Below are 57,671 nucleotides of genomic sequence, written 5' to 3' on the forward strand. Positions count from 1 at the left end.
CGGTCACGCGCGCCGTAGCCTCGACCTGTTCGAGCTTTCTGGCCATCAGCCCCGTCAAGGAAAGATCGAAGGGCGGACGGTCTTTCAGATCCTGGCCACGAAACAGATCCGCGAACAGGCGGATGGACAGCGGATCCACTAGGGCCCAGCGCAGCCACGGTGGAGTATGAATGTGGCTCGCCTCACAGTGGGCCCTGAAGACCTCGCGCAGCGGCGCGTTCGATTTGCCGAGAGGCACGCGAGCGACGGCGCCAATGTCGTCCAGTGTCTCGGCGAGGTGCGTACGGGTGCTGACGGCGAACAGCACTTCGGGCCACCGGGTTGTCAGCGTAGCGAGCTCGCGCAGCCGCTCGGCCCACTGCGCCCGGTGTCGCGATTCGTCGAGGCCATCGAGCGCGATCAGCAATCGGCGCGGCCTGCCCTGGCGACTGGCCGCCGCACGATCCATTGCCGTGAGGAGCGCATGGAGCGGGGCGCCCGGTCGCTCGAGCGCGTCCCCGAGGAGCTTCGACCAATCCTGACGTGGGTCAAGTTCCCGTGCGCGCAGAAGCAGCGTCGGCACTCCATTCGCAAGGCTCTCCTCGACCGCTCGGGCCAGGGCGTGGGTCTTGCCGGCCCCGGGATCTGCGTAGTATAGGACCGGCAAGCCATACGCTCGCAGCCGCTCGAACAAGCGGCGTCGATCGATCGGGGTGAGCACCGCGTGGAGCGAGCGCTCTATCTTTTCGGTCGTACGGTGACCCTTGTTGCTCCCGAGCAGCCGGAGCAGCGAAGTGAGCTCCGGCGCTACCGTGGGTTCGTTGTCGGTCGGGACCACCAACGGGAACGTGGTTTGGGTGCGGAGCGCATCCAGGACGCGTGCCTGTCGTGCGAGCACGACGTCCAGCCACCCGGCGCCGCTTAGTCGCATGGGCTCGGCGTCGTCCAGCGCAAGGAAGGCCGGGTGGCGCGTGAGCTGGTCGAGCGCCGCGCGGGCTCGTTCGACGATCTCGACGAGGCGCCTCGCGGTCGCCACGAGCCCGGGATCCTCCTGCGGGCCGAACAGGCGGACGCGCAGATCAGCCTCGAGCACGCCGGATCGGTGCAGATCCGGCGTGTAGCGAGGTTGCAACCAGCCGCGAAGATCGCGTGCGAAGCGCTCCTGGAGCGTCATCATCAACGCCGCGTCCTCATGCTCCTCGTTGACGGGGCCGGCGCCCACAATCCGGCGAACTTGTCGCGCATAAACAGGGTTGGAACCCACCAATCGGGGCGGTGCAACGCCAGGACACCGGCGCGGGCGGCCGCCAGGGCACGGTCAACGCGACCGTGTCGGGTCAACGCCCGGAACAGCGGGGGCATTAGCGCGGTCGCAGTGGCCAAGCTAAGTCTAGCCTGCATGGCGATGACGGCCGGAACGCCCGCCCGGGCGAGCGCGGGGCCCACGGCCGAGGCGAATGTGTCCGGATCGCCGGCGCCAGCGCTATGGCACGAGACAAGGACGACGAGCCTGGGCAGCCGCGATGCCGCCTTAATACGCTCGACGAATCTCTCGGCCGGGACCGTGTCGCACTGCCCATCTTCCTGCTCCAGCCAGAGGTGGGCGCCCTGGCGGTTGATCGTTCCGTGGCAAACGACGTAGAGAATGTCGGCATCGGCGAGCCGTTCGCCGATGTTGGCGAGGGTCGCCTGGCCACGTGCGGCCAGGAGCACCGTGGAGATGCTGCCCAACTGCTCGCGGGCCTGGCGAGCCCACCAGGTGGCGTCGATTTGGGCGAGAGGGTAATCCGCGAGGTCGGTTGGAGCGGCGACGACGACGAGGGCACGCATACCGTTTTTGGGACGAGGGTCCAGCGGTGAGCCTGACGGGCAGTCGACGCAGCGCGTGAGCAGGACGCGTTCACTCGCTGCGAGGGGCCCTTCGTCATTGGTCCACAGGCGCTCCCATCGTAGTGCGTGCAACTCGGTCGCGTCGGCTGGGATCTTCAACCGAAGCTCGAGGGGCAGCGAAGCTGCGATCGCCGCCGTCCGCACCTCCGATATGAGCGCGGCAATCGCTGGAGCCGAGAAGAGCGCGTCCGCGAGCAGTCTCCCGTATCGCTCGGGATTCAGCTCTGCCGCCCTCAGCTCTGCGAGGTCCAAGCGGAGTACCTCCGGGCCGGCCTCCCGTGTTCGATCCGGGAACCGTGCGAGCGCGCCGAAACACCAGTCACCGCTCGGGTCTTGAAAAAAATGGACCTCTAGCTCGGTCGATGCCGGCATTCTTCCGCGAAGTATGGACATTTTCGGCGTGCGGTGTCTAGTACGGGACCGGCTCTATATCCACGGCACTCGCCGGGTCCAGCGCGGCCAGACGCACACCCGCGCGGGCGCCTGGCTGCTGAGCTCGGCGTGGGGTTGCCGGACGCCCACGCGTTCGTGGCCATCGCCCAGTCCAGCGCGGGGCGGTGGCCTACCGCATGGAGAGAAGCACGCGCTCCACGACGGCAACGGGGAGGCCGGTGCCGACGGCGATATCGACCGGGTCCTTGGTGTCGGCCTCGGTCGCCCATGTGCGTACGCGTTGGCTCACACGTTCGCCGAAGTCAGGCTGCAGATCCGTCCCGAAGCTGATAGATTTGGCCGGTTCGGGCTGAACGGCGAGCCAGGGCCCGGCCCGCCGGGTCGCGGCAGCGTGGGTGTACGCAGGCGTACCGCGAGGAATGACGCCGCCGTAGATATAATCGAGCCAGAGGAGCGCGTCCCAGGCGTTCCAGGTGGTCGGAAGGGCGAAGGATGCATGTGTGAGATCGATGCCGTGCGGGCCGGTGTGGACGCCGTGGCGGACTCGACGACGCAAGCGGGCGGCGCGGATGCCGAGCAACTCGGGGTGGCCCGGGACGAGCCGGTCGAGGTTGGTGAGCACGACGTCGAGGAGATCGTCGCGGAGATGGTCCTCAAGCAGCAGTACGTGGGCACCGAGGATGCCGGCCATCGGGTTGGCCCACTTCTCGTCGAGCAAGCGGGCGAGATCGGCAGTGGTGATGGCGGGTGCGCCGTGGATGAGCGAGAGCAGGGTGTATTCGGCGAGGGCGTTGGTGTCAGGGTCTTCGCGGTGTGCGACTAGGCCGTCGCCGCGGCGTCGCATGTGGATAGAGGCGCCGTCGAGGCTTGCGTGGCCGCGTTCGTCGGCGGGTGTAAAGACGTAGGTGATCCAGGCATGGGAGAGCCAGAGCGGGAGGCGACGGTCGTCGGGGAAGCGGACCAAGACGTTGCCCGTGCCGATCCAAGACATGCCGGCGAAGCGACCGTCGTGGCTCCGAGTACCATCGAGCGGGAGGGTCCCGGACACAGCCACGGAATTGATCGTGACAGCCGGGCCGTCGGCGTCGCCTCGGCGTCGCCGGACGATTACGGCGAGGTTCGGGACCTCAGGAGGGGCGTGGATGGAGGGGACCGGTTGTGCGAGCGCGTGGGCGGCTTCTTGGTGCGTCTCGTTGGATCCGACGCTGCCGTTCACCGGAGCGATCGAGGCGGGTCGATCGAAGTCGACGCGGAGTACGCCGTCGGTGCCGGTGCGCGCAAGATCGGGGACGATGAGGTCCACAGTGAACAGCTTGCGCAGGCCGGTGCACTGGACGGTGTAGGTCCCGGCGCCCAACTGCGCGACGAGCCGAGCTGGGGCGGACGACAGCAGACGGCCGGTGAGGTCGAAAATCGCAAGGGTAGACGACTCATCGCCGCGAATGTCGACGGTATGCGTCGCTCCAGCCTGGCTTTCAGGTGGGCGGACTCCCTTGGCGCACCAGAACATGATCGGGTGCTGATGCGAGCTGCTGGTCACCGGTCGTTGACTGCGGCAAGTATCGGCGGCCCGTCCTGCGGCCGCGTCGGCGGCCGCGAGCAGCTCAGGGACGCGGGCCTCGACGTAGATTGCGAGACCGTTCGAATCGATGACGCCGCCATTCGCGGCCGCACCATAAAGACCCTCGAGCAGCGCCCGGGTAAAATGGCCGTGGCCATCGTCGTCGGTGCCGCGAGACTGGCCGTTCGTCGCCTCATACGCCTTACTGTTGAAGGCGGCGGCCAGCCAGAACAACCAACGCGTCTCGCCGCGGCGCGGGTTGACCGCGCGACGCCAGCGGGGACCCTGAGTTTCGGGGGCGTCGCGGAGTTCGTCGCGGCAACAGTCGGCGAATACGACGACCTCGTGGAAATCCTGCGACCTGTTAAGAGCCTGGCGGAGCTTGGCCAACGAGACGTGCCAAAGGTCGGCGTCGCGGGCCTCACCGGTGAGCAGGGCAGCGTCGGTGCCGCTCGGCGAGTAGCCGTGACCGGAGACGTAGAGATAGAGGCGTGTACTCTGCCAGGCGAGCGCACCAGTCTTGACGCGCTCGCTGACGTGCACGCGCCAGGCGAGGATGGCGTCGTATACATCCTTCTCGATCGGTTTTTCGGGGGCGGTCTGGATCACCCGCTTGAGGTGCTCGACACCACCCTTGTCCGCGAGCCAGTCGGCGATCGCATCGGCGTCGGCGACTGCATGATCGAGATGCCGGAACTCTTTGTAGTGGTCGATACCGACGACGACTGCGTAGTGGCCGGGGTGCGTGAAGTTCATGGCGTCGCTCCGAGGATGGCGGCGAGCAGGCGGACGGTCTCAGGGGCAGCGGTGGGGTCGAACAGGCCGCCATGGCGAAGGACGGTGCGGTCGGCACGGCGGGCCAGCCAGTGGCGCTGGCTGCGGGCAAGGATGGCGCGGACGTGCGGGTCGGGGGCGAGGTGCTCGCGGGTCCAGAAGCGTTCCATGCCGAGGAGCGGGTGGTCGGCGGTGTCCTCGGCGGCGCCCGAGACGAGGTAGAGGAGAGAGCGCGGGTAGACGCCAGGCACCTCCCAATAGCCACGCTCGCAGTCGTCGTCGAGGGCGATGAAGTGGAAGCGACGAACAGCCGATGGAAGGAGGTCGTCGGCGGCTGCCATGTGCCGGCCGAACACGTCGTAGCGGACGGCGGCAGCGAGGAGGACGAGGTCGTCGACGTGGAGGCCACAACGGGCAAGCTCGACGACCAGGCGGCCGGCGTAGATGCTGCCGGCAGAGTGGCCGACGATCGTGATCCGCGGCGGGGATCGGTCAGCGGACGCCGCGGCGAGTGCATTGACGAACATCCGTCCACCGCGGTCGTCGGCCTCGAAGGTGTCCTCGGCCTCCTTCTTGATGAGCGACCACAGCTTGCCCCCGAGCGCAGACAGGTAGAACTCGCGGCCGATCTCCTCGACGCAGGTCGCGTAGACGCCGTGAGCTCGGCCGGTGAAGAATCGGGAGATCACGCGGGACAGGGCGACGCCGAGCTTCTTCGCGGCGATCAGGCCGACGATGCTCCGGCTGCCGTCGGCGTCGGCCCCGGACAGCACGCGTAGCCAATCACCGTCCATGCGGGTTGGGATTGGAGCTGCTGGTCCGCCGTCGAGGCCGCGCGAGTTGGGGTCGGGTGCGACGATCGCGCGGAGCTCTCGGCGAAGGTTGGGGTCGGCTTGGGCCTCCTCCTCGAATGTCCGCAGGTCGCCCTCGGTCAGCCTGTCGGTCTCACCGTCGAGGTCGCGTAGGGTTCCTCAGCGGCGGCGCGGGCGCGTAGTCGGGCCTCGATGTCGAGGTCCGACGGGTTGTCAAATCCAACGACCGCGCGGCTATCGGCGGCGTTGCGCAGGCGACCTGCAGTGTACTTGAGGACGAGGGCAAGCGCGCGTTGGAAAAACCCCTCGCGGGCGATCTCCTCAAGGTTATTGCATACGATCGCGAGGGGTGCCGTGTTCCATAAGAACGCGACCGGGAATGCCTTCGCGGCGGTGTATGTCGGCTGCATCTGCGAGGCGCCGAGCCGGCCGTTGGCGGGCGTCACCAGGCCGCCGTGAAGGTGGACTACTAGGTGACCGTTTGCGACAGCATCGCGGGCGAGTTGTTCGATGCGGGCGTGGGTCCAGGGCGGCACGGGCACGCCGTCGCCGCCAGTTTCGATCATCGCGTTGTCGTCGAGCGAGAGTGTCGTCATCGCGGGCGACGATATCAGGAACGGAGGACGTGTGTGTGGGTCGGGATCAAACCTCGTTTGATGGGGCAGTCCGGGCCTGCTGCGCCCGCGGTGAGGCCTGGTGCCTGGTGGGTACCGCAGCCGCGATCCCCGGCGGTGGAGGCCTGACGATGGCGCCGAGCTTGAGCAGGCGGCAGAGGATGGGTTGGCCGATGAGGTGAGAAGCGTGCCAGCGGGCCATCCCTGGTGCCCCTTGCGTCCTACCCCGACGTGGCGTGACAGTTCGGCATGGATCCAACAGTGCGGGTGTGGTAGCGCTCGTTCTGTCAGGCGAACGGGCGCATGCACTGGAGCACGCGCCGTGATCACGAAGATCGACCTTCGTCCCTACCGTCACAAACCCAACACCTGGGAAGCCGACATCACCATGCTCGTTCAAGGCCACGAGGTTCGCCGGCGATGGAAGTCGCCGATGCCCTCGCGCGCCGCGAGCGAGCGGTGGGCCCGCGAGAGGGCTCTCGCCTTCCTCGCCGATGCGACCCGTCCCGAGCAGGAGGAGAAGCCGCAAGAACCAGAGAAGAAATCGATCCCGACCCTCGCTGAGTTTGCAAAGCGTTGGATGGAACAGTACGTCGTCGCTAACCGCGGGCGACCCTGAGTACGGCCTCGTCGAGGTTGTCGGAGTCGGTGTGCAGGTACCGCCCGTCGTGGCGATGTTGGTGTGGCCCAGGAGCGCCTGGACCTCCCTCAGTGAGGCGCCGTTGTTGAGCGCCTGCGTGGCGAAGGTGTGGCGGAGGATGTGAACCCACCGAGGCGGTCGCCGTCGATGCAGGCGCGCAGGGCGATGGCGCCGAGGATGTGTGGCTCTTGCCGGTAGGTGATACGCACCGGCAAGAAATCGGTGACGTGCCTGTAGGGGCACCTCGTACAGGTTGCCGTCCCAGGCGATGCAGCCCATCGAATCGCTGATACGGTAGATGACGCGCGCAGTGTCGTAGGGTGACAGGGCAGCGGCCGCAGGTGCGATTCTCCTCGGCGAATCTCCGAGGATCGCAACGTGCTGGCCGCGAGGCACCCGCACGTCGGCGACGTCGTCCATCCACTGCGCGCGCGAGTTGTCTCCGCGTCGGCGACGTCGAAGAAGTTGCGGCCACGCTGAGGAAGCCCCGCCTAAGCTCCCAGAAAGAGCGCTCCGTCCTCGGTTTTTCGGGGGCAGCCTTGCGGCACAGCGTGCGGGGAAAACTCGTAGGTGGCAAACGCGATGAAGCGCGACTGATCGGCTGCGCGCTCCTCGAAGCGCAGCACGACGGCTTTGGCGGTCTATTTGCAGCGCGACGCGACGCCGCCGAGCCGCGTAAACGCCAGGCGGTGCGCCTCCATCAGCTCGGGGGTGTCCTCGTGCGCGTGGATCGCGAAGGCCTTGCGCCGCGACCACCCGAGCACGTATGAGCACACGTGGACCCGGCGGCGGCCGGCGGCGAAGTCGATCAGGTACGACGACCAGTCGCTCTCCGCCATCTCGCCAGGCGCGTACTCCGGCGTCGGCAAGCTGATCGCCGCCTCGCGGGCCCCGAGCCGGAGGCTGCCCTGGTCGACGGGTCACCGCCGTCCGGCGATCGCGGGGGCGTCCTGCCGAGCGCCACCCGCCCCCTGCTGACCGAGGTCGCGGCCACTGACCGGAAGCCCTATCGAGGGCCTGAAGTGCTCGGCGAACCGCCGCGAACAGCCACGCTTAGCGCGTGGGAGAACGGCACCAGCGAGCCCCAGGTCCTCGAGGCCGACGCGTTGGCGCAGGTCTTGGGCGTTGGCATTGAAGTTCTCACCGGCCGCGCGCCGTTGCCCGAGCCGCAATAGCGGCGTGCGCGTTGACGCGCATCGCGCGCGTTGACGCGCGTTCGGTGGGAGCGGTACCGTCTGGCGGTGGCCGCCCAACGGATCATGTACCAGGTCTTCGTGTCCTCGACGTACGTCGACCTGCATCCGGAGAGAGACGCCGTTTCGTGGGCAATCCTGAAGACGCGAAATACCCCGGCGGGAATGGAAGCGTTTCCTGCAACAGATGATAGGGGGTGGAAGACGATTCAGAAGACTATCGATGAGTCGGATTTTTACGTACTCATCCTTGGGCATAGATACGGGTCTACTGAGAGCACCTCAGGTTTGTCGTGGACTCAGAAGGAGTATCGCTACGCGAAGAGCAAGAGCATTCCAGTGCTTGCCTTCCTTCGAGAGCTGTCGGCAACCCCAGGGACCCAAGTCGATGCAGACCGGTCTAAGATCGATGCCTTCCGGGCTGAGGTGAAGGACAGCCATAAGATTGTGATGTGGCATCATCTGGCGGATCTCGCGGCGTCTGTCTCCCAAGCCCTCCCCTTGGCGATCCAGGATTATATCGATGATGAAATCCCTCGCCCCGGCTGGATCAGGGGCTCCGCCAGTGCGCTTAAGGTTGTCGATGAGCTCGCGGCGCTCTCGGAGGAGAACAGGACCTTCGCGGGCGGATGGAAGAACTGATGAAGGGCGCAGTCACAGCGGAGATCGAGCGCCCCCCATCCGCATGCCCAAATCAATGGATCGGCACAACCTCGTCCGAAATAAATCTGGGGTTTGCCGTCCAGAACGTCGGTCTGCATGGCGTCGTTCTGGAGCAGCTGGTTTGGTTGGTGAAAGAAACTGGACCGACTGCCAGAAAGTCCCATATTATGAGTGGGAGACTGCCGTTCATCGCTCCAAACACAAGCGCCGGTCCTTTTCAGCTTAGTGTCCGTAGTAACCACATGGCAACGTTGCAGATCCGCGATCTGGTCGCGGCAGCGAAAAATATTAAGGTCACTGCTGTACTCAGTGCTATGTCAAAACCCTATGACATCCATAGGGAAATCCGTTTCGCGGTCAGCGCAATTTTGGATGATCCTGTTGACGGCGCGCTCGCGGAGCTCAGCTAATCCCAGGCACCGGAGCCGCGAGCCGCCCGTTATCCTTGTGGAGACGGTCGAGGCCCAGGGGCGAGCTTGAGGATGCAGCGCGCGGGCCAGGACGGCAGCAGGCACAGGAGGTCGCGTAGGTAGGCCCACCTCGGGCGGCACGAGCTCGATCTCGACGCGCGGCAGGTGGTCCGGGCAAGGGTCGGCGCCCCGTGGTCACTCAAGCGTGGCTTTGACGCGGGCCGTCACCACATCGTCTGCGAAGTTCGCCGGAGGGGAGACCGAGCCGAAGTCTGTATTATCGATAATCACGACGTACGTCCCTGCCTTCAAAGTACCTTTCCTGTCATGCGACGGGTTCTTTGCGTTGACAGTTCCGGAAAGGTCGGGAAAGTGATGAAACTGGCCGCCGAACAGTGAGTTCGCGGCGTTTTTCCATTCATCAAAATCCGATTTCTCTACGACGTAGACTTCGAATGCGGGGCCCTTCACACGAGTGACGGTGAGCGATACCGTTGAGGGGACCTTTATCTCAAAGGTGTAGTGTTGGTACTGGTCTTCCTTGATGTTGATCGAATCGTCGATGATGGTCCGGGGCCCTGCCATGTCGACGAGCGGGCTTCGTCTGTGCTCCGACCCAAAGATCGACGGTGAACGAGAGTCAAAGATCCCGGGTAGGAAGACCCATAAAATTCCTACTCCAACAACAACCCCGAACGCGATTCGCCATACAGATACTCCCGAGGCTGCAGTTTTCCGTGGTGAGCTTGAACCTCTAAAAAGACTGTCGGTGCGCTCTGCAGGTGTTGCATCCGTCAACGAGACGCCACACGCCGCACAAAATTGATGCTCAGGCGAAGTCTTCGTGCCACACTTCGGACAAAAGGCCATGATCCCTGCTCCTTATCAGGGGCTATCAGGCTTGAAGTAGTGAGTCAAGACGTGCTTGTAGTTGCAAAGACATCAATAGACCCCTAGATCGCGCGGTTAACGAGTTTGAGGCCAATTTTGGCGGCGGGTCGAGTACCCGAGGGGCCATGGTCCCCCGACGCGGGCCGGTTGGTGAAGCTGGAGCGCAACCTCGGACGGCTTCCAGGTCGTCGAGTTCTGGAACATGTTGCACGATGGGGTGCCCAGAGGCGATCTCCTCAGCCGCCCGAGCGTGCGAGCGACATGCAGGGGTGAGCGCGACGGAGCGCGCGGTCAGCCGGGGAATAACAAGACCTGTGCGGGAGGATGGGGTCCGGTGGCGCCCGGCCCCGTGGAGGACGCGGCGATGTCGTCGTCGGTTTCGACGACCGCGAGGATGCGCATCCTGCCGCCGCACTTGCGACAGACGGTGACGTCGACGGCGAACACGCGGGCGAGGAGCTTGGCCCACCCGAGGCGGCGCGGCCGCGGCGAGGATTCGGTGTCGTCGTCGGGCCCGTCGTTCGCGGAGCCTGCGAGGCCGAGCGCGAGCTGCTGCCCAGACAGCGTAACGGGGGACGGCGGAATGATGTGAGGCCGGAGATGATGGCGATTTGCGAACACACCGAAGTATCGGGTCATGTGAAACCCAGCGGCGGCACGAGGGCGCACAACCGGGCGATGAACTTGTCGGCGCTCATGTCGGCATGGGCGGCGCCGCTGCGCCAGGCGGCCTTGAAGAGGACGCGCACGCGACCATCGGGGAGCGCCTGGACGGCGTCGTGGGCGAAGGGCGGGCGCGCCGTGGCTCATGCCATCATCTCGGGCCAGAGGTAGAGGCCGACGGGTTCGAGGTGGCGCAGGCGGATGTGGTAGAGGGACTGGAGGCCGGCGGGTTCGCGGCGGATCGCCTCTAGGCGGCTGCGCATGTGGTCGCGGTCCGTCGGTATATTGCCCCCCCGCCGCCGCGAAGGCGGTGGGCGGCGTCGACTGAAGGCAGGCGTGAGGTGGCGCGCGACCACGCAACATGGCCTGAAGGACAGAGGCGCCGGGAGCCACAGCATGGGGTGAAGTCGACCGAAGGCGGCCCTCTGGCTGTCGGCCGTACCCAGCCTACCGAGCCGTGGACGGGCCCGTCCGCGGCCGTGAGATCCCGGGCTCCTGGCCCGATTTTGTCTCGATTTTGTCTCGAACCTGGTCTGTCTCGAGACAACTCCCCGAATTCGGCCTCGCAGAGGCCGTCTACGCGACCACGACCACCACATCACGAACATCGGCGATCACGGTGAGGTGCCCGAGAAGCCGGAGGCCAATTGGGCTAGCTACAACAACTTCCGGTCGGGCGACCTGTCGGCGGCGGACGGGCTGCTGGCGCCGGATCTGCAGATGTTGTCGCCGCAGTCGTGCATCAACGAGTGCGGCGGGCCGGACATCGTGAACATCTGGGTGCAGCTGGGGAACACCGGTGGGGCGCCGCTGCTGGCGGGGGCGGTGATCGAGGTGTATGTCACCAAGATGGGCGTGGAGTCGCTGCTCACGTCGATCGACGTCCCGGGGCCGTTCGCGCCGGGCGAGTTCCTGGACGCGATCGTGGTGCCGGTGGTCACGACGGATCTCGAGCAGATCCGGCTGGTCGCCAAGCCGAAGGAGAGCGAGTGCGTGGTCGACATGGCGAACGAGATCGTGCTCGAGCCGCCGTTCTGCAGCGTGCCGGGGTGATCGGCCTCCAACGGATCACATCTCGGTTCGCTCGCTCGCGCGCTGCGAGGCGAAGGACGGGACCAGGTGCGAATGCTGATGCCACCGCCCGGTGGTCACGGGTTCGCGGCTACTTCGGGCGAGGCCCGGGCCCGCGGACCAGCAGGTCCGGAGCCGCGAGCAGCGCCGCGAGCATCAGGAGATGGGCGCCGCCGGCGAGCAGCGGCGATGCCCAGTCGTGGCGCACCTCGACGCCGACCAGCAGCGGGAGGCCGTGACCCATGATGTTCCAGCCCCAGTGCAGGCCGATCGCGGGCCACAGGGACCCGGTCCGCACGAGCGCGGTCGCGTAGGCGAGGCCGAAGCAGAACAGCATCAGCCACTCCAGCGGCCCGTTCGCCAGGCGATAGACGTGGTTGAGGACGTAGACGAGCGCCGAGAACGCGACGAAGCGGGCCGGCGAGAGCGTCGGTCGCAGGACGCGGTGCCAGAAGCCGCGCGTGACAATGTCCTCGGCGGCCGAGGGGAAGTAGCTGGCCGCGACGATGGCCACGAGCATCACGCCGACGTGCGCGGCACCGAGTCCTCGCTCGGGCGCCGTGAATGCGTATACCCCGAGTGCGCCCCCGACGATCAGGGCGAGTATCTTCATGCCCGCGGCCATGGCGAGCGTGACGCCGAGGTTGCGTACGAGGCCCGGCGTGCGCCGCATCTCGTAGGCGTCGAAGCCGCGGGCGCCGAGGACCACCCGTCCCACGACCCAGGCGAGGGCGTGGAAGCCCACCATCATACCGATGAAGGCGGCCTCGCTGCCGAGGAGCCGGAGCCCGACCCCCTCGGGGACCTGATAGACGACGAACAGGACGATGAAGGCGAGGAAGATCCGGCGATCGAAGGGGAGCATGGCGCGTCGGCGAAGATTGCCATTCTTGACTTGGCTTCGTCGAGATGCTGCCGGGCGCCGATCAGCGGATGTGCAGCCCCCCGGACCAGTTGTAATTGGCGCTTGGGTTCGGCGGGGTCGCCAGCTTCGGGCTGGCCAGGACATCCCCGCTGGTCGCGTCGATCTGGACCAGGCGGAACTGATCGTCGACGACGAAGAGCGTGTTGTGGAGCTCGTCGTAGACCGAGGCGCCGAGGAGCAGCGGGCCGAGATCGGGGATCTCGGCGATCACGCCGGTCTCCGCGGTCGTCGGGTCGATCGTGAGCAGCCGCTGCAGCTGCTTCATGCCGTCGATCGCCACACCGATCAGCTGGCCGTCGGCGCGCACGTAGATCCCGCTGGACCACGGCAGCGGCGCTGCGAATACGGGGTCACTGATGAGCGCGCCGGTCATGGCGTCGATGACGAAGAGGTGCTCACCCGCCTCGCCGTTCGCGCCGCCGATCATGAAGACGTGGTCGGCGAGGCGGTCGTACGCGTAGATCGCCTGGTAGAGCGTGGCGATCTCGGGGATCGCGGCGACCAGGGTCGCAACGCCCGTGGCGGGATCGAGGATCCGCAGCTCCTCCTGCAGCGCGCCGGGGTTCCAGGTGACGCCGACGAGGGTGCCATCGGATCGGACGTGGATGCCACCCGACCAGTTGAAGGTCGGCTCCACGGGTGGGTTATTCAGCAGGTCGCCCGTGATCGTCTGGATCGAGAAGATACGGGTGATGTTGTCCGAGTTGGCGAAGGCGAACGCATACAGGACCGCAGCGTCCGGGTCGTATGTGTTGTGCCCGACCGGCAACCAATCCATGCCCGGGATCGCGGCGATCAGGGCGCTGCTGCCGGTCTCCGGGACGATGCAGCGCAGCTCTTCGCTGCCGAGGCCGCTGCCTGGCTCACCCTTGGCGTAGTTCCAGGTCAGGCCGAACAGGCGCTGGGGCTCGCCCATCGCGTCGCAAGCGGTGCAGCCCGGTGCGCCCGGATCTTCGCAGATACCGGCGCCGCCGGTCGATGTACCGGTGTCATCGACCGAGCTGGTCGCGTCGGCGGTCGTCGTGGTCGAGGTGGCGGTCGTCCCCTCGCCTCCGCCCATCGAGGTGCCTGAACCCGTCGGGATCCCCGTGGAGGACGCCGACTCGGTGTCGCCGCCGCTCGCTCCGCTGCTCGTGGTGTCGCCGGCCTGCGAGGTCGCCGAGCCGCCGGCCTCCGCCGAGCTGGCGCCGCCCGGGCCGCAACCGAGGATTGGGGCCAGGACGACGGAGAGCCGCAGGGTGGGGAGCATCTGCGGAGGATACCTCAAAGAGCGAGCCGCAGTGGGCGTGATCGGCGAGCGGCCGGTCGCTCGAATGGGGTCAATGATAGATCACGACGAGCCCGTGATTACCGTCGCTGCCAGGGACCCCGCCGTTGCCGGTGCCGACGATATAGTCGGTGTCGGTGGTGTTGGCCGCAGTGATGCCCTTGCCTGCGACCACGCAGCCCGCACTTGGATCGACGCGGCTGCTGCCGCCGCCGCCGCTACCGCCGGTGTTCAGCGAGCAGTCGCCGCCGCCGCTGCCGCCTCCGAACCACCCGCCGCCACCGCCACCGCCGCCCTGACCGGGGGCGCCCAGAATGGTGATACCACCCTGAAATTGCGAGCCGCCGCCGCCCATCCCGCTTTGTAGCGTGCAGCCGCAGGTGGTCGTCCCGCCGGCGCCGCCGCAGGTCGGCGTCCCGCCGAAGCCGCGGGTCCCGTAGGTCATGTCGCCGAGCGGCGGGTCCTTGCCGTCCTCGCCGATCGGCCCGCCGCCGGCGCCTCCGCCGGGGCAAGGCTGGTTCACGTTGCAGCCGCCGGCGCCTCCGCCCGCGGCCGCGGTGGCGAGCTCGGTGGCGCCGCGCCGGAGCGCCGAGCGGCCGCCGCCGTTGCCGGCGAAGAATCCCCCGTGACCGCCGCCGCCGTAGATAACCGTCTGCGCGAACGAGTCCTCGCCGCGCTGGCCGACGATGACTGTCAACATTTCGCCCGGGGTCACGTCGAGCTTGGCGAGGGCGAAGCCGCCGCCGCCGCCCGGGCCGCCCTGATTGGCGTCCCACGAGCCGCCGCCGGCGCCCCAGAGCTTCACCCAGATCGACTTCACGCCGTTCGGGACCACGAATGCCTGGTCGTTGCCCTTGTAGGTAAAGGCCGTCTTGATCAGGCCGCCGAGGTTCGGCTTGAGCTGGTCGACGGTGCAGATCGTCGGCGGCGTGATCAGCTGGTCGGTGCAGACGCCGAGGCTCTCCTCCTGCACGTCGACGAGTCCGTCGCAGTCGTTGTCGAGCTTATCGTTGCAGACGTCGTTGGCCGCGGGCAGCACGAAATCCATGCACGCGCCCCACATCGCCATGCCGTCCTTGACCACGCAGGTCTGGGTGCCTGACAGGCAGATACCGACGTCCGCGGTGCCCTCGGGTCCGGGGTAGCAGGGCCCGACCTCGCCTTGCTTGCACACGCAGGTCTCGTCGATCGCCGCGTCGCAATTGTTGTCGACCCCGTCGCAGAGCTCGTCCTGCGGCCCGATCGCGCCCTCGCAGGGCCCCCAGGTGTCGCCGACGCACTTCTGGAGGCCGGCCACGCACTCGCCGACGCCCGCCTGCGGGAAGGGGAAGCAGGCCTGGGTCTCGTCCCCGGCGCACGGGCAGCCCTCGTCGATGTCGCCGTCGCCGTCGTCGTCCGTGCCGTCACCGCAGAGCTCGCCGTCGCCGGTGGTCCCCGTGGACTGCTCGCTGGTGGTGCTCGCGCTGAGCTCGGTGGTCGACCCGCTGGTCGTCGCGTCGCTCGTGGCGGTCGTCGTCGATTCGCTCGCGGCGGTCGTTGTCGCCGTGGTGGTTGCGAGGGTCTCGCCCATGCTCTCCGAGCCCGCGGTGGTCGGGCTCGTCGTCGTCGGCGTCCCGGAGCTCGATTCAGCCGGGGCCGTGGTCGAGCCGGTCGCGCTGCCCGTGTCGGTCGCCGTCGAGGTGCTGATCGCGTCGTCGCCACAGGCGCTCGCGGCCGCCACCAGCACGACCGCCAGCGCGGACCAGGACTTCACGGTGTCGATTGCTGTCATGTCGAGCGCCTCCGAAAATGCGGCCCGATGCTACCACTGCGCAAGGTGTCAGTGAGGCGCCGCGTTGCAGCGACAGGGGCTGACGCCGGCGCGCCCACCCGCTACCCTCCCGGCCATGAACACCCCGAGCAAGCCGTGGAGCCGCCGCCTCCCCGCGAATTTCCCCGCGTCGCAGGCGTGGGACACGATCGTCGTCGGCTCCGGGATGGGCGGCATGACCTGCGCCGCCATGCTCGCCAAGCTCGGCCAGCGCGTCCTCGTGCTCGAGCAGCACTACGTCCCCGGTGGGTTCACCCACAGCTTCAAGCGGCCTGGCGGATATCACTGGGACGTCGGCGTCCACGCGGTCGGCGAGGTCACGGAGCGCAGCCTCACCGGTCGCCTCCTGCGTCACCTCAGCGACGACCGCCTGCACTGGTCCTCGCTCGGCGCGAGCTACGACGAGTTCGATTTTCCTGGCGGTCTCCACATCGAGTTCCCCGACACACCGCAGCGCTTCCGCGAGCACCTCATCGACGCCTTCCCGCGCGAGCAGGCCGCGATCGACGGCTATCTTCACCGCGTCCGCGAGGTCGCCGGCGCGATGCGCAGCTATTACCTCGCCCGCCTGCTGCCCGCCGGCGCGGGCGGCCTCGCCGAGCGCCTGCTGGCTCGACCGGCGCGTCAGGCCTTCGCCGAGCGCACCGCCGACGTGCTCGCGCAGACCACCCAGGACCCGCACCTGCGCAGCGTGCTCGCGGCCCAGTGGGCCTACCACGGCTCGCCGCCGAGCCGCAGCTCGTTCGCGATCCAGGCCCTCGTCACCAAGCACTTCATGTACGGCGGCTATTACCCCGTCGGCGGCTCGCAGCAGATCGCCCTGCAGCTGCTCCAGACCGTCGCCGACGCCGGCGGCTACACCCGCATCTCCGCCGACGTGAGCCGGATCGTCGTCGAGGACGGCCGCGCCGTCGGTGTGCGCCTCGGCGACGGCGAGGAGCTCCGCGCGACCCGCATCGTCAGCGCCGCTGGCGTGCTCTCCACCGTCGACCGCCTGCTCCCGCCCGAGTTCGCGACCCGCGACTGGGTCAGCTCGGTCCGCCGCCTCGCCCCCGCGCCGGCCCACGTCTGCCTCTACCTCGGCTTCAAGGGCGACATCCGGGCCGCCGGCGCCGGCCCGGCCAACCGCTGGTTCTACGACACCTGGGACCTCGAGACCGACGCCTGGCGCATCGACCATGTCCCCGAGGACATGCCCGACGCCCCCGTGCTGTACTGCAGCTTCCCCTCGCTCAAGGACCCGAGCCACGACCCCGGGCCCGAGCAGCGGCACACCGGCGAGGTCGTCACCTTCGTCCCCTGGGACCGCTTCGCCGGCTGGCTCGGCAGCCGCTGGCACAAGCGCGGCGCCGACTACGACGAGTTCAAGCAGCGCCTGCAGGACCGCCTGCTCGCGCAGTTCCTGGCCAAGATGCCGGCGCTGCGCGACATGGTCGACCACGTCGAGCTGTCGACGCCGCTGACCACCGACCATTTCGTGCGACCGACCCGAGGATCGATCTACGGCATCGAGCCGACCCCCGAGCGCTTCGCCAACCCGCACCTGCGCCCGCGCTCGCCGATCCCCGGCCTCTTCCTCGCCGGCAGCGACGTCGCCACGGTCGGGGTCATCGGCGCGATGATGGGCGGCGTCCTCGCGGCCGCCTCGATCGCCCCGCGCCGGGCCCTCGCGCTGCTGCGCGGCCTGTGATTGGCGAGCCGAAGCCCGCGAATCACTGCCAGATGGCCGCGTGATACCTTCCCCCCCGAGAGGCCGCGATGGCGAAGAAGCCCGAGAAGATCACCCACAACCACGACTTCGCGTACACCAGCGACGCCGAGCTCAACGCCCAGATCGCCGCGTTTACGGCGGCATATGAGGCCAGCCACGATCACCGCCTGGCGATGGACGCCCGCCGCTCGCTCGGGCCGGGCAAGGTGCGCATTACCTTCCGCCAGGTCGACAAGAAGCCGGGCCGCAAGTAGGGGCTTGTGCGCCCAAAGCCGCGCGGCCCGGCGCACAAGCGCGAGGCTTCGTAGGTGAGTCGCCAGCACGCACGAAACGCCGTGACGCTGGACGCCGAGACGTGATACTCGGGAACATAGGCCTGCGCTCTATCTGCGCGGTGCGACCAGTATTCACGACGAGATGGAGAGGCATATCATGACGAAAAATCTGACGGCCACGCAGCTATTCGCTATCGCGTTCACCCTGGCCGGCTGTGGCGACAATGGCAGCGGCAACGAGAGCGTCACCAACCCCACCGCGGCCCACTCCACCAGCGGGACCGACGGCGCCTCCGAGACCGGCGCCGGCACGACCGTGAGCGTCGACCCGAGCAAGCCCACTGAGGGCTCGAGCGGCGACCCGACCACCACCACCACCGGCAGCGTCGGCAGCACCGGCGATGCGACCGACACCAGCATGTTCATCGTCCCGAACGACTTCCCCGGTCCTGTCGACGGAGAGTGCGATGTCTTCGCGCAGAACTGCTTCGACGGCGACAAGTGCGTCGCGTGGGCCATGGGCGGCGGCGGGGCCTGGAACGCCACCAAGTGCGTGAAGGAGACCGGCAAGAAGATCGCCGGCGACGTGTGCATGACCGAGGGCGGCGGCGTCAGCGGCATGGACGACTGCGCCAAGGGCAACATGTGCTGGAACGTCAACGACAAGAACCAGGGTATCTGCGTCGCCCTCTGCACCGGCACCGAGGCGGCCCCCAAGTGCGACCCGGGCTTCGCGTGCGCCATCGCCAACGGTGGCGTGCTCAATCTCTGCCTCCCCGCGTGTGACCCCCTGCTGCAGGACTGCGACGGGACCGACGTCTGCATCCCAAACCTGGAAAAATTCGTGTGCGTCCTGGACGCCTCGGGCGACGGCGGCAAGCAGAACGACCCCTGCGAGTTCGCAAACAACTGCGACAAGGGCCTCATCTGCCTCAAGATCGCGGCCGCCTCGCCGGACTGCATGAAGGGCTCGACGGGCTGCTGCTCGCCGTTCTGTGACTTCGCAAAGCAGGACACGGTGTGCCCGAACGGGACCGAGTGCGTCCAGTGGTTCGACCCGATGATGCCGGTCCCGCCGGGCTTCGAGGATGTCGGCGTGTGCAGCATCCCGGCCTGATCATTGCCCGGTGCGTCCGCGAGGCCCTTGTCGCACCTGTTGAACGCAGGCTCGTTGTGCCGCGCGGCGGGCACACTAAGCGCGGCACACTGCCGGATAAATCGCGTCCCCAATTTCCGGCAGTACACACACCTCAAGGTCCCCCCGTAGATTCCAGCCGAGAGGCACGAAAGACGCTCGACATCGGTCACCAGCGCGAGACACTCCTGAAAGTAGCTATCTGGACGCAGTTCGCGCAAGAATGAACCCAGAGCGTCGCCCCCGAGGTCACACCATGTCCATTCGGTGGTAATAATCGTACCATCACCATTCAGAACGAACGCCCCCGCTCGGCCCCCATATGAGCTGATGGAGTCCGTCCATTCGAGATATCCGCTTTTCCCGGACGCGAACAGGTTGAGCCAGCACGTGAGCACGGGACCGTCCAACTCCGGCGTTGCGCACGTGAACTCACAGATGTCACCGCCCCCATACAGGCAACCGATATCCAGGTGGTCGCAGGAGGGTGCGAGCTCAGCAGGGCAGGCGCACCGATCGATCGGTTCCTCGGTCGTCGAGCTACCGCTGCTGGACGAGTCCCCCTCGGTCAGGCTCCCGTCCGTGGTCGTACCGGAGCCAGACGAATCGCTCGATTCGGCCGTCTCCGGGTCGGTCGTGGCTGACGTTTCGCCGCCTCCGCGTTGGCACGCGAGCAGCGCAGTCACGGCCACCCAAATCGTGGTCCAATGTCGGGGCCAACCGTGATCATCCCGTCGCTGTTCCTTGGTCGCCAATCGTCGCATTTCGAGGCCTTCGGTATCGCACATTTCGGGGGCGGCGCTACAGCGAGGCCCTCCGACTTCGCCCGCACAGCGGCTGGACCCCATGAGCAAGAATTGTGCCGAACGCAGCGCGTTGGTGTGGGCCGCTATCAGCAACGAAGGCGCGAATGCCGTGCGCAGGAGTGCATGGAATGCATGCGGCCGCCCGGCGGCGCGCCGTCACCCCGGCGGCGCGACGGTCCCGGCGGCCTCTGGCGCCGCGCAGGGCCCCAGCGCCGCGATCGCGGCGCTCACGTCGGCGCTGGCCAGATCGAGGGTCTGGCGCAGCCCCTCGACCAGCAGCGCGCGGGCGGCCGCCGAATTGTAGTAGGCCCCGGAGACTCGCTTGCCCGAGTATTCGTAGACCTTGCCGAAGCTCGCCGTCTTGCGGTCGCCGCAGCGATGGAGCTGGAGGCTGAAGCGCAGCTCGAAGTCTGTGTATAGAAAGGGCACGCCGAGCCAGGAGAGGACCGCACCGGGGAAGATATTGAGCTGCGAGCGCATGGCCGTGCGCTCGAGCGTCCCGGTGAGCACATAATCCGCGGTCGGTGCATTGGCCGGGAGGTCCTCGACGAACACGCCGCCGGGCACGCGTCGCGCGAGCAGGGCCCCGAGGTCGCGGTCGAGCGAGCCGACGATCTGCGTGGCGAAGCCGTTCGCGCTCGAGCGGATCGCCCGGTCCTGCTCGGGGACCAGGCTGGTGGCGCCGAGGTGGAACAGGTTGACGAGCGGGACGAAGCTGGTCCCGATCGTCTGCGACGCGTCCTCCCCGCGGCCGTCCACGAGGACCTCGACCTGCACCCTCGGCTCCGTGCTCGCGGCCCGGGCGGGCTCTCCGACGGACAGGCTGCGCGCCGCCTCGCGCTTCACCAGGCACGCGGCGCTCAGCGCCGCCAGCACGACCACCAGAGACCCGCGATAGGAGCGCCGCAAGCTGAACATGCCCGCAAGCTATCACCTGGCGCGAGCCGCCCGAATGTGAATCGGGCGCAGAGTTTTCGCCAGGACCGCTCCGCCGCCGTCATCCCTGCGGTGGCGCGGAGCTCCTGCTCACATTTCCACGCGCGGCCGAATCGTGCCACCACCGGAACTTCGCCGGCCCCTCGCTGTCCGTGGCGACGATGCATGCCTGGCTCGCCCTCATCACCCTCCTCGCGGCCCCGGGGGCGCCAGCGGCCGATCTGGCCGGCTCGGTCGCCGCGGCCGAGTCGACCCTGACCGCCGCGGGGCTGCGGCCCGGGGAGTCTGATTACGACGCCAGCGTGACCATCAGCGCGGCGGCTGAGCGGTCGCAACCCGAACGACAAGACAGGCTGATGGATCGCTGGCGGTGGCCGGTGACTCTTTCACCTTGACGCCGGATCAGCGCGGGTCGCAGACGCGGGCCGCGGGCAGCTCGCGCAGGAGCAGCGCGGCGAGGCCCTGGGCGATGAGCTCATGGCCTTTGCGCGAGTAGTGGTCGCCGTTGCCGCGAAACAGTGCCTTGAGCGAGGCCCTGTCGACCGCTTGAAACGCCGCGTGGGCGTCGAAGAGCAGCACGCCGTCGCTGGCCAGCGACAGGAATAGACGATGACTGGCCAGATCCCGCGAACGCGGTGCGTGGGCGTTCCTGGATGCTCGACCGACGATGACGACGGGGATCCCACGACCGTGGGTCAGCGCGATCATCTCGCGGAAGTTATCCGCGAGCGAGTGCTCCCAGCGGGCCAGGTTCTCGGGATTCCTGGACGCCACCTGCTCGCCCTCGCCGGTCATCCGGGGCACCCGCATCAACTCGAAGTGCAGGGCCAGCAGCTTGCGGCCGATGACGACTGCGCGGCTGGTCAGGACGAACTTCCAGATGCTCGTGTGCAGCTGGGCGCGCCGGTTGAGGTCCCGTTCGTCCTCGTATTCGTTGGTGCCGCCGAAGTCGAGGATCACCAGGTCGGGCTCGTGGCGCAGGGCGTCCTTCAGCGCCACGAGCGCTCGCGTCGAGCCCTGGCCCTTCACAGCGAGGTTGATGCCCTCCCAGCGCCGCGCGCCGCACGTGCGCCGGAGCAGGCGGACCAGCGCCCCGGTGTAGCCGCCTGCGCCGGCCGCGTGCGAGCCGCCGAAGGTGAAGGCGCGGATCGTATTGGGGCGCTTGATACGGTCGAAGGACTGTTTGAAGATCGGCCGGTACTGGGTCGGCCAGCAGGTGATCTTCGCCTCGTCGTCGGGCTCGCACTGCGGCCGAGTGAAGTCGAAGCCGTAGTCGAACGAGGGCTCGACCCTGGCGTAGAGCTCGGGCCCGACCTGCGCGGGAGTCCAGAGCAGACGCGCAGCCGCCTCGACGCCGATCAACCATACAAGCGTCCAGGCGAGCGCCCAGGGGCGGCGGGGTCTTTTCGTGGTGCTGCTCGGCTCGGGGTTGGAAATGTACATGGCCGGCTCGGGAGCTTCAGAACTGAAAGTAGATGAACTCCACGCCGGAGGGGGCGCCGGCGGCGGCGAGGGAGAGCAGGAGGATCGCGTAGACGAGGCCGCGCAACGGCGTGGGGGTGGTGAACACGAAGGGCAGGGCGTCAGCCGCCTGCACGCCGCGCCGCCGCTCGTGCAGCTCCTCCCACAGGTCGAGGCACAGCAGCGGGCCGGCACACACGATGATGAACTCGACGGTGTTCCAGTCGCTGGCCGCGAACGTGATGCCGGTGCCGAGCGCGTGCAGGACGTCGCCGGCGCCGGCGATCGTGCGGGCGCGAAAGAAGATCCACGCGAGGCACACGGCGTGGAAGAACAGCAGGCCGAGGACCGGCGCCAGCAGGAGGCGCAGGAGGCCGGTCAGGCCCCGCTCGCCGACGAGCTGCAGCCACAGGCGGTGGAGCACGAGCAGCGCACCGTGGATGGCCCCCCAGATCACGAACATCCAGCTGGCGCCGTGCCACAGCCCGCCGAGCAGCATCGTCAGCATCAGGTTGCGGTGGTGCTTCCGGCGTCCGCCGCGGTTGCCCCCGAGCGCGATGTAGAGGTAATCGCGGAGCCACTGCGAGAGGCTGATGTGCCAGCGCCGCCAGAACTCCTGCGGATTGGTCGCAAAGTAGGGCCGCCTGAAGTTCAGCATCAGCTCGATACCCAGCAGCTTCGAGACCCCGCGGGCGATGTCGGTGTAGCCGGAGAAGTCGGCGTAGATCTGCAGTGCGAAGGCGTACACGGCCAGCAACGCGGTGGCGCCTGAGTAGGAGCCGTCGCCGCTGAACACCGGGTCGACGATCCGCGCCATGTTGTCGGCGACGACGACCTTCTTGAACAGGCCGACCAGGATCAGCCACCCGCCGTCGCGCAGCCCGGCGTAGCGTGAGCTGGCGGGCGGCGGCGAGCTGCGGGAGCAGGTGGGTCGCGCGCTCGATCGGCCCGGCGACCAGCTGCGGGAAGTAGGCGACGTACAGCGCGAATACCGTGAGATCTCGCGATGCCGGCATGCGGCCGCGATACACGTCGATCGTGTAGCTCATGGTCTGGAACGTATAAAATGAGATCCCGACCGGTAGCACGATGTCGAGGGTGGTCGTCGAGACCGACCAGCCGAGCGCTGCGCACAGCCCCGCGAAGCTGTCGACAAAGAAGTTGAAGTACTTAAAGAAGCCGAGGATACCGAGGTTGCTCGCCAAGCTGACCAGCAGCCAGCGGCGGCGCTGCGCCGGTCCGCTGTGCTCGATCGCCTGGGCGCAGCGGTAGTCGATCGCCGTCGAGAGCGCGATGAGCCCGAGGAAGCGCCAGTCCCAGGCGCCGTAGAACACGTAGCTGGCGACCAGCAGGACGATGTTCTGCACCCGCGTCGGCACGGCCACATAGATCGCGTACACAACAGCGAAGAAGCCGAAGAATGCGACGGAGTTGAAGAGCACGGGTCGGCTTTCAGCCGATCGCCTTGCAGGCCGGGGCGAGGACGGTCCGGTTGTTGTCGGTGCGGCACTCGACCCACGAGTGCGGCACGTCGCCGTCGTCGACGATGAGCACCAGCGGCTGGCTGCCGTCGACGAAGCCGGCGGGCAGGACCTGCAGCTCGAGCACGACGTCCTGGCCCTCGGCCGGGTAGAGCGGCTTGGTGGTCGCGCCGGTGCCGAGCAGGGTGCCGCCCTGGTCCGGGTCGCCCTCGTAGAACCCGACCACGACCCCGGCGGGGACGGCGGCCTGGCCGAGGTTGCGGACCCGGGCGAATGCGAGGAGGCCGTCGATGCATTCGGTGCGGCCCGAGACCACGAGGTCGGGGGCCGCGAACTCGCCCTCGGGCTGGACGTTCTGGCGGAAGTTGTTGAGCCGCGGGACGGTCCAGTTGCTCGCCTCGGCCGCGGGCACCTGGCCGTCCTCGCCGATGTTGGTCACGTGATACGCGTGTTGATTCCACACCCGCCGGGTGCGGACCCACTGGCCCTTGGTGTCGCCGAAGACCCGCACGCCCTGGGTCTTCATCTGCTCGACCGGGCAGATCAGGTCCGAGTAGCTGTTCGAGGTCACGACGATGTCGGCCTGGCCGTCGCCGTCGACGTCGGCGACCAGCGGGTACTCGTGCAGGGTGCCGGAGGTGTTGCACACCTGGGTCAGCACCTCGCCGCTGGTGCCGTCGTAGATCCGCATATATTGCTCGTCGGCGTAGACCACCTCGGCCTTGCCGTTGCCGTCGAAGTCGAACACGGAGGAGCCGGTGAACGCGGACGAGCAGTCCTGGGTGGTCTTGAACCACAGCACGGTGTCGGTGGGCGCGACGTTCGGGTCCATCAGGCGCGCGCCGCTGAATACGATGTAGCCGACCGCGCCCGCGACCCCGACGTCGGGGGTGCCGTCGCCGTCGAAGTCGGCGACCGTGGGCGGGCCGCCGCCGTACTCGAACATGGCGCCGCAGGAGACGACGGTCGAGGCGCCGTTGTTGAGGTCGAGGCCCTGGCGCAGCACCTCGAACTTGCCCGGCGCCACGGCGCTATAGCGCCACAGGTGCAGGAAGTGGGTGCCGGTGCCGTGGACGTTGTCGACGACGACGATCTCCGGCAGGCCGTCGAGGTCGAAGTCGGCGATCGCCGGGAAGGTGCCGCCGAGGCCGGAGTCCGCGAGCACCGTGCCGTCGGCCTCGAGGATCCGCGTGGTCGTGACGATCTCGAGCGCGCCGTCGCCGTCGGCGTCGGCGGCGATCGCCTTCTTGTGCCACCAGCTCATGCCTGGCGCGTCGAAGCTGAGCTCGAGCGCGCCGGTCTTGCCGTCGAGCACGGCGCCCTCGAGCAGCACCTCGACCTGGCCGTCGCCGTCGAGGTCGGTCAGCGCCGGCTGGTCGCAGCCGACGGCGGTCGAGGTCCACAGCTCGACGCCCTCGGCCGTGAAGGCGCGGGCCTTGAGGCTGGCGGTGCAGGCGACGATCTCGTTGCCGGGGAGGCCGTCGATGTTGCCGCCGGCGATGCCGCGGCCGCCCCAGATGTCGTCGACCATGGGCTTGACGCTCCACTTCTCGACGACCGCGCCGTCCTTCACCGACACCGCGCGCAGGGTGCCGCCGCTGTTGTAGGCGCCGGCCTCGAAGGAGCTGAACACGATCTCCGGGATGTCGCGCTCATCGACGATCTGGTCGCAATTGTCGTCGTCGAGCTGGATCACGATCGGCGGCATCATCACGTCGCCGCCGGTCCACGCGTACTTGAGCTGCGGCTCGAAGCTCTTCTCCGGCATGACCTCGCACTGCGCCAGGCAGTCGATATCATCGCCCTCGGGCTCGACCCCGGGCGGGCACTCGGGGGGCGCCGGCAGGCACTTGCCGGTGGCCGGGCGGGCGCCGCCCTGGCACAGGTCGCCGCCCATGGTCCCCGGGTCGCCGAGCGAGTACTCGCAATAGCTGCCCTCGGGGCACTCGGTCGCGTCGATGCAGGTGTCCCCCGGGACCACGCATTGCTGGAACGAGCACACCTGGCCGTCGTCGCAGCAGACGTCCTTGCAGGCGAGGGCGATCGGGCAGCAGGCGTCGGCGATGCACTCGCCCTCGGGGCACAGCTCGGCGTTGCAGGCCGCGCCGGTGTCGCTGCTGCTGGTCGGTGGGGGCTCGCCGGTGGCGCTGCCAGTGGTCGGCGTCCCGGTCTCGCCGGTGCTCGGGTTCGTGAGGGTCACCGCGCCCGTGCTCGCCCCGGCCGACTCGTCGGCGCGGCCGCCGTTGTCACCGCAGGCGCCGAGGAGGAGCCACCCGAGCCAGGAGAGCCGCGTCGCGTGCTGCTGCATGCGCGCATGGGACCACCTCTCCGCCGGCAAGTCCAGCGGCGGACGACCCCCGACGACCACGATGGCCCAGCCCACCACGAGCACGGCCACCGCGTATCGTCACAGCGTCTTCAGGTACTCCAGCAGCGCCCAGCGATCGGCATCGGCGAGCCCCGTGCCGTACTCATGCCCCGCGTTCGAGTTGCCGGTCAGGCTGGTATCGAGCACGAACGGCACCTCGCCGTCACTGACCCGCCCCACCTTCTTCGGGTCGTACTCCCAGCGCCCGACCGCGAAGCGCCGCGGCCGCTGCGTCGCCGGCAGCAGCAGGTCGTAGAGCGTCGGCACCGAGCCGTTGTGGAGATACGGCGCCGAGGCCCACGCCCCGTTGAGTGGGCGCGCCTTGTAGGCCAGCAGCGACACGCTCGGGTCGTTCGGGTCCTCGCGGTGCTCGCCTTGCTTCGGCGTCTTCTCTTGCTTGTGCAGCTTCGCGTTGACCATCGCCTGGGCCGCCGCGAGCGGCTGGGCCGACAGGGCGCGGGTGACGAGGTCGCCGAGCAGGGCCACCGCGCTGACGGTCGCCCCGTAGCGCTGGCCCGTCGGCGAGATGGCGCCCTCGAGCACCCCCGAGGGGGCCTTCGCGGTGGCCAGGTTGCGCGCGCTGGTCGGGTCTGTGCCGACCTTCTCGATGTCGGTGACCATCGCCACCACGCTGCGATTTGGGTCGTCGCGGTCGAGCAGCGCGTGGCAGCGCACGCAGTGCTTCGCGTACAGCGGCTCGCCACGCGCGGCCAGCGGGCGGTCGATCGCCGGCAGCAGCTCCTCCGGCCACACCGGCGACTGCAGGCGGCGCAGGCTCTCTTCCATGGCCACCAGCGCGTTGCCCTCGATCGTCGACTTGTAACCCCGCTTCGCCGCCTCCTCGGTCTCGTAGTGTTGCACCTCGACCTGCCCGAACACCCCCACCACCTCACCCGCGTTGCGGCCCACCGAGCCCGCCCCGGCGTTCCCCGCGAATCCGGTCCATTGCACGTAGTCGTGGCGCGGCGCGTCCCACAGCAGCGGGAAGCTGTTCGGTGCGTCGACCGTCAGGCTGTTCTTCGCGTCGCTGGTGAAGCGGATCGTCTGATTGATGATTCGACCGACCGCGTCGAGCCGGCCGAAGCCCTCCCGGGTCGGCGCGTGGTTGGCCGCCGCGTAGCTGGCGAACCACGCCTGCGTCTCGGTCAGGGTGTCCCGCGCCGCCGCGCGCCGCGGCCCGGGCAGCGCCGCCGTGAAGCGGGCCAGCTTCGCCTGGTCCGCCAGCGTCGCCGTCAGCGACGCCTCGATCGCCGCGAACAGCCCGATCATATCGATGAGCGCCGGCCCCCCGTCGATCCGCATCGCCGTGCCGCGGTAATTGATCTGCGTCGTATGGCAGGCCGCGCAGGTCAGGCCCACCCGGTCCTTGTGCCGCGCGAACCCGACCGGCAGCCCGTCGGGGTTGTTCGGCGTCGGGTGCTGGTTGAGGAGGCGAAACCGCGTGAGGTGCTCCGGGCTGATGAACGGCCGCGGATTGTCCGCCTGCTCGAGGTTCACCAGCACCTCATAAGGCATCAGCACCGAGCCCTGATCCGCGTGATAATACCACAAGGTCTCCGCTGGCCGCCAACCCTGCTCGAGATACACCAGCCGCGTCGCGCCGTCCCCGTAGGCGTCCTGCGCCAGCACCTTCCCGGCTCGCTCGCCGACGCCCTGGATCACCGCCCCGGGGCCGCCCGCAGGCTGCGTGGGTTTTCCGCCGCTCGCGCAAGACGCCAACAAGAGCCCCGAAATCACGTGACCGACATATCGAACCATCGCTGCGCTCCCGGATCGTGGACCCGCCGCTTTGTACCACCCGGCCCGCCGCGCGAACATGGCGGAAGATCGGCCAGCCGGTGGCACGCTCCGGCCAGCTCGGGCCCGGAGCGAAGGCGCGCCCGCAAGAAAGCGTGATGGATCGACCGGCGCCGTGGCACCCACCGGGAACCATGCGACGTGTCAGCCAGTCCCTCCCTCTCGTCGGCCAGGCCCTGCTGCTCGGCTGCACGGCCTATGTCCACGTGGACACGAGCTCCGACGCGAGCTCCGGCGCGAGCTCCGACGCGAGCTCCGGCACGAGCTCCGACGCGAGCTCCGACGCGACCTTGGAGCCGACCACCACCACGACCACGACTGCGCAGGCGCAGACCTACTCCGTGGGTGGCACCGTCACCGGCCTCATCGGCACCGGTCTCGTCCTGTCGCTCAACGGTGAGCAGCTGATCGTGAGCGGCGACGGCGAGTTCACCTTCACGACCATGCTCGAGGCCGGCCTGAGCTACACGGTCACCGTCAAGACGCAGCCGAGCGATCCCAGCCAGACGTGTACGGTCACGAATGGCTCCGGCACCATCGAGGGCGCCGACGTCGACTCCGTGGCGATCGCCTGTGGCATCGTCGATTGTGTGGACATCGCCACGCTGACTGCCGACATTCATACGCGCTACCTCGATACATTCGGCACCCACCTCTTCATCGCGGCCGGTGAACAATACGGCCAGCTCAGGATCGTGGATGTCTCGCAGCCCGAGCGGAGCACCCCGACGGTGGGGGAGCTGTCCTTCACCATGAACGACGGCTGCTACTACGGCGGGGGCGTCAAGGTCGCGCCGGGTGGCGACATTGCGTTCCTCTATGGCGGTGGCTGCGACGGCCTGCGCACCGTCGACGTGAGCGACCGCGCCGCGCCGCTCGCCGGCGTGGTCGTGGGCGGGCTGTCGGCCGGCACGCTGGACCTGGAGATCTGCGGAGACATGGCCTACGTCGTGGTCCAGAGCGTGGGGGTGGCCGCGTTCGACATCAGCGATCCCTCGGCCCCCGTCTTGCGGGACGAGTACGTCATCGACGGCGGCACCTACCCATATGCTGTGACCTGTCGGAGCCGGGACGCGAACACCGACGTCGTCTATCTGGGTGATGGCGGCGATCTCGCCGCCCCGGCGGGCCTGCGCAGCTTCGAGTACAGCAAGGCCTCGCAGGCGCTCACGCCGCGAGGCAGCTATCTGCCGGACCCGTCGTCCTGGGGGGGCCGCGGCTGGCCGCTCAGCGATGAGCTCCTGTATCTCAGCTGGTCCAATTCGACGCAGTTGGCGACCTTCGATGTCTCCGACCTGGACAACATCCCGGCGCCCACGACCGTCCCCGGGGTCGCGGGCAGCAACGCCGAGATGCTCGTCCTCGGCGATTTCCTCATCACCAGCGGCCTCACGGGGCTGGCGATCCTCGACATCTCCACCCCGACGATGCCGGCCCTGCGCTATCACAGGGACATGATCAACTCGATCGTGGGGCTCGCACACTTTACCAGCGAGGGGCAAGACTACCTCGCCTATACCTTGAATGGTGAGGCCACGATCTCGATATGCCGTCTCGCGCTCCCGTAGGCCATGGCGCGCGAACTCACATACGCCGCCGCGTAGCCGCGCCCCGGGACGGCACCGGCGTGCTCGACGACGGCAGCTGCTGGGGCGGCCTGGACCTGTCCTTCATCCCGTCGAACTGACCGCGCGTGCGGCTGTGGCGGGCCAGAATATATTTCGCGGTCGCTCGCCACCCGGGAGGGGCCCCGGGTCGCTATGATGACGCGAATATGCGGCGTCTCGGCACGGCGGCTTCATGGTGGCGAATCGGTGTGCAAGCGGGGCTGCTGGTGGGCATCGGGCTCGCTTTCGTGGGCGGCATCGAGCCTGCTCCGGTGGGCGCCGCGCCCAATCCATGCCAGAAGGAGGCCGGCTGCAGCTTCAAGAAGCCGCTGTTTGGCATCATCCTCGACTACTCGAGCTCGATGAATGAGCAGTTCGACGTCAACACGACCCGCTGGCAGGGCGTCGTCGATGCCATCACCCAGGCGGTGAGCTTCGACAACGGGTACATCGCCGAGAACTTCATCCTGGGCCTGATCCGCTTCGGTCACGATCCCGACCCGAACGTCGCCGGGACCAAGATCCCGGCCGACAAGTCGGGCCTGATCGACGGGCAGAGGCTCGACGTCGGCTGGTATGACGAGAAGGCGCCGGACAAGCCCTACATCGAGTGTACCAACGGCGACGCCATCGTCGCGGCCCTCGCGGCCGCCGGCCCGCCCTCAGGCGGCAACAAGGTCGGCATCGGCACCTGGACCAAGGGCGCGATGGACTTCGCCAAGGCGTACCTCGCACAGACCGTCGCCGACCATCCGGGCGATATGGGCAAGCGCAGGGCCGCGTTCATGGTCATCACCGACGGCAAGTGGACCAACCCGCAGGGCAACATGACCCTCGGCCCGGCCAACCAGGACCCGGCCATCACGGCCGCCGACCTGTACACCAACCAGGAGGTCCCGACCTACGTCGTCGCCATCGGCGACGCCGAGGGCCAGATGTTCGCCGACACCCTGGCCACCGCCGGCGGCACCGGGAAGGCGATCGGTGCCAAGGACCCGCTGGCCCTCGTCGACGCCCTCAAGGCCGTGATCGTCAAGGTCCAGGTGGACGTGGTCGCCCCCGCCTGCGCCCCGGGCCTCCCGCGCGTGATGGTCCTGATGGACAGCTCCTCGTCGATGCTCAACTACAAGATGGGCACCGAGCACGCCCCGGCTGGCATGGGCGGCTGGGACCTGGCCCGCGACGCCCTCGCCGGCGACATGTCGATCTTCGACATCGTCCTCAACAACAACAACAAGGTCGAGGAGTGGGTCCACCTCGGTATCTCGGTGTTCGGCCACAACGCCCCCGCCGAGGAGAAGCTGATCGTGCAATACGGCCCCTGCCGCAAGCCCAACTTCGCCTGGGCCCTCGACCCCGCGAGCTCCTGCGAGGCCCCCGGCTGCGTCGACCCCTACGCGGTGCCACCGATCAAGTGGACCTTCAAGGACGGCTCGATCAACCCGCCCTTCTTCGCCGAGAAGACCGTGAGCCACATGCCGAAGTGTGACTTCGCCGCCCAGGTGCCCAAGGCTTGCATTGGCTCCGGCACCTACACTCACCTCGGCCTCAACCTGATCCAGGCGAACCTCGCCGCATACCAGGCCGAGTGCAAGGCGGTCGACGCGGTCTACCCGTGCGATGACCAGACCGATTTCATCAATATCCTGATCACCGACGGCAAGTACAACTCGACCGACGCCCAGGTCCAGATGCCGCTCGAGGCGATGTACGGCGCTGGCGTCACCACCTACGTCATCGGCTTCGGCGACGCCGTCGACGTGAACCAGCTCAACAAGATGGCCGACTGGGGCTCGGGCAACCTGCTCGACTACTACGACGCCAACAATCAGGATCAGCTCGAGATGTCCCTCAAGGGCATCCTCGAGCAGCTCAGCTTCGACGAGTGCTGCAGCGTCAACGATTGCTCGGTGATCGTCGACCCGGGGAGCGACTCGGACCCCGACCCGCTGCCCTTTGAAAGCACAAGCAGCGCAAGCAGCAGTGGCACCGATACGGGCACGACCGGCGGCGCGACGGGCACCACCGATTCAACCCGGACCGGGACCGGCACCGGGACCGGGACCGGGACCGGCACGAGCGGGCTCTCGACGACGAGCGCCGACACCACCAGCGAGGTGTCCACCGGCTCCGGCGCGTCGTCCGGCGGGACCCCGACGACGACGATGACTCCGCCCACCGCGACCACCGGCGACGGGTCCTCGGGCAGCAGCGGCAGCGGCGGGAGCGGGACCGACGATGGCTGCGGCTGCACGGCCGAGGAGGGCCATGGTGGGCGCGGGGGCCTCGGCGGGGCGCTGCTGGTCCTGGGCGTCGCCGGCCTCCTGCGTCGCCGCCGCGCGTGAACCTGGCCTTAGGGACAGCTACGATTGGGTCGAGCCAGCTTCGCAGCTCCGTTCACCGGAGCTCGACAATCGCGGTCACCAGTCGCGCGGCGGAGGCCGATTGCTCGGCACCCAGACCACGCCGCGTTTGCTCCGCAACTCGCGCATGTCGTGGGATTCGGGCGCTCGCTGGCTGGGTGTCCACTGGAGGAACAGGGCGATCAGCTCCGCCACCTCGGGCGTGGGCGCCAGACCCAGGGCGTCGCGCAGCACCTGGTCATCGAGGCCGGTGAGCGCCGCGGCGCGGCGGATGACCGCCAGATCCATGAAGAAGCCGCGCCGCGCCTCCGGTTCGGCGGGATCGGTCGTGTAGAGCAGGGCGAGCAGCGCGTCGCGGATCCAGGCCGGGTCGCGCTCGCGCGCGCCGATCATCGCCGCGCGGGCGCAGAAGCTGGACAGCACGCCTCGGGCATAACCGTCGATTCGCGCCAGCGCGGCCCCGCGTTGAGCGGGCTCAAGATGCCGCAGCGCTGTCAGGCCCTGGCGGATCTCCTCGTCGAGCGGCGCGGGGAGCCGCGACGGGTGATAGGCCTTCACCGCGGCCAGCCCCCCGGACAGCGCCCGGAGCAACGGATCCAGCGGGGTCTGCGGTGGCGGGGAGTCCATGTCGCAATCGTAGTCGATCACGCGTCGTCGACGCTATCGTCGCTGCTGCTGCGAGCGACTGCGCGGACGATCGCGGGCCATCGGGGCCCGGACCTCGGCCCCGGCGTCGGGCTGTCCGTCGCCCGCGGATTCACGTAGCATCGGGCCGGTCCCACGAGGAGCACGCAGCCTGTCCGTCGCAGCCGACCGCCCCCCCGCCATCGCGGCGCAGCTCGCGTTCACGCGGATCGAGGACGTGTCCGTCGACGACGCGGGCAGCGGCCAGCTGCGGGCGCGGACGCTGCCGGCCGAGGCGCTGGCAGATCCGCGGTCGTACGATCGGCGAAGCTGCCGGGTGATGGATTGCTCGGGGGTCGACGGATTTCGCCCCGAGCTGCGGGAGCACGGCTTCGCCCGCGCCGATCTGTCGCGATTGCGGGGAGTGCAGGCGGCGCTCGCACGGGTCCGCGACGCCGGCCGCGTCGACGAGGCGGACGCCGCGGAGATCCGCCGCGGCCTGACGGGTCGGCGCTTGCCGCTGTCCGGCGGCGCCCGGCTGTGGGTGCTGCACGTCGCGCGCGAGGGCTTCTTCATGCGCCGCGGCGGGCCCAATGGCATGCCGATGGGCAGCGACACGCTCGGCATGAACGGCCACGACGCGGCGGTGATGGTGCACGCGGATCAGGACGTCGACGGCACGCCGCTGCGGCAGCTGCTCCGCGGCGCGGCCCCGTGGCTGTTTCACCACGACTCGCCCGATCGCAGCAATCTCCGGTCGCGATTGTTCCTCGTCAATCTGTGGATCGGGCTCGAGCAGGTGACGCGGCCGCTGGCGCTGATGGACAAGCGCAGCCTCGATCGCCGCGCGCACCAGCTGCGCCATGGGCTGGTCACCGACTCGTTCTTGCGGCGGCGCGAGGATATGCGGATCAACGATATCTGGACCTTCCTGCACGACGCGGGGCAACGGTGGTACTTCAGCTCGGAGATGGACATCACCACGGGCTACGTGTTCGAGACCCTCGGCACCCCGCACGGCTCGCTGGTTCTGGCGGGGGAGGAGCGGGCGGAGGCTCGCTACCGCCAGCTCGTGGCCGCCGCGGAGGCGGTGGAGCGGGGCGACTGTGCGGGCGCCGTGCGGGTCCTCGCCGCCGCCGATGACGTCGACAGCGCGTGGCCCGAGCCCGCGACGGCGCCGCTGCGCCAGGCCATCGCGGTGATGGAGGGCTTGCTCGCGGAGGCACGCGCGAGCAGCTCCGCCCTGTGTCGCGGCGAGGGCGCTGCGGGGTGGCTGACGCGGGCGCGGGCGGCCGCGGAGCGGGTGGTGCGAAGGTCGCTGGAGATGCGGGTCGTCGGCCTGGTCCTGTGAGGCGAGGGCAGGTGACATGGGCGGCGACTTGGCGGACGATGGCCGGCGTGCACCGTCGACTCGTCGCCGTCCCTGTCCTGCTGCTCCTGACCCTCGCGGCCTGCTCCGGGGGCACGGGTGACGCGACGACCGGTACGGGCGGTACGGGCGGTACGGGCGGTGCGGGCTCGAGCGGCGGGCCGACGGCGAGCGGGGAGGTGCCGACGACGGGTGGGAGCGCCGGGAGCTCTGGCCCGACCTCCGGCGATCCGACCGGGATGACGGGTTCAGATCCTTCGGGCCCGGCGACCACAGATCCAGCGACGACCGATCCAGGCGCGACCGACACGAGCCCCGGGACGACGCAGGGGACGGATACCGGCGACGATCCGCCGCCGCTCGATGAGACCGCCTGCCAGGGCTACGCGACGCGCTACTGGGACTGCTGCAAGGCGCATTGCGGGTGGGAGGGCAACGTCAACCCGGCGACCGAGCCGCTGCAGAGCTGCAACAAAAATGACCAGAGTTTGGGACCTGTGTATGACGTGATGAGCTCGTGCCAGTCGCCGGCCGAGGGCAGCGCGTTCACCTGCTACGACGAGGCGCCGTGGGCGGTCAGCGCCAAGCTGGCGTACGGCTTCGCGGCGGTGCCGGCCCAGGGCGACGTGTGTGGCCGCTGCTACCAGCTGGAGTTCGATGGGACCGGGCACTACAACGCGCAGGATCCGGGGTCGGTCGCGCTGGGCGGGAAGACGATGATCGTCCAGGCGACCAACATCGGCTTCGACGTCGGCGGGGGCCAGTTCGATATCTTGACCCCGGGCGGCGGGGTCGGGTTGTTCGATGCGTGCTCGTATCAGTGGGGGGTCGACAAGGCGGAGCTCGGGGCGACCTACGGCGGGTTCATGACCAAGTGCCAGGAGCAGCACCCGGGCGACCACGCGAAGCAGAAGGAGTGCGTGCTCGGCCGCTGCGCCGCGGTGTTCGACGACCCGGTGCTGGCGCCGCTGGCCAAGGGCTGCGAGTGGTATGTGGGCTGGTACGAGGCCGCGGACAACCCGAACCTGCATTATCAGGAGGTCGCGTGCCCCGCGGCGCTGGTGGCGGTGTCGGGCATCGATCGCGGGGCGCTGGGCGACATCGCGGCGTGCCAGGGCGGGGCGAGCTGCTCGCAGCAGGAGATGGACAACTGCGACTGCGCGTGGACCAACGGCGGGAAGAACTGCGGGCAGGACGACGGCTCGTGCTGCTGGACGGCGTGCTGCGCGTAGCGGGTGTGGGCATGCGCGCGCGGCCCTGGTGCTGGCTTTTCGTGGTGTTGGCGGGGTGCCAGCATTCGCGGCGTGATGAGCAGCAGGCGCCAGCGATCGGCCCGCTTCCGCCCAGCGTGACCGCGGATGCTGGCGCGCCACGGGTCGTCCTTGCTGCCGATCGGGGCCAGCTCGCGGCGCCGCCAGCGGGCGCGTCGCTGTGGGCCGACCGAGTCTGCGTCGAGGCGGCTGGCGCGGGCGGCCACCGCCTGGTGGTCGACAACGATTGCGGCTGCAACGACGGTCTGCTGTGCGCGCCCGACGTGGCCGGCCCGGGGCGCCTCGAGCTCGGCCTGCGCCTCGATCCCGAGCGTCAGCCGATGTGCGACGATTGTTTCGCCATGGTGCCCGGGCGCTGCCCGCTGCCGGTGCTGAGCCCGGGGCAGTGGACCGTGACGCTCGCGGGGGCGCCATTGTTCGAGCTGGCGGTCGACGGCGCCGGGCAGCCCGAGGCGGGCTGCTGGACGCGGGCCCTGCGCTGAGTCCGGCGCCTGGCGAGCCCGGACACTTGTGACGATGAATCTGCGTGCCGGCAGTCTGCCGATCACCTTCACCGTGGCGAGGGGCGGGCGGGAGCGACGCCACCGGAGGCATCAACAATTCTGTGACTCGCCATCATTGGGATCAATGATGGCGGTCCCGATCTGGAGCGGCGGAACGGTGTATGCGAAGGTATTGCGGCGCACGCAGCCCATTTTTCACTTACCAATCGACGATTCGAGACACAAGGTACCTTTGTACATTTGATGTGAACGCGGCCCGGCGATCCGAGTGGGTTGCCACGTGCCGCGAGTAACCTCAAGCAAGGATCCTTCGTCATGACCCGCAAACACATCATCCCGAGCCTCTCCCTCGCCGCCCTCGGCCTCATCACCGCCTGCACTGAACCGCCGGGCGACACCGAGCTCCGTCAGGGTCTCGTCGTCCACTCCGATATTCCCTACAACGACGACGTCGGCGGTTTTCGCTATACCGTGACCGAGGTCGACTGCGACAGCGGACAGCCGGTCCCGGGCGGCGTCAGCGAAACCACGACGATCGGCCGCGACGCGCTCTACCTGCCCAACGGCATCCCTGCCTTTGAGGGCAAGCCCTTCGATCCCGAATCCGAGCACATCTTCGGCGACCACTACTTCCTGCTGCCCGTCGGTTGCTACGATGTCCTCTCGGAGCCGCTGAAGGCCGCCTCGGACGAGCCCTCCGACAGCTGCTACGCCGCGCACGCGCGCAACGTCGAGGTCGTCGATGGCCTGACCACCGAGATCACGCTGATCAGCCAGTGCCTCGGACCGGGTCGCGGCGGCCTCGACGTGGTCACGAGCCTCAATCACCCGCCCACCCTCGAGGATCTCACCTTCGAGCCCTCGAAGTTCGTATCCACCTGCAACGGCATCGAGGTGTGTGCGACCGCCACGGACCTCGACGGCGATCCGCTCGAGTTCGCGTGGAAGCAGACCGGCGGCACCAAGGTCGCCCGCGGCCCCGCCGTCACCAGCACCACCGTCAACACGGACGGCACGGTCACCCAGTGCATCGTCCTCCAGACCGGCGCTGTCGGCGACTACGAGATGGAGGTCACCGTCTACGACCTGGCCTACGACGAGGACGGCGAGCTCGTGCATATCGAGGATCTGCTGGCCGCCCAGGGCGACCCGGCGCCCTCGCACGACGACCTCCGCGTCCCGATCCACGCTGGCGTCGAGTGCCCGATCACCGGCAACACCGTCGTCATGGTGTTGACCCTCCACGGGCCGAACGGCAAGACCCTCGCCAGCGCGGACGCGAAGACCCTGACCAAGAACGCGGTCGACTTCGTCAACCCGGCCGGCGGCACGCCGAAGATCCTCCTGATCCACGACTATAACAACCATGACGAGGACAACGCCGACGTCGCGGCGATCGGCGCCGACCTCAAGGGTCTCTACGGCGCCGCGAATGTCACCATCACCGAGCCCACGCGCATCGTGCGGCCCGAGGATGTCGCCGGCTTCGACGTGGTGTGGTTCTCCAACCCGGGCTGGCCGATGGGCAACATCTCCTCGCTGCCGACCACCTTCAACACCCTGCTCGACTTCCGTGGCGGCGGTGGCGGCCTCATCCTCCAGGGCGACGACATCACCCAGTCGTCGACCCCGACGCTCCCGCTGATGGAGACCCTCACCTACATGCGCTTCTCCAACAACGGCACCAACGCCTGCGGCCTTGGTATCGACAATTGGGGCGACAGCGCCTACGACGTGAGCTTCGCCAGCGAGACCCACCCGCTGCTCACCGGCCTCTCCGGCAAGAGCTTCAAGTACAACAACGACATCGACCATTCTTCGGCGATGATGCTCGGCGAGCAGGTGCTGGCCACCGGCAAGGTCGCAAGCGGGAACTGCTCGGTGTCCACCCCCGCGCTGGTCGCCATCGACCCGCTGGCCATCACCTCGACGATCCCGTGAGCGAGGGGAGGCGGTCCCGGCCGCGCCCCATCCTGCTGTTCCTGCTCGGGCACCGCGGCGCGGTGCCCGAGGCAATTCTGGTGGATTGGAAGTCGCTGTCCCGGACGGCGCGGCGCTGCGCCCAATAGGCGACGCCACCTTGCCACGTCGTATCGCCGAGGCCCAGCCCGCCACCGAGGAGCTGGACGAGCAGCCCCATCACCCCGGCGATCGCCCCCGAGGCAGCGTAGAGCGGAATCACGACGCTGGAAGCCTGGGTGCGCGACGCTCAGGGCACCGCCTCGACAGAGGCAGGCAACGGCCTGCAGTGCGTGATGTCGTTGACGTGGATGCGATTGTGGGCGTGAAAGATCACATATTCGGCGCCGCAGGCAGAAAAGACTTCGCATACGCCGTCACGGAAGGTCTGTCCGTCGCGCAGCTGGACCGCCACCAGTTCGTTCCCCGTGGCGGCGTGGACGAGGACAGCGACGACTTCAGGACTTGTGCACATGGGACTCCTCCGTTTATCCAAGCTCGCACGAATCGTCCGCCGAGTCATTGGCCCAGGTGCCACGGTTGTGCGCATATTTCACGCCGGAACGACACGCATCCGTGCAATCAATGCTGATGACCTGCGCCACCGCAGCGGTGATCTCAGGCCGTGACCTGGACCTTCGCGGACCGGCGGCTCGGTGTGGAGGCCGGGCGCGCGACCAGCGACCGCGGCTCGCAGATGGCCGCGAGGGTCTGGACGACGTCGTGCTCCGCGCCGTTCTTCTTGCGGGCCATGGCGTCACGCGCCAGATCGTTGAGCGAAAGCAGGGACCTCCCCTGCGTATATGCCGCCATGCAGATGTCGCGGTCGGTCACCATTCCCGCCAGATGCCCTCCGTCGTTGTCGACGACGACGCGTGCGTCAATATGGTGAGACGCACCGTTTGCTTGGGCGCCGAGAGTGGCCGCGGAAGTCGGGCGCGCAGCAGGACCAAGGTTCAGGCGCCCGGCGCAGCGGCGGTCGTGAGCACCTGGGTGAGGGCCCGGGCGAGCGCCTCGGGGGCGCCGGGGCGGACCAGGGGGGCGCCGGGGTAGAGGTCGTGCATGAGCTCGGGGATGCCGCCGACGGCGGTGGCGACGACGGGGAGGCCGAAGCGGTGGGCCTCGGCGATGACGAGGGGGGCGCCCTCGGAGAGGCCGCCGACCTCGCGGGAGGGGACGCAGAGGAGGGCGGCGCGGCGGTAGAGGGCGTCGCGTTCGCGGCCGGCGACGAAGCCGTGGAAGCGGGCGTCGAGCTTGCGGGCGGCGGCCAGGGCTTGCAGGCGCGGGCGCTCGGGGCCGTCGCCGGCGATGTCGAGGCGCGGCGGGTGGGGCATGAGGGCGGCGGCTTCGATCAGGTCGGCGACGCCCTTCTGTTTGATCAGTCGGCCGACGAACAGGACCTCGCGGTGATCGTTCGGCGCAGTCGCGGGTGGCGCGTCGTCGGGGACGGTGGCGACCATGGTGTCGACGTGACAGTGCGAGGGCGGGGTGGCGAGGCCGAGGGCGGCGGTGAAGCGGGCGAGCTTGTCGCGCGACGGGAAGTGCAGGCGGTCGGCGGCGAGCAGCGAGCGCAGGGCTCGCTGGCGCAGCGGGCCGGGCAGGGCGAGGACCAGGTCGATGTCGGTGCCGTGGCCGTGGAGCTCGCAGGGCAGGCCTGCGGCGCGGGCCTGCGGCGCGGCGAGCAGGCCGCAGGGTGCGAACATATGCGCGGCGACGAGGTCGGGCTTGTATCGGTGCAGTTCGCCGTCGAGGGCGCCGCGCAGCGCGGTGAGGAAGGGCGGGACCAGCAGGGCGCGCCACGGGCGGTCGCGGATGTTCTCGAGGATACCGAAGTGGCCGGTGAGCGAGGAGAGGCCGTGCGGGGCGTAGCGGAAGCGGACGACCTCGCAGGGGCTGGCGAGCGCGCCTGCGACCCACGCGGTGTCGGGGACGAGGAAGCGGACGGTGTCGCCGGCGGCGGCGCGGGCCTCCCAGTGGCGGAGGATGAAGCGGCCGCGGGGGTCGTCGGGGTATTGTGGGAAGGTCGAGCTGAGGACCAGGACCCTCACAGGCGCTCCAGCACCAGCACGTAGAAGCCGGCGAGGGCGGCGAGGGGGGTGTCCATCAGGGCCCACTCGAGGCGGTTGTGGAGGGCGCCGACGACGGGGAGGCGGGCGACGATCGGGTGCAGGGTGGTGACGCGGATGCCGAAGCGGTCGACGATGCGGGTGTGCTCCGGGAGCTGCGCGGCGGCCTCGGCGGGGCTCCAGAAGCGGGTGCTGATCGCGTCCTCGTGGAAGGCCTGCGAGGTGCTCTGCGGGCCCCAGAGGCGCTTGATCAGGTAGCGCAGGGAGTGACGATTGTAGATGTCGAAGATGAGGTGGCCGCCGGGCCGCGTGACGCGGACCATCTCGCGCATGCAGGCGTCCCAGTCGGGGATGTGGGCCAGGACCTTGAACGAATAGCTGAGGTCGAAGCTGGCGTCGGCGAAGGGCAGGGCAGTGGCGCTGCCCTCCTGCACGTCGAGGCCGCGCTCGCGGGCCCGCGCGAGCATGCCGGGCGAGAGGTCGACGCCGCGGGCGCTGCGGGCGTGCGGGGCGACCCGCTTGAGGACGAGGCCGGTGCCGCAGCCGACCTCGAGGACGTCCTGGTCGGTGCAATAGCGGCGGACGATCGCGGCGGCCTGGTCGTCGATCAGCTTGTGATAGCCGTGGTCGCGGTCGCGATCGTAGCGATCGGCGAAGGCGTCGTAGTAGGCGCGGTTATCGGTGGACTTGGCGGTCTCGGGCATCGCGCGCCTCCAGGGCGTCGTGGCGCGCACCATAACACCGCGGCAGCGGGGCGGGCGAATTTCCGGGCCGGCGCTCGTGATAGGGTCGGGGATGCTGAAGAAGGCGCGCAGGACAGCGATCGTGATGGTGCTGGCTGGCAGCTCGGCGGGCGGCTGCGGCGACGACGGTGCACGAGGCGACACGACGAGTCCGTCCGGGACCGCGACGACTGGCGCGAGTGTCGGGGGCACGAGCGGAGGCGGCCCCGGTGAGACCGGCACACCCACCACGGCGCCGACGGGCGAGACCGGCGTGGCGGCGACGGGTGACACGAGCACCGGCGAGGCGTTGACGGGCAGCGCGGGCAGCACGGGCAGCACGGGCGAGCCGGCGAGCACGGGGGACGCGACGACCGGGGGTTCGTGCCTGGACATCCTGCCGATGCCGGTCGGACCGGAGGCGGTGCTCGCCGACGAGTACAAGCCGTACTATCAGGCCTACGATCTCGGGGCCGTGCCGAAGCAAGGCGGGGGGGTGCTGCCGCGGCTGGGGGGGCTGGTGATCGCGCCGGACGACCCGCTCCTGGCCTACGTGATCGGGCCCTCGGAGGTGCCGGAGGCGCAGCTGCATAGCATCGTGCTCGAGCGGGGGCCGTGCGGGCACATCATCGGGTTCAAGGGCGAGGCGCAGCCGGTGTTGATGGCGCCGTACCTCGACCTGATGGTGAACGGGCCCAAGGGCATCGTCTTCGTGTCGCACTATCCGACGGCGGAGCTCTCGCAGTACGTCCCTGGCCAGGTGGCGCTGGCGAGCACGATCGACCTCGCCGGGCTGGGAATGGAGGCGATCCACAGCCCCGGCGGGATCAACTTTGTGCCGCCTGGTTATCCGGAGGCCGGGCAGCTGCGGATCGCGGGCTTCAACATCAATCACAACGGTACCAGCGGGTGGTACCGCGCGACGATCGAATTCACGGACCCCGCCTATGCGATCACCAAGCTGAGCAAGACCGTCGATATCCCGAACGGCCCCGGCGGGTTTGCGTACATCCCGATCGGCTCGCCGCTGTTCCCGGAGCAGCGGATCATCATGACCGAGTGGGACTCGGTTCCGCAGGCGGTATCGTCGTTCGCCGTCGATGCCGCGGGTGACCCGATCCCGGCCACGCGCAAGGGCTTCTTCACCAGCTTCGTCAAGCCGTGGGGCTCGTACTTCGAGCCGGAGACCGGCGATTACATCTTCCTGCAATGGGAGAACCAGCCGGACCACGTCTATATCGTGCAGGGCTTCGTGCCGCCGCCGCCGCTGCCGGGCTAAGAGGGCCCGGTCGGGGCGTCGTCGTCGCTATCGGTGGACTTGGCGGGCTCGGGCATCGCGGGCCTCCAGGGCGTCGTGGAGCGCACCGTAACACCGCACCATCGGGCCCAGCGAGAATTCGCGGGCCGCGAGGGTGGCGGCGGCGGCGGAGGCGGAGCGCAGCGCCGCGTCGGCGAACCTGGGGGCTCGCCGAGAAGACTCTTGGTCATGCGGCGAATAAAATGCCGTGTCGCTTCTCGTCCACGGGAGTAGGGTCCCGACCATGGACGGACTGACGACCAGCGAAGCCGCCGCGAGGCTCGTCCGGGACGGCCCCAACGCCTTGCCGACGGCGGGACCGCGATCGACCTGGGCCATCCTGCTCGACGTGGTGCGCGAGCCGATGTTCCTGCTGCTGCTCGCCTGTGGTGGTTTGTATATCGTCCTCGGTGACATCCGTGACGCGCTGATGCTGGTGGGTTTTGTCGTGGTGGTGATCGTCATCACCCTGTTCCAGCAGCGTCGCACCGAGCGGGCGCTCGAGGCCCTCCGCGACCTGTCGAGCCCGCGCGCGCTGGTGGTCCGCGACGGTGTCCGCACGCGAATCGCCGGACATGACGTGGTGCCGGGCGATCTGCTGGTCATCGCCGAGGGCGACCGCGTGGCGGCCGACGCGGTGCTCCTGACGGGCAGCAACGTGGCGGTCGACGAGTCGCTGCTGACAGGCGAGTCGGTGCCGGTCGGCAAGCAGCCCGTCGCCGCCGGTACGCCCGTGCCGAGCGTGATGGGCGCGGCCGGAGGCGACGGGTCGTCCCACCTGTTCTCCGGGACGCTGATGGTCGGTGGCGCCGGGCTGGCGCGGGTGCTCGGGACCGGCGCCTCGACGGCGCTGGGGCGGATCGGCGCGGCGCTGGCCAGGGTCGTCGAAGAGCCGACGCGGATTCAGAAGGAGACCTCGAAGGTGGTGCGTCGTCTGGCAATGGTCGGCCTGGCGTGTGCGGCCTTCGTCGCCGTGGCCTATGCGCTGACCCATGAAGGCGACTGGCTGCACGGGCTGCTGGCCGGGTTGACGCTGGCGATGGCGATCCTGCCGGAGGAGCTGCCAGTGATGCTCGTGATCTTCCTCGGCCTCGGAGCCTGGCGGCTCGCGCAGCAGAAGGTGCTGACGCGCCGCGTGCCCGCGATCGAGACCCTGGGGGCGGCGACGGTGCTGTGTGTCGACAAGACCGGCACCTTGACCGAAAATCGGATGGCGCTGGCGGTCCTGGCGGTCGACGGCGAATCCACCGACCTGCGCGGCCAGCCTGGCGCCGCGCTTCCGGAGGCCTTTCATGCGCTCGTCGAATTCGCCGCATTGGCGAGCCACCGCGAGCCCTTCGACCCGATGGAGAGGGCGATCCGCGAGACCTTACAACGCTTGCTCGCCAGCACCGAACACGTGCATCCCGAATGGGAGCTGGTCGACGAGTATCCGCTCTCGCCGGAACTGCTGGCGATGTCCCGGGTCTGGCGCTCGGCCGATGCGCGCAGCTACGTGATCGCGGCCAAGGGCGCGCCGGAGGCGATCGTCGAGCTGTGTCATCTGCCGGCCGAGCAGGCCGAGGCGATCGCGGCCCGGGTCATCGCGCTCGCCGAGGGGGGCTTGCGGGTCCTCGGCGTGGCGAGGGCGGTGGCCCTTGTGGCGCCGCTGCCCGATCACCAGCACGCCTTTGAGTTCGAGTATCTCGGCCTGCTCGGGCTCGCCGACCCGGTGCGTCCGGCGGTGCCCGGGGCGCTCGCCGAGAGCCACGCCGCGGGCGTGCGCACGCTGATGATCACCGGCGACCATCCGGCGACCGCCATGGCCATCGCGCGCCAGATCGGGCTCGACACGTCGGCGGGTCATATGACGGGCCTGGACCTCGAGGCGCTGTCGCCCGAGGCGCTCGGCGCCCGGTTGCGGACCGTGAATGTGTTTTGCCGCGTCAACCCGGACCACAAGCTACGGCTGGTGGAGGCGCTCAAGGCCAATGGTGAGATCACCGCGATGACCGGCGATGGGGTCAACGACGCGCCGGCGCTCAAGGCGGCGCATATCGGCATCGCTATGGGCGGTCGCGGCACCGACGTCGCCCGCGAGTCGGCGAGCCTGGTGCTGCTCGATGACGACTTCACGTCGATCGTCCACGCGATCCGCCTCGGCCGCCGGATCTTCGACAATCTCAAGAAGGCGATCGGGTTCACCCTCGCGGTCCACGTCCCGATCGTGGGGCTGTCGATCATGCCGGTGCTGTTCGGCTGGCCGCTGGTGCTCCAGCCGGTCCACATCCTGTTCCTTCAGCTCGTCATCGACCCGACCTGCTCGATCGTCTTCGAGGTCGAGCAGGAGGACGCTGACACGATGACCCGCCCGCCGCGGCCGCTCACCGCGAGGTTGTTCGACGCCGATACGCTGTGGGTCGGTCTGCTGCAGGGGGTGCTCGTCACGGGCCTGGTCACGGCGGCGAGCCGCCTCGGCGCGGAGGATCCCGATACGGCGCGCGCGCTGGCGTTTGTGTCGCTGGTGCTCGCCTCGCTGGCGCTCATCGCCGCCAATCGCTCGCGCACGCGGACGGCGTGGGCGATGCTGAGGACGCGCAATGCGGCGCTGGGATGGATCGCGGGCGGGACGATAGGGCTGCTCGGAGGGCTCATGGCGATCCCGGCGCTGCGATCGATCTTCGGGTTCGGGGCGCTCACGCCAGGGCAGTTCGCGCTCGCCCTCGGCGTCGCCGCGGGCAGCCTGGTGGGCTGTGAGATCGTGAAGCGGCTGGTGCCCGTGCGCGGCGTCCCGCGGCCGCGGGCCCGGAGGCTGGCCTGAGCCCGATAAACACGAAAGATACCAAGACTCTCAGTTTCGCATGTCGAGAATGGATCGACGTACTTGAAATCTGCGTCACAAAATCGCCAAACCACGGGTGGCTGCCTTCGATCTCGAGGGTGATGCGCTTCGATTCGTCGTCGTCGCGGCTATCGGTGGACTTGGCTGGCTCGGGCATCGCGCGCCTCCAGGGCGTCGTGGAGCGCACCGTAACACCGCACCATCGGGCCCAGCGAGAATTCGCGGGTGGCGAGGGTGGCCGCGTCGGCCGAGGCGCAGCGCAGCGCCGCGTCGGCGCGGCATAGCGCGAGGGCGGCTCGCGCGAAGGCTTCGGGCTCGGCGGGCGCGGCCTGGCCGGGGTGGAGCTGGTGGTGCGCGCCGACGCGGAAGAGCTCGCGCACGGGGTCGGCGTCGACGGCGAGGACGGGCACGCCGCGGGCGATGCCCTCGAGCAGGACCAGCGGGAGGTCGACCTTGCGGCGCACGTGGTCGGCGGCGTAGAGCTGCAGCGATGCGCCGCGCAGGAGGGCGTCCATGTCGGGGACCTCGCCGCGGAGGGCGACGCGGCCGCGGGCGAGCGGGCCCTCGAGCTCGCGCTCGATGTGCGCGCGGGCCTCGCGATCGCCGTCGGCCTTGGGACGGCAGGCGATCGTGAGGGTCCAGGCAGACAGGGCGGGCTCGGCGAGGGCGCGGCCGACGGCGATGAGGCGCCCGGCGACGTCGAGGTCGAGGTCGCCGGCGTAGAGCAGCGAGCGGCGCGCGGCGACCTGGGCGGGCGGGTCGACGGGGACGGTGGCGACGGCGGGGTAGATGCGGTGGATCTTGGTTTCGGGGACGCCGGCGGCGACGAGGCGGCGCGCGGTGTGATCGGAGAGCACGACGATCGCGTCGAGCGGGCGCAGCAGGGCGGTCCAGGCCTCGCAGCCGTGGGCCGACATGAGGCTCTGCACGAGTAAGCGGCGCGGCTGGAGGCGGCGCAGCGAGGCGACGGCGCGCGAGGTGACCGGGTTCGGGGTGAAGCAGAGGTGGACGGGGAGCTCGCGGCGCGCCGGGTGGAGCATCGCCGCGAGCACGCGCAGCTTGGCGAGCAGGCCGGGGCTGTAGCCCATCGGCGCGTGGTCGAGGACACGGTCGCCGGGGCGCAGCGGGTGCGCGGGGTCGCCGAGGTAGACGAGCGGGCGATCGCTCGGGGTGTGGGTGATGAGGTCGCGGATGAGCACGGTGGAGCCGTCGCGGAAGGGCGGGCGCAGCGGCTTGGAGACGATGAACCAGGGGGCGGGCATGACGGCGATCACGGCGCGTTGGCGCCGGGTTGTGCCTCCCCGGCGGGGCGCTTGCGGAGGGCGCGGACCTCGACGAGGTTGAGGGCCTTCGTGGCGACGACGACGGCGATGAAGACCAGCGCGAGGGCGGCGAGCTTGACGAGGATCATGAGCTTGCCGGCGGGCATCCAGGCGCGGGCGGCGAGCTCGACGCAGACCGCGGCGGCGGCGACCTTGAGGAAGAACAGCAGGGGGACGCGGGCGGCGAAGCTGCGGGTGAGGGCGAGGAGGCTGACGAGGCCGGCGAGGGCGCCGGCGGAGGCGACCGCGATCGCGGCCCCGGCGGTGAAGCGGCCGGGGACGAGCGCGAGGCCGAGGCCGGCGACGGTGATCAGCGGGACGGCGATCAGGGCGACGGCGACCCGCGTACGCTGCACGGAGTTGAAGATCCAGGCGGCGGTGATGGTGAGGGAGTAGCCGGACATGCCCCATACGAGCAGGCGCAGCTCGTCGGCGGCGGAGGCGTAGGCGGCGGGGAACAGCAGGCGCTGGACCTCGGGCGCCGCGCTGGCGCCGACGCTGCTCATGAAGGCGAGCAGGAGCACGCAGACGCGGGCGGTGGCGCCGACGTAGCGGCTGATCTCGGCGTGGTCGCGGCCGGCGTGGAGGGTCGCGATCAGCGGGAACATGACCAGGCTGACGGCGTTCATCAGGCTGTAGGGGACGCGGGCGATCAGCTGGGCGCTCGAGTAGAAGCCGAGGGCGTCGTCCTGGGCGGCGGTGATGGCGTGGCGCTTGAGGAGGAACAGGTCGAAGCCCTGGAGGACGTTGACCCCGGCGGTGAAGAGGGCGAGCACGATCGCGAAGCTGGCCATCGGCGGCAGCGGGCCGGCGCCGGCGCCCGCACCCGCGGGGCGGGCGAGGGTGACGAACACGATCGAGAGGCCGAAGGCGAGCAAGGAGGCGAGGGTGAAGCCGCCGAGGATGAAGGTGAGACCGAGGCCGAGCGCGGCGGCGGCGATGATGAGGCCGGCCTTGGTGGCGGCCATGAAGATGTCGAGGCTGGCCTGCAGCTGGAAGCGGCGGGTGGCGTTGACGGTGCCGACGTTGACGGCGTAGACGGCGTAGATCAGCGGGATCGGTGCGACGATGCGCAGGGGATCGGCGAGCGCGGGGTCCTGCATGAAGCGGCCGGCGATGAGGTCGGCGCCGAGGAAGAGGACAGCGGCGACCAGGCCACCGAAACCTGCGGCGACGCGGAAGCCGCGGCGACGCAGGGCGTCGTAGTTGGGACAGCCGACGCCGTACTCGGCGGACATCGGGCGGCTGACGGCGAACAGGAGGGTCTGGATCAGCACCATGTTGGGCACGGTGATGAACTGGCTGAGGACGTTGTAGTCGCCGTAGGTGGCGGGCGAGACCAGCTGGGTGAGGTAGATCGAGACGGCGTAGCCGGCGAACAGGAAGAAGAGCTTGGCGAAGCCGATCGAGATGCCGCCGGTGCCGAGCCCGCGCGCCTGGGTGGAGGGCGTTGCCATCGCGGCGGGACGCTAGCACGAACAGGTGGGGCCGTAGGTGGCGCTCCGCGGGCTCTCAGGGCGCCGCTGTGGCCTGCGTGGGTGGCCGCTCCGCGGGCTCTCAGGGCGTGGGTGTGGCGAGCCAGGCGCGGCGCAGGCCGAGGGTCTGCGGGCTGAGGGCGGCGTCCGGGGCGAGCTCGAAGTGGAAGCTGCGGTGCGGGTCGACGGCGAGGACGAGGCTGCGCAGCTCGAGGCGGCCGCCGCGGAACACGGCCAGCTCGACGCGCTCGCCGGGCGGGTGATCGCCGAGGCGGAGCTGGGCCTCGTCGCCGGTGTGGACGCGCAGGCCCGCGACCGCGACCACCTCGTCGCCGAGCATGAGGCCGGCGGCGGCGGCGGGGCTGCCGGGCTCGAGGTTCTTCACGCTGCGCTCGGGGTCGAGGACCAGGCCGGTGTAGGGGCGCGGGCCGGCCTCGCTGGTGACGCGCACGCCGATGCGGGCGAGCAGCTCGGGCAGCGGGAGCTCGGCGGTGGCGTCGACGTGGCGGGCGAAGAAGGCGTCCATCGCCTCGCCGGCCTCGGCGCTGGCGGCCGCGACGATGTCGGCCTGGGTGATGCCCTTGCCGCGCGCCCCGTGGCTGGCCATGAGGCGGCGAAACAGGCCCGGGAGCGAGCCCTGGAGGCCGTGGCTGGCGGATCGCAGGCGCAGCTCGAGGTCGAGGCAGAGGCCGAGGTAGTGGCCCTTTTCGTAGTAGCTGATGACGGTGTTGCCGTGGCTGGGGCTGGGCTTGTAGGCCTTGATCCACGCGTCGTGGCTGAGCTCCACCAGCGGGCTGTGGTTGCGGCCGGGCTTGCGGAGGTAGGCGCTCCAGCCGGTCGCGAGGTCCTTGAGGTAGGCGTCGGGGGCGAGCAGGCCGGCGCGCAGCAGGGCCTGCTGCTCCATGGTCTCGGTGAAGCCCTCGGAGAACCACAGCAGGCGGGTGTAGTCCTCGCCGCGGTAGTCGTAGGGGGTGAGGTCGGCGTCGCGCAGGCGCTTGGCGTTCCACAGGTGGAAGAACTCGTGGGCGGCGAGGTTGCTGACGCGGCGGTAGCCGGTGGGGTCGGAGAAGATGTCGCGAGGCACGCGCATGAGGGTGCTGCTGGCGTGCTCGAGGCCGCCGTCGCCGGTGTCGTCGGCGACGAGCATGAAGACGTAGCGGGGCAGGGGCAGGCCGCCCATCAGCTCGGCGAAGGCGCGGACGATCTTCTGCAGGTCGGCGGCGATGCGGGCGGTGTCGGCGTTGCTGCCGGCCGGCGCGGCGAAGACCAGCTCGACGCGGGTGGAGGCGACGGTGAAGCTGCGCAGCTCGGGGGTGCCGAGGATGAAGGGGGCGTCGACCAGGGCGTGGTAGTCGGGCGCGACGAAGCTGGCGTTGCCGGCGGGAGCGGGCGCCGGATCGAGGGCGCTGTGCGCCTGCCAGCCGGCGGGGAGCGTGAGCTCGACGCGCGCGGGCCGGGCCGTCTCGCCGACCAGGTAGAGGAAGATCGAGGCGCCGTTGAGCGTGGCGTGGCGGTCGTCGACGTGGCTGGTGCGCACGCCGGGCTCGTCGGCGAAGACGCGGTAGCGGATCCGAAAGCCGCGCAGGCCGTGGTCGACCCGCCAGGTCTGCTTGTCGATCTGCTTGACGGGCAGCGGGCGGCCTTGCAGATCCTCGGCGCGCAGGCCGTCGACGTGGCGGGCGTGGTCGCGGACGAGATAGGAGCCGGGGGTCCACGCCGGCATGGCGACCTGGCTGCGCAGGCCCTTCGCGCGGGCGACGGTCATTGTGACGTGGACCCACTGCTCGGTGGGCGCGGGGATCTCGAGCGCGTAGGTGACGAGGCGGCGCGGGGCGTCGACGGTCGCGCGGGCGGGCTCGCTGGCTCCGGGGGCTCCGGGGGCCCCGCGGGTCGTGGCGGGCGGGGCCGCGGCGCAGGCGGCCAGCGCCGCGGCGAGGACGAGCGGTCGGCGGAGCATCGGCCGGGGAGTGTACCAGCGGGGGCCGGGACGGTGTTCCCCGGCGCAGCTGCGTGCCCGTGGCGCGAGGCAGTACGTCGGCTTCGCCACGCGCCCGACGAAGGTGCGTGCCCGTGGCGAGGGCGGCTAGCTCTTGTTGGCGCGCAGGGTGCTGAAGCGGGCGCTGTTGTTGCTCATGAGCGGCCCCGGCGGCTGCGCGCGGGGGGGCGGTGGTCTGGTGATGTCGGCGGGGATGCGGAGGAGGAAGACGGAGCCGACGCCCGGGGCGCTGTCGACGGTGAGTTCGCCGCCCATGAGCTTGACCAGGCCGAGGGTGATCGTGAGGCCGAGGCCGGTGCCGCCGTAGCGGCGCGCGGTGGCGGCCTCGGCCTGCTCGAAGGGCTCGAACACGCGGACGATCTGCTCCTGGTTCATGCCGATCCCGGTGTCGCTGACGCGCAGCTCGAGCCAGCCATCGTCGCGCTGGACGGCGAGGCCGATCTGGCCGTGCTCGGTGAACTTGGCGGCGTTGGCGAGCAGGTTGAAGATGATCTGGCGCGTGCACACGGGGTCGCCGACCACCGTGGGGTCGCTGCCGAGGAGGATCTCGACGACCAGGATGTTGGCGCCGCGGGCGATCGCCGGGCGCATGGTCTCGACGAGGTCGCCGAGGGTGGCGGCGAGGTCGAAGCGGACCGGCTCGAGGCGCATCTGCCCGGCCTCGATCTTGGAGAGGTCGAGGATGTTGCCGATGAGCTGCAAGAGGTGGCGACCGGCGGAGTCCATGCGCTCGGCATCGGCGACGATCTGGGCCATGCCGCGCTCGCCGGCCTCGTCGCGCACGAGCTCGATGTAGCCGAGGATCGCGTTCAGCGGGGTGCGCAGCTCGTGGCTCATGTGCGCGAGGAAGGTCGACTTGGCGCGGCTGGCCTGCTCGGCCGCGTCGACGGCGGTCTGGGCGGCGACGGCGGCGACGTCGCGGCGGGCCAGCTCGACGCTGCTCTGTTGCAGGAGGACCCGCCGCTCCTCGAGCGCGCGCTGGCTGCTGCGGGCGGCGCTGCGGGCCAGGTCGCGCCCGCGCACGCCGGCGCGGGCGGCCAGGCCGAGCGCGAGCAGCAGCGCGGCGGGGGCGAGCGACAGGGCGATGGTCGGGAGGGTTGGGTCGCCGCCGACGCGGGCGAGCCCGAGGCCGGCGCAGACGACGACGCAGGCGAGGGTCCAGCGGAGCACGTTGCGGCCGTCAACGATGGCGGTGAGGCTGATCGCCACGGCGAGCGCGGCGGGCACCACGGCGAGCGCGGCGACGGTGTCAGTGCCGAGGCCGAAGCTGATGGTGCCGCCGATCCAGGCGAGCAGCGCGAGGCGGGCGGCGAGCAGGCCGTGCCCGCGACGCTGCAGCACGATCGCGGCGGCGAGGACGATCGCGGCGGCGAGGTAGGCGAGGCCGACGCGCAGGCCCGGGGCCGCGCCGCCGCTGGCCGAAAGGACGCCGAGCGCTCCGCTGGTGAGCAGGGCGGTGCTGACGTAGAGCGCCGGCGGGAGCGCGCGGTCGCGGAGGGCCGCGTCCGAGAGGTGGTCGTCGGGGCCGCGCCTGGCTTCGTCGCGGCGATCGGGGTCTGGATCGGGGGCCCGATCGCGGCCTGGGCTGTGGCTCGGCGTGGTGACCGGGGGGTCGCGTCGATCACCGTCCGCTGCCACCGGCGCGGGGCTGGACGTCGGGTCCACTCGGCTGGGCATCGACACGCGCGCGTCGAGCATACGCCCCGGCGATCGAGGGCGACAAGCTCGAGATCAGGGCGAATCGCAGGCGACCGTTGTATGTCGGGATCGCGCGCGGTCGACGGGTCGCGGTCGGCGTGGGGTCGCGATATCCTGGCGCCGTTGTCGGCCCGTCCGCGTCGCGGGCCGAATGCATGGGCTGGCCGACGCTGCGAGGTTCACGATGCACACCCTGGTTCTGAGCGACATTCATCTGGGCAATGGTGCTGGCTACGACATCTACTCCGGCGCGGGGCTGTTGCCCGCGACGCTGGCAGAGGCGGCGGCGCAGCGGGCCCACGTCGTGCTAAACGGCGACTCCTTCGACTTCCTGATGAACGAGGACCCGCTCGAGCTGGTGCCGGAGCGTGCGGTCGAGCAGGCCCAGGCGATCGCCAACAGCGCGGACGGTGGCGCGGCGCTGCGGGCTCTCGGCTCGGTGCTGGCGGCTGGCGGCTCGGTGGAGATCCGGCTCGGCAATCACGACGCGGAGCTGGCGTTGACGGCGGTGCAGGAGACCTTCCGCGCGGCGCTCGGGCAGCCGCCCGAGGTCGCCGCGAAGCTGGTGTTCACCCGCGGCGCGGCGCCCGGTCTGCTCGACATCAACGGCGTGAAGATCTTGCTGGCGCACGGCGAGCACAACGACCCGTGGAACTTCGTGGAGTACAAGGATCTCTCCGCCGACGGCAGCGGGCACTTCAAGTACCCGCCCGGCTCGCGCCTGGTCAAGACGCTGCTGAACCCGCTCAAGCGCCGCTTCGGCATGCGCTTCGCGGACCTGCTCAAGCCCGACTTCCAGGGCGGCGTGCTGACGATGCTGGCGGTCGACCCGAACGCGCTGAGCCTGGTGTTTCAGGGCTCGACGCTGCGGCTGCTGTGGCAGCTGTTTCGCCGCATGGACGACCCGCTGTCGTTCGCGCCGGCCGAGGCCGAGGAGGAGCTGGGGCTGGCCGGGGCGCTCGACGCCGCCGGGCTGACGCCGGACGAGCGGGCCGCGATCGAGGCGACGGTCGACCCCGACGCGGCGGTCAGCTTCGGGCCGGTCGGCGACTTCCTCGGCGCGGCGCAGGTGAAGCTGGCGCGCCAGGGCCTGCGGGCGTACGCGGCGGCGCAGCGTCACCTGGCCGGAGGGACAGGTGACAGCTACTTCTCGCTCGAGCCGGACCCGGCCGAGTGGACCGAGGCGCAGCGGCTGGCGACCAAATTCGGGGCCGACGCGGTGGTGCTCGGGCACACCCACGCGGCCCGCTTCCGCAGCGAGCCGGGGCTGACCTTCGTGAACACGGGGACCTGGATCTACCTCATGCGTCTGCCCGCTGGCGACGCGTCGGTGGACGAGTGGGAGACCTTCCTCCGCCAGTGCCGCAGCAACCCGGGCCTCGATCCGGCGAAGGGGCCGTGCCCGCCGCTGATCTCGCGGCCGACCGGGCTGGTCATCGACGCTGATCCGAGCGGCGGCGTGCAGATGCGGCTGCTCGAGTACACCGCGCAGGGGCCGAAGCTGCTGGCCCAGAGCCACGTGCGCCGGCACGCGGCGGCGTAGCTCGCGGGGCTCGGCGGCGACTCGTCGTCGCCGCTGACCCGAACGCGCGGCGGCGCGGCGGCTCGGCGACTCGGCGACTCGTCGTCGTCGCTGACTCGCACGCGTGGCGACTCGGCGACTCGTCTACTCGTCGTCGCCGCTGACCCGCACGTGCTTGCGGCCGTCGTCGTGGCCGCGCTCGCTGAGGGCCTTGGCGGCGCCGCCGGGGTCGCCGATGAGGAGCACGGCCTGGCAGGCGCCGGAGCTCTCGAGCTTCGCCCTGCGCAGCGCCGAGACCACGCACTTTTGCAGCTTCTTCGAGGCGCCGCCGGTGAGCTTGGCGTCGCGGACGCGGCCGTTGGTGAACTCCCACGACACGGCGACGGCGGCCCCGTCCTTGGCGCAGGCGTCGAGCGACTCCTTGTGGCGGGCGACGCCGGACAGGACCTCGCTGAGCGCCGGGAGCCCCTGCTCGCTCATGCGGCAGGACAGGGCGCGGGCCTCGAGGCCGTCGCTGCCGAGCTCGGCGGCCTTGGTGGTCAGCGCGATGGAGATCGGCTTGCCGCCGCTGGCCTCGAGCGCCTTGGCGGCGACGCAGCCGTCCTGGTCGGAGAACTCGCAGGCGCGGGTGAAGTGGGTGCGGGCCTTCTCGAGGTCCTTCTGGGTGCCGAGGCCGTCGTGGAAGGCGAGGCCGACGCGGGTGCAGCCGTAGCCGCTGTGCCCGACGCAGGCCTTCACGTAGGCCGCGAGGGCGCGGATGTTGGCGTCGGGCGGGCCATTGGGGTCGCTCAGCAGGTCGGCGGCGCCGGTGCAGCCGTCGACCTCGCCGAGGCCGCAGGCCTTCTCGAACAGCTCGATCGCCCGGGTCGGGTCGCGCTCGACGCCGTCCGCGGTGTTCAGCAGGGTGCCGGCTCGCGCGCACGAGGGCGCCAGGCCGAGCTTGCAGGCCTTGACGGTGAAGTCGAGGTCGACGACCGGTCCGCCGCGGCCGTCGCGGGCGAGCTCGGAGCGGCGGATGCAGCCGTCGGCGTGCTCCTTGTCGCAGGCCTGCTCGAACAGCAGGGCGGCCTTGTCGAGGTCGGCCGGTCCGCCGCGACCGAACTGGTAGAGCTCGGCGAGGCGGAAGCAGCCGAAGCCGTCGCCGCCGTCGCACACGGCCGTGAGCGGCTCGCGGGCGTTGCCGTAGTCGTGGTAGTACATCGCCGCCTCGGCCTGCTCGACGCAGCGAGCCCCGGTGCACTCGTCGTCCTCCACCGGCGGCTTTGTCGTCTCCTTGTGACAAGCCGCGGCGGCGAGCGCGACAACAGCATAGATTGGGAATACGCGAGCCCCGATACGCACGGCATCATGGAAGACGAGGGAGGTCGTGGCGTCAACAGGAATCGCCGGGCGGCGCGGGTGGGGAGGCGATCGGGCGGGTCGGGCCTGTGGGCGGCCCGGCGGCGATGTGCGCCCTGGTTCGGCAGGACCGCGTTTTGGTGCGTTCGCGCGCGGGATTGGGCGCTGTTTCAGACCGGAGGATCGCGGGGGTTTTGCGGCGGTCGTCTGTCCGCGAGGACATCCGGCGCAGGCGCAGACCTGTGATTTGCGGCGCCGGTCCGCCGATCACTCGATTGTCAACATGTGCATATTGAGAGGCGGCGGTGAGACCACGTAGATATGCGTCAGTAGCTCTTCGCCGAGAAGCGGGCCTCGATGGCGATCGACGCCGGCTGACGGTCGGTGGGGGCGACGAATTTCCAGGCGTTGGCGGCGCGCACGAGGCAGGGCTGGATGTCGCCGAGCTGGGCGCCGCTGAAGTCGACGCGGGCCTGCTGCATGGTGCCGTCACCGCGGAGCTTGAGCCGGAGGATGATCGTGCCGACGCGGTCGGCGGTGCCGACGGCCTCCTTGAAGCAGCGGCTGAGGTCGCCGCTGCGCTTCTGCAGGTGCTCCTGCACGGTCTGGGGCGACAGCTCGCCGATGACGTGCGGGGCCTCGAGCTCGATGTGGACGATGCGCCGCGCGAGGGCCCGGGCCTCGGCGCTGGGGCCGGGCTGCTTCGCGTACATGTCGATGCTGACCTGCTTCGCGGGGGCCTTGGCGGGCCTTGGCTGGTCGCTGTGGAGGCCGCCGCCGCGCTCGGTCTCGGCGAGCTCGAGGCCGCCGAAGGGGCGGTTGATGACCGGCGCGGCGAGCACGGCGGCCCACAGCTGGCGGTCCTCGGCGTTGTCGTAGCTGAGCAGGCCCTCCTGGGCGCTGGCGGCGGCGGCGTAGGCCCCGTCGGCGAAGTTCGCGTCGTCGAGGAAGCCGGCGGTGCGGGCGTAGTCGTACTCGGCCGGGCGCCCGCGGCGGGTGCCCTTCGGGATGGTCGCGGCGGGGCCGCTGGCGACCACGACCGCGAGCTCGGGTGGGGCCTCGGCGGGCGGCGGGGGCGGGCGCGCGGCGGGCTTGCTGGCGATTTGTGGCCTGTCCTTGGGGACAGGTGGAAGATCGGGTGGAGGCGGGGGTGGTGGTGGCAGCTGGCTGAGGTAGCGGACGGCGAGGTCGCGGCCCTGGGCGATCTCCTCGAGCTCGACTTCGGCGGTGGGGCGGGCCTCGCCGAGCAGGAGGGCCACGGCGAGCAGGGCGAGGGCGCCGAGGTTGCTGGCGAGGTAGAGGCGGTCCAGCGGGCGGCGCTGCGGCGCGAAGGCGGCGGGTTCGACCGCCTGGATGCTGACGCGGAGCTCGCCGAGGGCGACCTCGCAGCGGGCGCCCGGGGGCAGCGCGTAGGAGCTGCGGCCCTGGGCGACGAGCTCGGCGAGGGCGATCGTGCGGGCGCCGTCGTGGAGCTCGCCGGTCATGCCGGGGCAGAGGCCGAGGACGATCTGGCGCTCGAGGGTGCGGACCAGCGGGAGGCCGGCGCGCTCGCTGCCCGAAGGTAGGCAGGCGGGCAGGCACACGGGGAGCTGGACCTCGGGTCCCTCGCCGATCAGGTACCTGTCCCGCGGGACAGGTCGTCCGGTGGCGCCGACGACCACCGGGACGACGCCGAGCAGGATCAGGAGGGCGCCGAGGCCGAGGCTCGTGTTGCTGCGCGGGGTCGCGGGTTGCTCGGCGGTCTCGGCGAGATCGTCGGCGGGTGGTGGTGGCGTCGCGGACAGGCCGGCGAGGGCGAGGGCGAGGCCGAGGACGAGCGCGCAGCCGCCGATCGAGATCCACGCGGCGGGGGTGACCGAAGGCTCGGGCGCGGCGGCGAGGTGACGGACGTCGAGGATGCGATCGCCGAGGCGAGCGATGACCTCGGCGACGATCGGGGCGCCGCCGTCGCTGGCGATCGGGCCGCCGTCGCTGGTGGATACGGGCCCACGATCGCGGGCGATCGGGCCGGGTTCACCGGGGGCGGGAGACGCGGGCACCACGGCAGCGTCACACGCCTGCGGACGGCGAAAGTTCCCGCACGGATCGAGATTTGTCGGGTCGCGTCGGTGTGCGCGTGGGGGCGCGCCGTCGCGGGCGCGGCGGGGCTGTGATACACGCGGAGGGATGCTGCGCTCGCGTGCTCTGCTGTGGCTGCTGCTCGTCGCCTGCACTTCGAACACCGGCGGTGAAACCAGCGCGGGGTCGACGGGGTCGTCTGGAGCTGTCCCCGGGGACAGCTCGGGTGGGGTGACCACGGGGGCCAGCGAGGCCACGCCGACCACCGGCGGCGCGGGGTCGACGTCGGAGGCGACGGGGGTGACGACCGGCGTCGTGACGACGGCGACGGAGACGGGCGGCGGCCCCGACCTGCCAGGCGCGGCGGGCTGGCGCAGCGTGCTGTACCCGGAGGACTGGACGCCGGCGTTCACGGGGCCGGAGGGGCGCTTCCTGCACGACTTCTCGTACGCGGGCTACCGCCTCGGCGCGACCGAGCTGGCGCAGGATCTGGCGGCGAAGACGATCGACGTGGTCGCCGATCACGGGGCCGACGCGGGCGGGATGACGGACGCGACGGCTGCGTTTCAGGCCGCGATCGACGCGGCGGCGCAGGCGGGCGGAGCGGTGGTGATGGTGCCTGCGGGGCTGTATCGCATCGACGGGGTGTTGACTGTGAGCGCGTCGCGGGTGGTGCTGCGCGGGGTCGGGTCGGCGCAGAGTCGGCTGTGGTTCACCCGCTTCGATGGCATGTCGTACAAGAGCCACCTGAACTTCGCGGGCGCGCTGAAGCTCAGCGATGAGGCGCTGCTGACGGTCGACGGCGAGTCGCGCTCGCGCGAGATCACGGTGGCCGACGCGGGGGCTTATTCTGTAGGTGACGACGTGGCGGTGGGCTTCGTGATCACGCCGGAGTTCGTGGAGGAGCACGCGATGACGGGGACCTGGATGGTCTTCAACGACGCGTGGCAGGTGTTCTTCTGGCGCACGGTGGTGAAGGTGGAGGGCGACACGCTGACCCTCGACGTGCCGCTGCGTTACCCGGTGAAGCTGCGCGACGCGGCGAGCGTGCGCCGGGTCGACGGGTATCTGCGCGAGGTCGGGGTCGAAGATCTGGGGCTGGCGAACGCGGTCGGCTGGGATGACGCGTGGGCGCAGTCGCAGGTGCACGCGCTGTCGCTGCGTGGGGTGAAGGATGCGTGGGTGCGCGGGGTGGCCTCGTACGCCTCGCCGGGGGCCCCGGATGACGGCTTCAGCAAGGGGCGGCACCTGCAGTCGGGCGGGATCGAGGTGGTGCAGGGCAAGCGGGTGACGATCGCGGACACGAGCTTCGCGCTGGCGGAGCACCGCGGCGGCGGGGGCAACGGGTACCTCTTCGAGGTGAGTCAGAGCAGCGAGGTGCTGGTGCGTGACTGCGTCGGCGACGCGGGGCGGCACAACTTCATCCAGAATTGGGGCTTCGGGGCGACGGGGATCGTGTGGCTGCGGGTGCACAGCAGCGGCGGCGTGGCGGTGGCGGTGAAGGACCTCGACTTCGGCTTGACCGGGCTGTCGGAGTTTCACCACTCGCTGGCGACGGCGAACCTGATCGACGAGAGCACGGTGGATGACGGGTGGGGTGCGGTCAATCGCAACGCGGAGAGCAGCGGGGCGGGGCACAGCTCGACGCAGAGCGCGGTGTGGAACCCGGCGGGCGCGGGGGTCGTGCGCTCGCGGCAATTCGGGCACGGCTACGTGATCGGGCCGGGGCCCTTCGTGAAGCTCGAGACCTCGCTGGGGGTGCCGGGGGCGGAGGGGACGGAGCCGGAGGACTTTATCGAGCGGGCGCCGAAGGACGCACCCGGGCCGCTGATCCCGGCGTCGTTGTATGAAGATCAGCTGGCGCGTCGGCTCGGGGGTTGAGGAATAAGTATGGCCAATCTGTTCACGCCGCCGACCACCGAGGTGGAGCGCGAGGGGCCCGCGGGGGTGCGCCTGCCGGTGCTGCGTTATCAGCTGCTGGTCGGGCTGCTGGCGATCGGTTCGCTGCTTGCGGCGGTCGAGCTCGGGCTGTGTCTGCTCCTGTGCGTGCCGGTGCTGCGCGGGGGCGAGCTGCCGCGGCTGTGGCGGAGCCTCGGGGTCGATCCCTTCACGCTGCTGTCGTGGCTCGCGGGCG

At 69.8% G+C, this 57,671-nt stretch carries 48 protein-coding genes and 1 pseudogene (2 of these 49 cut by a window edge); 21 read left to right on the forward strand and 28 right to left on the reverse strand.

The annotated features are described in order from the left end of the window. From IPJ59_RS25100 to IPJ59_RS25120, 5 genes are all read right to left on the reverse strand, one after another. On the reverse strand, positions 1-1,201 hold the 5' portion of the coding sequence (locus IPJ59_RS25100; RefSeq protein WP_293273622.1) for an NACHT domain-containing protein. It extends 776 nt beyond the left edge of the window; 1,201 of the gene's 1,977 nt are visible here — the first part of the coding sequence; the start codon lies at positions 1,199-1,201; its stop codon lies off the left edge, out of view. Continuing rightward, positions 1,156-2,121: a CHAT domain-containing protein gene (locus tag IPJ59_RS25105; protein ID WP_293273623.1), complete on the reverse strand. Its 966-nt coding sequence runs from the start codon at positions 2,119-2,121 to the stop codon at positions 1,156-1,158. Before IPJ59_RS25105 ends, IPJ59_RS25100 begins: the two co-directional genes overlap by 46 nt. Before the next feature lie 310 nt (positions 2,122-2,431). Then, positions 2,432-4,579, reverse strand: a complete 2,148-nt coding sequence (locus IPJ59_RS25110) for a caspase family protein (protein WP_293273624.1) — start codon at positions 4,577-4,579, stop codon at positions 2,432-2,434. Beyond that, positions 4,576-5,391 carry a hypothetical protein gene (locus IPJ59_RS25115; RefSeq protein ID WP_293273625.1) on the reverse strand — a complete coding sequence of 272 codons (816 nt, stop codon included), beginning with the start codon at positions 5,389-5,391 and terminating at the stop codon, positions 4,576-4,578. Before IPJ59_RS25115 ends, IPJ59_RS25110 begins: the two co-directional genes overlap by 4 nt. A 137-nt stretch (positions 5,392-5,528) precedes the next feature. After that, positions 5,529-6,005, reverse strand: coding sequence for a hypothetical protein (locus IPJ59_RS25120; protein WP_293273626.1), 477 nt, complete (start codon positions 6,003-6,005; stop codon positions 5,529-5,531). Positions 6,006-6,345: 340 nt separating this feature from the next. Here IPJ59_RS25120 and IPJ59_RS25125 point away from each other — a divergent pair, with 340 nt between their 5' ends. Further along, complete coding sequence (locus IPJ59_RS25125; RefSeq protein ID WP_293273731.1) at positions 6,346-6,642, forward strand: hypothetical protein; 297 nt, start codon at positions 6,346-6,348, stop codon at positions 6,640-6,642. Positions 6,643-6,687: 45 nt separating this feature from the next. Here IPJ59_RS25125 and IPJ59_RS38100 read toward each other — a convergent pair. Next, positions 6,688-6,786, reverse strand: a pseudogene (locus tag IPJ59_RS38100) (tyrosine-type recombinase/integrase); the annotation flags it as partial. A gap of 518 nt (positions 6,787-7,304) precedes the next feature. Continuing rightward, entirely contained in the window at positions 7,305-7,532 is a 228-nt protein-coding gene (locus tag IPJ59_RS25135) for a hypothetical protein (RefSeq protein WP_293273627.1), read from the reverse strand. 153 nt (positions 7,533-7,685) lie between these two features. Here IPJ59_RS25135 and IPJ59_RS38105 point away from each other — a divergent pair, with 153 nt between their 5' ends. The 3 genes from IPJ59_RS38105 (at position 7,686) to IPJ59_RS25145 (ending at position 8,929) form a co-directional block, all read left to right on the forward strand. Further along, the gene (locus tag IPJ59_RS38105; protein ID WP_366524677.1) at positions 7,686-7,838 is read left to right on the forward strand and encodes a helix-turn-helix transcriptional regulator; all 153 of its coding nucleotides are present in this window, start codon (positions 7,686-7,688) and stop codon (positions 7,836-7,838) included. A gap of 84 nt (positions 7,839-7,922) precedes the next feature. After that, the gene (locus IPJ59_RS25140; protein ID WP_293273628.1) at positions 7,923-8,498 is read left to right on the forward strand and encodes a DUF4062 domain-containing protein; all 576 of its coding nucleotides are present in this window, start codon (positions 7,923-7,925) and stop codon (positions 8,496-8,498) included. After that, positions 8,486-8,929 (forward strand): hypothetical protein, encoded by a 444-nt coding sequence (locus tag IPJ59_RS25145; protein WP_293273629.1) that lies wholly within the window; start codon positions 8,486-8,488, stop codon positions 8,927-8,929. The genes IPJ59_RS25140 and IPJ59_RS25145 overlap by 13 nt, the downstream gene beginning before the upstream one ends. A gap of 195 nt (positions 8,930-9,124) precedes the next feature. On the opposite strand, the gene IPJ59_RS25150 is transcribed toward IPJ59_RS25145, so the two are convergent. Both IPJ59_RS25150 and IPJ59_RS25155 read right to left on the reverse strand, forming a co-directional pair. Continuing rightward, on the reverse strand, positions 9,125-9,799 hold the full coding sequence (locus IPJ59_RS25150; RefSeq protein WP_293273630.1) for a zinc ribbon domain-containing protein: 675 nt from the start codon (positions 9,797-9,799) through the stop codon (positions 9,125-9,127). Positions 9,800-10,111: 312 nt separating this feature from the next. Then, positions 10,112-10,441, reverse strand: coding sequence for a hypothetical protein (locus tag IPJ59_RS25155; RefSeq protein WP_293273631.1), 330 nt, complete (start codon positions 10,439-10,441; stop codon positions 10,112-10,114). Positions 10,442-11,107: 666 nt separating this feature from the next. Between IPJ59_RS25155 and IPJ59_RS25165 the strand changes: the two genes are divergently transcribed. Beyond that, positions 11,108-11,536, forward strand: coding sequence for a hypothetical protein (locus IPJ59_RS25165; protein ID WP_293273632.1), 429 nt, complete (start codon positions 11,108-11,110; stop codon positions 11,534-11,536). 109 nt (positions 11,537-11,645) lie between these two features. Here the strand turns inward: IPJ59_RS25165 and IPJ59_RS25170 are convergent, their stop codons facing one another. The 3 genes from IPJ59_RS25170 to IPJ59_RS25180 form a co-directional block, all read right to left on the reverse strand. After that, positions 11,646-12,419 carry a CPBP family intramembrane glutamic endopeptidase gene (locus tag IPJ59_RS25170; RefSeq protein WP_293248322.1) on the reverse strand — a complete coding sequence of 258 codons (774 nt, stop codon included), beginning with the start codon at positions 12,417-12,419 and terminating at the stop codon, positions 11,646-11,648. A 61-nt stretch (positions 12,420-12,480) separates the two neighbouring features. Next, on the reverse strand, positions 12,481-13,728 hold the full coding sequence (locus IPJ59_RS25175; protein ID WP_293273633.1) for a hypothetical protein: 1,248 nt from the start codon (positions 13,726-13,728) through the stop codon (positions 12,481-12,483). A gap of 70 nt (positions 13,729-13,798) precedes the next feature. After that, positions 13,799-15,517 carry a glycine-rich protein gene (locus IPJ59_RS25180; RefSeq protein ID WP_293273634.1) on the reverse strand — a complete coding sequence of 573 codons (1,719 nt, stop codon included), beginning with the start codon at positions 15,515-15,517 and terminating at the stop codon, positions 13,799-13,801. Positions 15,518-15,632: 115 nt separating this feature from the next. On the opposite strand from IPJ59_RS25180, the gene IPJ59_RS25185 reads away from it, so the two are divergent. From IPJ59_RS25185 to IPJ59_RS25195, 3 genes are all read left to right on the forward strand, one after another. After that, positions 15,633-17,246 (forward strand): phytoene desaturase family protein, encoded by a 1,614-nt coding sequence (locus tag IPJ59_RS25185; RefSeq protein WP_293273635.1) that lies wholly within the window; start codon positions 15,633-15,635, stop codon positions 17,244-17,246. Between the two features lie 68 nt (positions 17,247-17,314). Continuing rightward, on the forward strand, positions 17,315-17,521 hold the full coding sequence (locus IPJ59_RS25190; RefSeq protein WP_293248334.1) for a hypothetical protein: 207 nt from the start codon (positions 17,315-17,317) through the stop codon (positions 17,519-17,521). Between the two features lie 178 nt (positions 17,522-17,699). Next, positions 17,700-18,659 (forward strand): ribulose phosphate epimerase, encoded by a 960-nt coding sequence (locus IPJ59_RS25195; protein ID WP_293273636.1) that lies wholly within the window; start codon positions 17,700-17,702, stop codon positions 18,657-18,659. Positions 18,660-19,639: 980 nt separating this feature from the next. On the opposite strand, the gene IPJ59_RS25200 is transcribed toward IPJ59_RS25195, so the two are convergent. After that, a complete protein-coding gene (locus IPJ59_RS25200; RefSeq protein WP_293273637.1) occupies positions 19,640-20,401 on the reverse strand; it encodes a hypothetical protein in 762 nt (253 codons plus the stop codon). Positions 20,402-20,580: 179 nt separating this feature from the next. Between IPJ59_RS25200 and IPJ59_RS25205 the strand changes: the two genes are divergently transcribed. Beyond that, positions 20,581-20,814, forward strand: coding sequence for a hypothetical protein (locus IPJ59_RS25205; RefSeq protein ID WP_293273638.1), 234 nt, complete (start codon positions 20,581-20,583; stop codon positions 20,812-20,814). A 7-nt stretch (positions 20,815-20,821) separates the two neighbouring features. On the opposite strand, the gene IPJ59_RS25210 is transcribed toward IPJ59_RS25205, so the two are convergent. Continuing rightward, positions 20,822-21,862 carry an SGNH/GDSL hydrolase family protein gene (locus IPJ59_RS25210; protein WP_293273639.1) on the reverse strand — a complete coding sequence of 347 codons (1,041 nt, stop codon included), beginning with the start codon at positions 21,860-21,862 and terminating at the stop codon, positions 20,822-20,824. A gap of 16 nt (positions 21,863-21,878) precedes the next feature. Then, positions 21,879-22,697 (reverse strand): MBOAT family O-acyltransferase, encoded by an 819-nt coding sequence (locus IPJ59_RS25215; RefSeq protein ID WP_366524678.1) that lies wholly within the window; start codon positions 22,695-22,697, stop codon positions 21,879-21,881. A gap of 272 nt (positions 22,698-22,969) precedes the next feature. On the opposite strand from IPJ59_RS25215, the gene IPJ59_RS25220 reads away from it, so the two are divergent. After that, positions 22,970-23,152 carry a hypothetical protein gene (locus tag IPJ59_RS25220; RefSeq protein WP_293273640.1) on the forward strand — a complete coding sequence of 61 codons (183 nt, stop codon included), beginning with the start codon at positions 22,970-22,972 and terminating at the stop codon, positions 23,150-23,152. A 180-nt stretch (positions 23,153-23,332) separates the two neighbouring features. Here IPJ59_RS25220 and IPJ59_RS25225 read toward each other — a convergent pair whose 3' ends face one another. After that, a complete protein-coding gene (locus IPJ59_RS25225) occupies positions 23,333-25,669 on the reverse strand; it encodes an FG-GAP repeat domain-containing protein (RefSeq protein ID WP_293273641.1) in 2,337 nt (778 codons plus the stop codon). Between the two features lie 99 nt (positions 25,670-25,768). Continuing rightward, on the reverse strand, positions 25,769-27,391 hold the full coding sequence (locus IPJ59_RS25230) for a c-type cytochrome (RefSeq protein ID WP_293273642.1): 1,623 nt from the start codon (positions 27,389-27,391) through the stop codon (positions 25,769-25,771). A 269-nt stretch (positions 27,392-27,660) separates the two neighbouring features. Between IPJ59_RS25230 and IPJ59_RS25235 the strand changes: the two genes are divergently transcribed. Together IPJ59_RS25235 and IPJ59_RS25240 are read left to right on the forward strand one after the other, a co-directional pair. Next, the gene (locus tag IPJ59_RS25235) at positions 27,661-29,094 is read left to right on the forward strand and encodes an LVIVD repeat-containing protein (protein ID WP_293273643.1); all 1,434 of its coding nucleotides are present in this window, start codon (positions 27,661-27,663) and stop codon (positions 29,092-29,094) included. Between the two features lie 206 nt (positions 29,095-29,300). After that, entirely contained in the window at positions 29,301-31,478 is a 2,178-nt protein-coding gene (locus IPJ59_RS25240) for a vWA domain-containing protein (protein ID WP_293273644.1), read from the forward strand. 75 nt (positions 31,479-31,553) lie between these two features. On the opposite strand, the gene IPJ59_RS25245 is transcribed toward IPJ59_RS25240, so the two are convergent. Then, complete coding sequence (locus tag IPJ59_RS25245) at positions 31,554-32,144, reverse strand: hypothetical protein (protein ID WP_293273645.1); 591 nt, start codon at positions 32,142-32,144, stop codon at positions 31,554-31,556. Positions 32,145-32,358: 214 nt separating this feature from the next. Between IPJ59_RS25245 and IPJ59_RS25250 the strand changes: the two genes are divergently transcribed. From IPJ59_RS25250 to IPJ59_RS25265, 4 genes are all read left to right on the forward strand, one after another. Next, positions 32,359-33,471: a hypothetical protein gene (locus IPJ59_RS25250; protein ID WP_293263005.1), complete on the forward strand. Its 1,113-nt coding sequence runs from the start codon at positions 32,359-32,361 to the stop codon at positions 33,469-33,471. A gap of 47 nt (positions 33,472-33,518) precedes the next feature. Continuing rightward, positions 33,519-34,721, forward strand: a complete 1,203-nt coding sequence (locus IPJ59_RS25255; protein ID WP_293273646.1) for a hypothetical protein — start codon at positions 33,519-33,521, stop codon at positions 34,719-34,721. A gap of 116 nt (positions 34,722-34,837) precedes the next feature. Further along, a complete protein-coding gene (locus IPJ59_RS25260; protein WP_293273647.1) occupies positions 34,838-35,242 on the forward strand; it encodes a hypothetical protein in 405 nt (134 codons plus the stop codon). A gap of 336 nt (positions 35,243-35,578) precedes the next feature. Continuing rightward, complete coding sequence (locus IPJ59_RS25265; protein ID WP_293273648.1) at positions 35,579-37,204, forward strand: hypothetical protein; 1,626 nt, start codon at positions 35,579-35,581, stop codon at positions 37,202-37,204. A 268-nt stretch (positions 37,205-37,472) separates the two neighbouring features. On the opposite strand, the gene IPJ59_RS25270 is transcribed toward IPJ59_RS25265, so the two are convergent. From IPJ59_RS25270 to IPJ59_RS25285, 4 genes are all read right to left on the reverse strand, one after another. After that, positions 37,473-37,697 carry a hypothetical protein gene (locus IPJ59_RS25270; protein ID WP_293262997.1) on the reverse strand — a complete coding sequence of 75 codons (225 nt, stop codon included), beginning with the start codon at positions 37,695-37,697 and terminating at the stop codon, positions 37,473-37,475. Positions 37,698-37,840: 143 nt separating this feature from the next. Then, complete coding sequence (locus IPJ59_RS25275; protein ID WP_293262995.1) at positions 37,841-38,056, reverse strand: hypothetical protein; 216 nt, start codon at positions 38,054-38,056, stop codon at positions 37,841-37,843. A gap of 122 nt (positions 38,057-38,178) precedes the next feature. Continuing rightward, complete coding sequence (locus IPJ59_RS25280; RefSeq protein ID WP_293273649.1) at positions 38,179-39,270, reverse strand: glycosyltransferase; 1,092 nt, start codon at positions 39,268-39,270, stop codon at positions 38,179-38,181. Further along, positions 39,267-39,992 carry a class I SAM-dependent DNA methyltransferase gene (locus IPJ59_RS25285; RefSeq protein ID WP_293262991.1) on the reverse strand — a complete coding sequence of 242 codons (726 nt, stop codon included), beginning with the start codon at positions 39,990-39,992 and terminating at the stop codon, positions 39,267-39,269. The genes IPJ59_RS25280 and IPJ59_RS25285 overlap by 4 nt, the downstream gene beginning before the upstream one ends. 91 nt (positions 39,993-40,083) lie before the next feature. Between IPJ59_RS25285 and IPJ59_RS25290 the strand changes: the two genes are divergently transcribed. Further along, positions 40,084-41,289, forward strand: coding sequence for a hypothetical protein (locus IPJ59_RS25290; RefSeq protein ID WP_293273650.1), 1,206 nt, complete (start codon positions 40,084-40,086; stop codon positions 41,287-41,289). A 262-nt stretch (positions 41,290-41,551) separates the two neighbouring features. Beyond that, entirely contained in the window at positions 41,552-44,107 is a 2,556-nt protein-coding gene (locus IPJ59_RS25295) for a cation-translocating P-type ATPase (protein ID WP_293273651.1), read from the forward strand. Positions 44,108-44,256: 149 nt separating this feature from the next. Here the strand turns inward: IPJ59_RS25295 and IPJ59_RS25300 are convergent, their stop codons facing one another. The 4 genes from IPJ59_RS25300 to IPJ59_RS25315 form a co-directional block, all read right to left on the reverse strand. Continuing rightward, complete coding sequence (locus IPJ59_RS25300) at positions 44,257-45,390, reverse strand: glycosyltransferase (protein ID WP_293273652.1); 1,134 nt, start codon at positions 45,388-45,390, stop codon at positions 44,257-44,259. An 8-nt stretch (positions 45,391-45,398) separates the two neighbouring features. Continuing rightward, complete coding sequence (locus IPJ59_RS25305; RefSeq protein ID WP_293273653.1) at positions 45,399-46,907, reverse strand: lipopolysaccharide biosynthesis protein; 1,509 nt, start codon at positions 46,905-46,907, stop codon at positions 45,399-45,401. Positions 46,908-47,007: 100 nt separating this feature from the next. Next, entirely contained in the window at positions 47,008-48,882 is a 1,875-nt protein-coding gene (locus IPJ59_RS25310; RefSeq protein WP_293273654.1) for a M61 family metallopeptidase, read from the reverse strand. Between the two features lie 126 nt (positions 48,883-49,008). Continuing rightward, positions 49,009-50,598 (reverse strand): sensor histidine kinase, encoded by a 1,590-nt coding sequence (locus IPJ59_RS25315; protein WP_293273729.1) that lies wholly within the window; start codon positions 50,596-50,598, stop codon positions 49,009-49,011. 205 nt (positions 50,599-50,803) lie between these two features. On the opposite strand from IPJ59_RS25315, the gene IPJ59_RS25320 reads away from it, so the two are divergent. Beyond that, positions 50,804-52,162: a hypothetical protein gene (locus IPJ59_RS25320; protein ID WP_293262979.1), complete on the forward strand. Its 1,359-nt coding sequence runs from the start codon at positions 50,804-50,806 to the stop codon at positions 52,160-52,162. A gap of 123 nt (positions 52,163-52,285) precedes the next feature. Here IPJ59_RS25320 and IPJ59_RS25325 read toward each other — a convergent pair whose 3' ends face one another. Beyond that, positions 52,286-53,395, reverse strand: a complete 1,110-nt coding sequence (locus IPJ59_RS25325) for a tetratricopeptide repeat protein (RefSeq protein WP_293262977.1) — start codon at positions 53,393-53,395, stop codon at positions 52,286-52,288. Positions 53,396-53,805: 410 nt separating this feature from the next. After that, on the reverse strand, positions 53,806-55,518 hold the full coding sequence (locus IPJ59_RS25330; RefSeq protein ID WP_293273655.1) for a hypothetical protein: 1,713 nt from the start codon (positions 55,516-55,518) through the stop codon (positions 53,806-53,808). 127 nt (positions 55,519-55,645) lie between these two features. On the opposite strand from IPJ59_RS25330, the gene IPJ59_RS25335 reads away from it, so the two are divergent. Together IPJ59_RS25335 and IPJ59_RS25340 are read left to right on the forward strand one after the other, a co-directional pair. Continuing rightward, positions 55,646-57,418: a glycosyl hydrolase family 28-related protein gene (locus IPJ59_RS25335; RefSeq protein WP_293273656.1), complete on the forward strand. Its 1,773-nt coding sequence runs from the start codon at positions 55,646-55,648 to the stop codon at positions 57,416-57,418. 9 nt (positions 57,419-57,427) lie between these two features. Continuing rightward, a protein-coding gene (locus tag IPJ59_RS25340) for a DUF4328 domain-containing protein (protein WP_293262974.1) crosses the window boundary here: on the forward strand, positions 57,428-57,671 show its 5' portion. The gene runs 1,172 nt beyond the window's last position; 244 of the gene's 1,416 nt are visible here — the first part of the coding sequence; the start codon lies at positions 57,428-57,430; its stop codon lies off the right edge, out of view.

Origin of the sequence: Nannocystis sp., from assembly GCF_016714285.1 — a bacterium.
Lineage (GTDB): Bacteria > Myxococcota_A > Polyangia > Nannocystales > Nannocystaceae > Nannocystis.

Bases quoted from the DNA above. Each gene is read 5' to 3' on its own strand.
- IPJ59_RS25310 (WP_293273654.1), bottom strand. From the start codon at position 48,882: ATGCTCCGCCGACCGCTCGTCCTCGCCGCGGCGCTGGCCGCCTGCGCC.
- IPJ59_RS25180 (WP_293273634.1), bottom strand. From the start codon at position 15,517: ATGACAGCAATCGACACCGTGAAGTCCTGGTCCGCGCTGGCGGTCGTG.
- IPJ59_RS25285 (WP_293262991.1), bottom strand. From the start codon at position 39,992: ATGCCCGAGACCGCCAAGTCCACCGATAACCGCGCCTACTACGACGCC.
- IPJ59_RS25110 (WP_293273624.1), bottom strand. From the start codon at position 4,579: ATGAACTTCACGCACCCCGGCCACTACGCAGTCGTCGTCGGTATCGAC.
- IPJ59_RS25300 (WP_293273652.1), bottom strand. From the start codon at position 45,390: ATGCCCGCCCCCTGGTTCATCGTCTCCAAGCCGCTGCGCCCGCCCTTC.
- IPJ59_RS25190 (WP_293248334.1), top strand. From the start codon at position 17,315: ATGGCGAAGAAGCCCGAGAAGATCACCCACAACCACGACTTCGCGTAC.
- IPJ59_RS25150 (WP_293273630.1), bottom strand. From the start codon at position 9,799: ATGGCCTTTTGTCCGAAGTGTGGCACGAAGACTTCGCCTGAGCATCAA.
- IPJ59_RS25140 (WP_293273628.1), top strand. From the start codon at position 7,923: ATGTACCAGGTCTTCGTGTCCTCGACGTACGTCGACCTGCATCCGGAG.
- IPJ59_RS25240 (WP_293273644.1), top strand. From the start codon at position 29,301: ATGCGGCGTCTCGGCACGGCGGCTTCATGGTGGCGAATCGGTGTGCAA.
- IPJ59_RS25170 (WP_293248322.1), bottom strand. From the start codon at position 12,419: ATGCTCCCCTTCGATCGCCGGATCTTCCTCGCCTTCATCGTCCTGTTC.
- IPJ59_RS25210 (WP_293273639.1), bottom strand. From the start codon at position 21,862: ATGTACATTTCCAACCCCGAGCCGAGCAGCACCACGAAAAGACCCCGC.
- IPJ59_RS25335 (WP_293273656.1), top strand. From the start codon at position 55,646: ATGCTGCGCTCGCGTGCTCTGCTGTGGCTGCTGCTCGTCGCCTGCACT.
- IPJ59_RS25225 (WP_293273641.1), bottom strand. From the start codon at position 25,669: ATGCAGCAGCACGCGACGCGGCTCTCCTGGCTCGGGTGGCTCCTCCTC.
- IPJ59_RS25305 (WP_293273653.1), bottom strand. From the start codon at position 46,907: ATGGCAACGCCCTCCACCCAGGCGCGCGGGCTCGGCACCGGCGGCATC.
- IPJ59_RS25290 (WP_293273650.1), top strand. From the start codon at position 40,084: ATGCTGAAGAAGGCGCGCAGGACAGCGATCGTGATGGTGCTGGCTGGC.
- IPJ59_RS25195 (WP_293273636.1), top strand. From the start codon at position 17,700: ATGACGAAAAATCTGACGGCCACGCAGCTATTCGCTATCGCGTTCACC.
- IPJ59_RS25115 (WP_293273625.1), bottom strand. From the start codon at position 5,391: ATGGACGGTGATTGGCTACGCGTGCTGTCCGGGGCCGACGCCGACGGC.
- IPJ59_RS25315 (WP_293273729.1), bottom strand. From the start codon at position 50,598: ATGCCCAGCCGAGTGGACCCGACGTCCAGCCCCGCGCCGGTGGCAGCG.
- IPJ59_RS25220 (WP_293273640.1), top strand. From the start codon at position 22,970: ATGTCGAGGGTGGTCGTCGAGACCGACCAGCCGAGCGCTGCGCACAGC.
- IPJ59_RS25185 (WP_293273635.1), top strand. From the start codon at position 15,633: ATGAACACCCCGAGCAAGCCGTGGAGCCGCCGCCTCCCCGCGAATTTC.
- IPJ59_RS25200 (WP_293273637.1), bottom strand. From the start codon at position 20,401: ATGTTCAGCTTGCGGCGCTCCTATCGCGGGTCTCTGGTGGTCGTGCTG.
- IPJ59_RS25145 (WP_293273629.1), top strand. From the start codon at position 8,486: ATGGAAGAACTGATGAAGGGCGCAGTCACAGCGGAGATCGAGCGCCCC.
- IPJ59_RS25120 (WP_293273626.1), bottom strand. From the start codon at position 6,005: ATGACGACACTCTCGCTCGACGACAACGCGATGATCGAAACTGGCGGC.
- IPJ59_RS25235 (WP_293273643.1), top strand. From the start codon at position 27,661: ATGCGACGTGTCAGCCAGTCCCTCCCTCTCGTCGGCCAGGCCCTGCTG.
- IPJ59_RS25320 (WP_293262979.1), top strand. From the start codon at position 50,804: ATGCACACCCTGGTTCTGAGCGACATTCATCTGGGCAATGGTGCTGGC.
- IPJ59_RS25175 (WP_293273633.1), bottom strand. From the start codon at position 13,728: ATGCTCCCCACCCTGCGGCTCTCCGTCGTCCTGGCCCCAATCCTCGGT.
- IPJ59_RS25265 (WP_293273648.1), top strand. From the start codon at position 35,579: ATGACCCGCAAACACATCATCCCGAGCCTCTCCCTCGCCGCCCTCGGC.
- IPJ59_RS25215 (WP_366524678.1), bottom strand. From the start codon at position 22,697: ATGGCGCGGATCGTCGACCCGGTGTTCAGCGGCGACGGCTCCTACTCA.
- IPJ59_RS25295 (WP_293273651.1), top strand. From the start codon at position 41,552: ATGGACGGACTGACGACCAGCGAAGCCGCCGCGAGGCTCGTCCGGGAC.
- IPJ59_RS25205 (WP_293273638.1), top strand. From the start codon at position 20,581: ATGCATGCCTGGCTCGCCCTCATCACCCTCCTCGCGGCCCCGGGGGCG.
- IPJ59_RS25270 (WP_293262997.1), bottom strand. From the start codon at position 37,697: ATGTGCACAAGTCCTGAAGTCGTCGCTGTCCTCGTCCACGCCGCCACG.